This is a genomic window from Micropruina sp., assembly GCF_047602385.1.
Lineage (GTDB): Bacteria > Actinomycetota > Actinomycetes > Propionibacteriales > Propionibacteriaceae > Micropruina.
The window spans coordinates 458,398-515,264 of sequence record NZ_JASGHL010000004.1 but is presented as its reverse complement, the minus strand read 5'-3'; the positions used below and the strand labels follow the sequence as shown (position 1 = coordinate 515,264).

Sequence of the window (56,867 nt, the reverse complement as noted above, 5' to 3'; positions counted from 1 at the left end):
TTCATGCCGGGAGGGAACCAGATGCCGGGCATCGTGGTCGTCGGAGCGCAATGGGGCGACGAAGGCAAGGGCAAAGCCACCGATCAACTGGGGGACCGGGTCGACTACACGGTCCGCTACTCCGGGGGTAACAACGCCGGACACACCCTGGTGGTGGGTGGTGAGCGGTACGCGCTGCACCTGCTGCCGTCCGGCATTCTGAGCCCGAACAGCGTGCCGGTGATCGGCAACGGCGTGGTGATCGACCTCGACGTGCTGTTCGACGAGATCGACGGGCTCGCCGCCCGTGGCGTCGACGCCGCCCGCAAGCTGCTGGTCTCGGCCAACGCGCACCTCATCACCCCGTACCACCAGACCATCGACAAGGTCTCCGAGCGCTTCCTGGGCAAGCGCAAGATCGGCACCACCGGACGCGGGGTCGGCCCGGCCTACTCCGACAAGGTCAATCGCCTGGGTATCCGGGTGCAGGACCTGTTCGACGAAGAGATGCTGCGGGCCAAGGTCGAGGCGTCGCTGTGGCAGAAGAACCACCTGCTGGTGAAGGTCTACAACCAGCGGGCCATCGATCCCGACCAGATCGCCGAGCGGTTGCTGGGCCACGTGGAGCGGCTGCGTCCGATGGTCGCCGACACCTCACGCGTGCTCAACGATGCCCTGGACGCCGGCGACGTCGTGCTGTTCGAGGGCGCCCAGGCGCACCACCTGGACGTCGACCACGGCACCTACCCCTACGTCACGTCGTCCAATCCGATCGCGGCCGGGGCCTGCACCGGCTCAGGCGTCGGCCCGACCCGGATCGACCGGGTGGTCGGCATTGCCAAGGCCTACACCACCCGGGTGGGGGAGGGGCCGTTCCCGACCGAACTGCTGGACGCCGACGGCGACAAGATCCGCGCCGACGGCGCCGAGTTCGGCACCACCACCGGCCGTAAGCGCCGGTGCGGCTGGTATGACGCCCTGGTGGTCGAGGCGGCGGCCAGCGCCAATGCGTTCACCGACATCTTCCTGACCAAGCTCGACATCCTGTCCGGCTGGGAGAAGATCCCGGTCTGCGTCGCCTACGACGTGGACGGCGAGCGTCACGACACCCTGCCGATGACCCAGCACGACTTCGCCCGCGCCACCCCGGTCTACGAGCACCTGGACGGTTGGGCCGAGGACATCTCCGGCGCCCGTACCTTCGGCGAACTGCCGAAGACCTGCCAGGCCTACGTCCGTCGGCTCGAGGAACTCAGTGGCGCCCGCATCTCCGGCATCGGCGTCGGTCCCGGACGCGAGCAAGTCGTGATGCTCCACGACCTGCTCTGAAAGGGACGGTTCTTCTGGTCACCGGGGACGGTTCTTCTGGTCACCCACGGATTACCTCGGACAAGGGGTTTCGCCAATCGAGGTGACCCAAGGAGCCGTCCTTGGTGACCACGAGAACCGTCCCCGGTGACCGAAGGAACCGTCACCGGTGACCACAAGAACCGTCCCCGGTGACGCGGCCATCACATCTCTCGCGAGTCCCGAAATTGCGTCGCTCAGGGATGGAGCAACGCAATGCAGGACGCCGCGGGGAATCGACGGGCTCAGCAGTTCTCCGGATGCTCCCGGTCAAGCCACCCGTTCCACGGTAACGCTGGTCCGGTAGTGCCCGTTGTTCGCGCGATGATCCATCGTGTAGGCGCGCTGCATACCCACGCGTGGCAGATCGACGTAGAGCCCGCCGGCGCTGAAGTCCAGTCGGGCGTTGCCCAGCCAGATGTCCAGCGCCAGGTAGGGCCCGCGCGGATCGTTGCGATGCTTGCCGCAGTTTTCGAAAAGCTCATAGCAGGAGACGCTGGAGTAGAGCGTTCCCGCCACCGTGAACGGCGGTTCCAGACCGGCCCCGCCGGTGTTGATCGTCCGGCACAGCCAGCGATCGCCGCTGCGGGCGTCCAGGAAGCTCCGTCCGCTCTTGAAGTCGAGGATCTCGCCTGCCGGGGCGCACCGCTTGTCGGCCGACAGCGTCTTCGTCTCACCCTCGTCGAAACCCTTCAGCAGCTGGGTGCGGAAGGCGGACAGCTGGCGCTTGGTGTCACTGCTGGTCACCACGAAGCCGCCGTACACGTCCTCGTCGGTGAACCAGTCGTGCTCGTTCTGTTCCTCGACGGCCTTCAGCTGGGTGATGCTGACGACATAGCGGGGGACGCCGGCGGCGCCGGCTTCCGGAACCGGAGCGAGCCCGACCAGGCCGGCGACGGCGACAACGATCAACCCCAGCAGCAACCGGCGGCGCGTTCGGCGTCTGACCCTCCGGCGAGGCCCCCCTCCGCCGGTCACGGCCGACCCTCGAGCACGACGTTGAACATCGTTGTGGCGGTGGCTCGGGCCCGCAGCCCCGCCGCGGCGAACACCGACAGCAGGCGTGCGGTGCCGGCCTGGGCGCCGAGACCAGCGCGTCCGTCCTGGGACAGGCTGTTGGGCAGGCAGAGAGCCGTGCTGGCGGCGTACCAGCTGAGTCCGAGCGGATGCAGGTTGTCCTCCAGCCGGTCGCCCGCGAACGGCTCGATCGCCACGATCCGGCCACCTGGGGCCAGGTGGGCGGCAGCGTGTTGCAGCGCACCCACCGGATCGCCCAGGTCGTGCAGGGCATCGAACATGATGACCAGGCCGTAGCGTCCGCCGTACTCCTCAGCATCCGCCGGTGCGAACCGGACCCGATCGCTCAGGCCCCGGCGCTCCGCGGCCGCCCGCGCTCGACGGATCGACTCCTGGTGGTAATCGACGCCGACGAAGCGCGAACGAGGAAAGGCCTCCGCCAGCTGGAGCGTCGGCGTGCCCAGTCCGCAGCCGACGTCGAGCACGTCCAGCCCCGCCTCGAGCGCCTCGGTCAGGCCGTCGACCGACGGCAGCCACTCGGTGAGTAGCGAGGTGGCGTACAGCGGCCGGAAGAACCGCTCGACGCCGCTGAAGACCCGCGAATCCTGGTCGTGCCAGCCGATGCCCTCACCGGTGACGAAGGCGTGCGCGAGCCGGTCGGCGGTGGACGCCGTGGCGACGATCGTCTCGAAGGCTCCGGCCATCGCGGCCGGGCTGTCGTCGATCGCCAGCACGGCGGCATGCTCCGCCGGTAGCTGGAACGTCGCCTGCGACGGGTCGTAGTGGAGGTAGCCCGCGGCGGCCTGGGCGGCCAGCCACTCCTGCAGATACCGCTGGTCGGTCCCGGTCCGGACGCCGAGGGCGGCGGCCGTGGTCGGCTGTCCGTCGGCGAGCGCTCGCCACAGTCCGAGCCGGTCGCCCAGGTAGGCCAGCGTCGCGTTCATCGCGTACGCCTGATGCTCCGACAACCGCTGGGCGAAGGCCAGCACGGCGGTTTCGTCGAGTTGCTGGGTGATGGTCATGATTTCCTTCCTGCCGGCCACCCGGTGTGGTCCGGCAGCGTCAGCCTTCCTGGACGCCCTGGCGCGGCACTGTCCCGTTGCTGACCGTGCCGCCAAGCCACGACAGCGTCACGACAGCGGCGCGACCGGGCCGGCCGGAATGCTCGGCCCATGACCATCACAAAGATCCGTACCGAACCGGTCAGCGACCGTCCCGCTCGGACCACCACCGACCGGACCAGCGCCGCCATCGACCCCGCCCGGCTCGGCACCACGGTGGCAATCTGGGCGCACCCCGACGACGAGACGTACCTCTGCGGAGGATTGCTGGCGAGCCTGAGGGACGCCGGCCAGCGGGTCGTGGTGATCACCGCCACCCACGGCGAGGCCGGCATCGACCCCGCGCTCGCGGACGTCGCCGCGGCGGCCGGGATGCGGGCCGCCGAGTGCCACGCCGCACTCCGGGTGCTCGGTGTCTCCGAGCAGCACTGGCTCGGCTACGCCGACGGACGTTGCGCCTCGGCCGACCCTCACCGGGCGGTCGAGCGACTGGGCGAGCTTCTCGACGACATCCGCCCGGCGACCGTGATCGGGTTCGGCCCGGACGGCTTCACCGGTCACCCTGACCACATCGCCGTCGGACGCTGGGTCGAGCGCGCCTGCGCGCGGACCGCCGTGCGTCCGCGGCTGTGGCAGCCGGTGGTGACGCCCGAACGCCGAGACCGGCACCGAGACGTCGAGGACGCCTTCGGCGTGTTCGCGCTGGGCGAGCCGCGGCAATGCTCCGAGCCTGACCTCGCCGGGCTTCTGCAGCTGGACGGCCCAGCCCTGCGGCGCAAGGTTGCCGCGCTGCGCTGTCACGCCAGCCAGACCACCGCACTGATCGCGGCGATGGGCGACGAGCAGTACGCCGACTGGGTCTCGGTGGAGTCCTTCGCGGAGGCGTCGGTGTAGCAGAATCAGCATCGTCCACCAACCGGGAGAACCATCGTGACCGATAGCCGAACCGGCCCGGCGTTACGACTGGGCCTGCTCGGGCCGCTTTCCGTCGAGATCGACGGCCATCCGGTCGAGGTGCCCGGAACTCTGCGGCGGTCGCTGCTCGCCGTGCTGGCGCTGGCGTCGCCCCGCGTGGTGAGCGTTGCGACCCTAATCGATTCGCTGTGGGCAGAGGAACCGCGGGATTCCGGCCAGCAGGCGCTGCTCACCCAGGTCTCTCGGCTGCGGCGCACCCTCGGCGTCCGCGCCGATCGGCTTGAGCGCCAGGCACCCGGCTACCGGCTCGTCCTGGACGCGCCCGAATTCGATCTCGCCGAGGCGCGCGGGCTGGCCGCGCAGGTCAGCACCGAGTTGGCCCGCCGTCCGGCGCGCGCAGCGGAGTTGGCGGAGCGGGCGCTGGCGCTGTGGCGCGGCCCGGCCCTGGAGGAGTTCGCGGGCGTCGAGCGGCTGGCAGGTCACGCGCTGGCCGTGGCCGAGCTGCGCCGCACTCTGGAGCACCAGTGGCTGACCGCCCGGATCGAGCTGGGTGATCGCTCGGTGGCTCCGGACGCGGCCGCGCTGGCAGCTGCCGAGCCGCTGAACGAGCCGGCGGCCACGCTGCTGGTGCGTGCGTTGGCGGCTGGAGGCAGCACCGCCGAGGCGATGCTGGCCGCGGCCGAGTTCCGCCGCCGGCTGGTGGACGAGACGGGGCTCGACCCGAGCCGCCGGTTCGCCGAACTGGAGCAGCAGGTGGCATCGGGAACGCATCTCGCGTCGTCCGAGCCCCGGCCGTTCCGGCCGACGATCGTCCGCCCGCCCGGACGGCTGGAGGGCCGAGAGCGGGATCGGGCCGACCTCGAACGCCTACTCGGCTCCGAGTCCATGGTGACGGTCACCGGACCGGGTGGCGTCGGCAAGACCCGCCTGGTGCTCGATGTGGTCGGCGAACTCAGCGTACTCGGCCGGTGCGAGGCGGCGGTCGTCCGGTTGGCCGCAGTGACCGACCCTCGACGCCTGCCCGAGGCGATCGCCACCGCCCTCGGCCTACGGACCGAAGGCCCACCGAACATCGGCAGCGTGGCCGAGGGACTGGCGGCGCAGGAGCTGTTGCTGGTCCTGGACAACGCCGAACACGTGGTCGCCGGCTGCCGGGAACTGATCACCGAGGTGCAGCGCCGGGCGCCACAGGTCAGGCTGCTGGCCACCTCTCGGGTGAGTCTGCACGCTGTCGGCGAGTACGTGCTGCGGCTTCAGCCGCTCGCCGTCCCTCAGCCGGGTGTGCCGCTGGAGCGGCTGCGACGCCAACCCAGTGCACGCGTATTCATCGACTTCGCCACCCGCCGGAACGCCCGGTTCTCGTTGACCGACGGCGACGTGGACGACCTGATCGAGGTGATCCGACGGCTGGACGGGCTGCCCTTGGGGCTGGAACTCGCGGCCGGTCAGCTCGCCACCATGCCCTTGTCGGCGGTTCGCCAGCGTCTCGACCGGGCGCTCGATCTGCTGGCCGAGGATCGCCCCGACGACGACGCCCGGCAGCGCACCCTGCGGGCCGCCGTGGACTGGTCGTTCCGGCTGCTGGCGGAACCCGAGCGGGAATTGCTCAGGGTCATCGCCGCCTTTCCCGGCGGGATCGATCTGCGAGCGATCGAGGAACTGGCCGCCCGGCTTGATGGCGATCCGTTGCTCATCCTCGGCCGACTGGTGGATGCCTCCCTGGTCGTGCACGACGAGCACGGCCGGTACACGATGCTCGAAACCGTCCGTCGGTTCGTCATTGACCGGACGAGCGGGCGGGGGCGCGGTGAAGACTTCGAGCGGGTGTTCCTGGAATGGACCGACCGGACGCTGATCGAACTCGGGCGCGACCTGAGGGGGCCCGGAGAGCCTGCCGCGGATGCCCGGCTGCGCGCCGAACTCGACAACCTGCGGGTCGCGCGCGATCTCGCCCGTGCGCGCGGGGATCTCGACCTGCTGATCCGGATCACCCTGACGGTCGATGAGCCGTCCACTTGGAGGAGTCTGTCGGAACTGTGGGCCTGGGCCGTCGAACTGGCGGGTGACCCTGGCCTGGTCGGACACCCGGCCGAGAGCAGAGTCATCGGCGCCGCCGCACATGCCCTATGGCTGCAGGGCGACCTTGACGCCAGCCGACGGATGGCGCTGCGCGGACTCGACCTGGCTGACGGGGATCCCGCCGCCAGCGCTCGTTGCTTCAGTGCGTTGGCGACCGTCGACCTGTTCCGCGGCGACTTCGCCGGCTCGCTCGCCGGTCTGCTGCGGAGCGGCGACCGGGCGCTACCGGTGGAGAACCTGATCGTCGCCGCGCTGGCGGCTGTCTATGCCGGGGACGTCGATCGCGCCGATGCTCTACTTGAGCAGGCGAACGCACTGCTGGCGGAGCACCCGGTGGTGTCGTTCTGTGCATTCGCCGATTACGTGCGCGGCGAGGCCGCGTCGGCCCAGGGCGCCTCGGACGCGGCCGTCGCCAGCTACTCGGCCGCCATTGACGGGGCTCGACGTGCCGGTGTGACCTTCGTGGAAGGTATCGCCGGGGTGGGACTGGCCGCCGAACTCGCCCGCCGCGGCGAGGTGGCCGAGGCAGCGGCCGCGTTCCGCCGGCTGCTGCGCTACTGGACCACCACCGGCAACACGACGCAGCTGTGGACCACCATGCGTAACATCGCCTGGCTCCTCGCCGATCGTGACCGGCTCGGAGACGCCGCGGTCCTGCTGCGGGCTGCCGATGCGGCTCCCTCCGCCGCCGCGGTGGACTCCGGCACCGCGATCCGCGGCCGGCGCATCGTGCAGGCTGGCATCTCCGGCGTCCCGCTGGAAGCCGCGGCCGCCGTCCGGCTGGCCGATCGCGTCCTGGCCGAACTCAACTGAACCTGGCTCAGGGACCGGCAGGACGACCGGTCAGGCCGCGGTCTGACCGCGCTGGACGGCGGCGACACCGGCCAGCATGATCACCCCGCCGACGAGTTGCAGCAGTCCCGGCAGTTCACCGAGCAGCAACCAGGCCCAGGCGACTGCGAACAGCACCTCGGTCAGTCCGACGAAGCTGGCCACGGTCGAACCCAGATATTGGACGCCGACGAAGCCGAGCGCGTAGGCAGCGGCCGCCGCGATCAGGGCGAGCAGCAGCAGCGGCCCCCACCAGGGCATGGTGAGGCCGACGAAGCCGACATCGGCGACACTCACCCGCAGCGGCATCAGTCCGCTCAGCCCGGCCAGCAGGATCGCCACCGTGCCGATGCTCAGGCCCACCGAGACGAAGGTCAGCGGCGGCAGCTCCATCGGCCGCGCCGACACCACGAAGTAGACCGCCAAACCGAAGGCGGCCAGTAGGCCCCAGGCGATGCCGCGGGCGTCCACGCTCGTCATGCCGGCGGGGTCCAGGACGACGACGAGCCCGGCGATCGAGATCGCCACCCCGGCCAGGGTGAGCCGCGAAGGCAGCCGACGGCTGCTCAGGGCGGCCCAGCCGACCACGAGCAGGATGCCGAGGTACTCCAGCAGCAGACCCAGCGCCACCGGCACGTACTGGACGGCGTTGAAGAACGCCACCTGCGCGGTGGCACCGCCGAATACGCCGTAGGCGAGCAGTGGGCGCCAGTGCTGGCGGAGCAGGTGCCAGCGGCCGCGCAACGCGATCATGCCGGGGACCAGCAGGACAGCGGCCGCCAGTCCCAGCCGGATCGCAACCACCGCTCCGGCGCTCCAGCCCGAAGCGAGCAGCGGCTTGGCGAAGGCTCCTGAGGTGCCGAACGCACAGGCCGAGACCAGCGCCGCCGTCCAGCCCACCAGGGCCGTTCGCGGTCGCCGGACGCGGGCGTCGGTGAGCTCGACCAAAGCCCCACCCATCGGATACTCCTGTCATGATCGTTACGTTGTTATGCTCGTGACATCGTAGACCACGTCAGGAGTCACTGTGGAGTTCACTCATGACGCACGACTGTCGCTGCAGTCGATGGCCGCGCTCGTCAACAGCCGGCGTCCTGACACTCTGGGCGGCGCCGAGGACCTCGATGAGTACTGCCGGCGCTGGCAGTGGAGCGGCAGCCGAACCCACGACCTTGCGGAGCTGGAGGCGGTCCGGAGCCTGCGCGGCCGGCTCGAGGGCTTCTGGGACGCCGACGAGCAAGACGTGGTGGCGCTGATCAACCTGCTGCTGCGCGAGGGCCGGGCGCTGCCGCAACTGGTCCGGCACGACGGCTTCGACTGGCACATTCACGCCACCGACAACGCCACGCCGCTGGCGGTGCGGATCACGGTGGAGTTCGCGATGTCGATGATCGACGTGGTGCGGGTGGGCGGCCTGGGCCGGCTCCGGCGATGTGCGGCGTCCGACTGCGACCAGGTGCTGGTCGACTTCAGCCGGAACGGTTCCCGCCGGTTCTGCGATGCCGGATGCGGCAATCGGGCGAACGTGGCTGCCTATCGGGCGCGCCGGCGGGCGACCGGCTGACCCGGCCTTCCGATGTCCCTACCCAGATCACCACCCGCGACGGTTCCTCGATCCGAGGGCCGACGCACAGTTCCGCGTGACCTGAACCGTGCGTGCGGGTGCTTCCCGAGCAACCCCCGTTGCGGCAGGCTGGGCACATGACCGATTTCGATGCGCTGGCGAAGGTCTGGGACGCCGACCCTCGCCGCGCCGACCGTGCCCGGCGGGCCGCTGACGCCATCGCCGACGCCGTGCCACTGCGGAATTCGATGCGGGTGCTCGAGTACGGCGCAGGTGCCGGACTGCTCGGCCTTGCGCTCGCCGGACGCGTCCGCGAACTTGTGATGCTCGATTCCTCCGCCGGCATGATCGAAGCTGCTCGCGCCCGGATCGCCGCCTCCGGTGCCCCGAACGTCAGCGCCGACCTGGGTGACCTGACTGACGGGCCGTGGGAGGGCGAGCCGTTCGACCTTGTGGTGAGCCTGATGGTGCTGCATCACGTGCCCGATGTCTGCCTGTTGTTGCGGCGGCTGAGCAACGCCACCCGTCCCGGCGGCTGGATCGCGGTACTCGACCTCGAACCCGAGGGCGGCGAATACCACGACCCGGACTTCGAGGGCCACCACGGCTTCAGTCGGGGCACCCTGCGGCGCGCCTTCTCAGCAGCCGGCTACGCCCACGTCACGGTTCGCAACGCGCTCACCACCGAGCGCGAAGTGAACGGCGAACTGCGCAGCTTCGGCGTCTTCCTCGCCACCGCACAATGTGAGAGCCCGGCACCCGTCGACGTCCGGTGACCGTCCTTCGTGGCGCGCTACCTCCCCAGGGTTCGCTCGTTGGGCGACGGTTCTCTTGGTCACCTCGCTCGTCGGGGGACGGTTCTTTTGGTCACCTCGCTCGTCGGGGGACCGTTCTTTTGGTCACCTCGCTCGTCGGGGGACGGCTTCTCTTGGTCACTTCGCTCGTTGGGGGACGGTTCTCTTGGTCACTCGTCCGGACGCCTTGCGGATCGTGGCCGACCCGAGGAGCTCCGGGAGTCCCCGCCGGACGGCGAAGGTCGCTGGCACTAATCTGAGCGGATGCACACCCAGCAGCTCTCGGTCCTGATCCTCGGAGGCGGCGGGCGCGAACACGCCATCGCGATCGCGCTATCCGGCGATCCCGCGGTCACCCATCTGCACTGCGCGCCCGGCAACCCGGGCACCGCGACGATCGCCAGCAACCACCCGGTGGACATCAACGACCCTCGCGCGGTCGTCACCCTGGCCCGCCGGCTCCGGGTCGACCTCGTCGTCGTCGGGCCCGAGGCGCCGCTGGTCGCCGGGGTGGCGGACGCCGTCCGCGGCGCCGGCATCGCCTGTTTCGGTCCCTCTGCGGCGGCGGCGCGGCTGGAGGCGTCCAAGGCGTTCGCCAAGGAGGTGATGGTGGCCGCCGGTGTCCCGACAGCGCGGTCGCGGTACTGCGAGACGCTCGCCGAGGTGGAGCAGGCCCTGGATCACTTCGGCGCCCCACATGTGGTCAAGGACGACGGGCTGGCGGCGGGCAAGGGCGTGATCGTCACCGACGACCGGGACGCGGCGCTTGCGCACGCGTCCGGCTGTTTGCCGGTGGTGGTCGAGGAGTACCTGGACGGTCCCGAGGTCAGCCTGTTCGCGATCACCGACGGGATCACCGCGCTGCCGCTGCAGCCGGCCCAGGACTTCAAGCGGGTCGGGGACGACGACGCCGGCCCGAACACCGGCGGGATGGGCGCCTACACCCCGCTGCCCTGGGCGCCACCCGGTCTGGTCGACGAGATCATGGAGAGCGTGGTCGAGCCGACCATCGCCGAGCTCGGCCGCCAAGGGACGCCGTTCGTCGGCCTGCTGTACGCCGGGCTGGCGCTGACCTCGAACGGCTTGCGGGTGGTGGAGTTCAACGTCCGGTTCGGCGATCCGGAGACCCAGGCCGTGCTCGCCGCTCTCGACTCGCCACTCGGCCAGGTGCTCCATGCCGCCGCCACCGGACGTCTCGACGAGGTCGGCGAACTGGCCTGGAAGCCCGGCACGGCTGTCGTGGTGGTGCTGGCCGCCAACGGCTACCCCGGCACGCCTGAGTTGGGCGGCACCATCGCCGGCCCGCGACTGACCCGGTCCGACGACAACGTGCACCTCGTGCACGCCGGCACCGACCGCAATGCCGACGGCGAGTTGGTGGCGTCCGGTGGCCGCGTGCTCGGCGTCGTCGCGCACGCGTCCACGCTGGCCGCCGCCCGATCAGATGCCTACGCCGCCATCGACGAGCTGGACGCCCCGAGCCTGTTCTGCCGTCGCGACATCGCCGCCCGCGCCGAGCGCGGTGAGATCGCCGTCTCGGACGCCTACCGGGTCAACTCGACCCTCACCCAGTACGTTGCCGACGTCGCCGAAGGGGACGCCGGCGAGTGGTGAGGCCGCCAACGGGCCTTTCGTCTGAAGCTCGGACAGGAGGACTAGCGCGCGATTGGTCATTCCGCACACTCCTTGACCAGCCCTGACCAGAGCCGCCGGTCCCGGACACATGTCAACGGACGCACTCAGCCACCAATCTCTGCAGTCCGAGGCGAAGCCTCGTTGGCATCTCGCAGGGCGAGCATGTTCCTCAATATCATTGACCGAATCAATGATATTGAGGTCAATGGTATCTACCCCGCTACCAGGAGCTGGGAAAAAGCTATGTCATTTATCCTAAGGCTGGCGTCTATTCTAATCATAGGGGCTCATGTCCCAGCAATCGCTCCCGGTCGCGGCCGCAGCGTCGACACCCGTTTCCACTGCGCTGCCGACCCGGCTCGTCAACAACCTGACTATTCTGCAAAAGGTTGAGGCCGTCTCAAGTCTCATGATCCCTGTCGAGGAGGTTCCTCAGTATGTTGGGCGCGCCAAGAAGGAAGCCGAAAAGTACGGAAGTCTTCTTCCGCAGGGTTTCACCTTGGCGATCGCAAGGACTGTGGCTTATCGAATGGATGGCGACATCCTGGTTGCTATCCCGGTGGCTGGTTTGGGACTGCCGGGGGGTGCCTACACTTTCCAATTCTCGGTGAGTGGAGAGTTGCTGACGAGCCAACAGTCGATCATCGTCCCTACCTCTAGTCAGTCCGGAAGGCTGTCAATTTACAGAAACGGCAAGTTTGAGCGGAAGTACGTCGCGGGGTCGACCTCGCAAGGCTCTGCGAAAGTCACTGGTGCTGGTATAAAGAAGGTCACTGGTGCTGGTATCAAGTCAGCGTCTAGCTTCACCAAGTGTTGGAACAACATGCCGGGTTGGATGACGGACCTAGTCGGTCTGATGTGTGGCGTTGGATGTCTCCTGTCCGCTGGAGTTATGTGTGCAATTTGCATGCTTGGTCTCGGAGGTATATACGCCAGTTTCGCTCTGAAATGTCTTTCTCAACGGTAGCACTGATCGCTACGGGGACCCGCGCTTTCTCGATCCTTGAAGGGGCAGTTCTCAAGTTATGGCTACGAGTCTAGCTGAAAGCAGGCGCAGGGCCGCCTGGGGCGCGATTGCGGCGTCAATATGCACTTTAGCAGTCGCAGCGGATGCTGCATTTCATGTCGCAACCGGCGCCTCTTTGACCATCATCTCCGCACTCGCGTTGGTTTTGCTTTGCGGCCTGAACTGGCTGGCGGTGAGTGGTGCATTGGGCGGGGGGAGCGGAGGAGCCTCGAGCGCCGAGAGGTATGAGATTGGACGGCATCGAAGTTTGGCTTTCCGGCTAGGCCTGACGAGCACGATGATATTTGGCGTGGCGGCACTTCTTGCGTCAACCGCTGGAGTAACCAATCTGGAATCCATGTGCATTGTGGTGATTGCGGTTGGTCCCATGGCGCTCGGGCTTGTTTTCGGGATCGCTGAACTCCGGACGGTCTCGGACTCGCTAGAGCCGCTCACAAAATGGCGTAACCAGAAGTCGTGATAGCTGGACAATGCGCCTTCAGCAAGCGCCGCGCGATAGAAGTTCGTTGGCTGAGAGGTCGCCCAGATGCCAGCCCGTTGATGGTCGGTACAGGTCAGGCATGAAAACATGGCTGTATGACCGTCCCCAATGTGCTGGCCACTCGGTACGCGTCCGAACGGATGCGGACCATCTGGAGCCCCGAGAACAAGATCATCGCCGAGCGCCGGCTCTGGCTGGCCGTCCTCAGGGCGCAGAAGGATCTCGGCGTCGACTTCGGCGGGGACGAGGCGTCCGACGTGATCGCCGACTATGAGCGAGTGATCGACCAGGTCGACTTGGCGTCCATCGACGCCCGCGAGCGGATCACCCGGCACGACGTGAAGGCGCGGATCGAGGAGTTCAACGCGCTGGCCGGTCACGAGCATGTCCACAAAGGCATGACCAGCCGCGACCTGACCGAGAACATCGAGCAGTTCCAGGTGCTCAGCGGGCTGAAGCTGGTCCGCGAGCGGATCGTGACCGTGTTGGTGTCGCTGTCCCGGCTCGCCGTCCAGTATCGCGATCAGGCGCTGACCGGACGGTCGCACAACGTCGCCGCGCAGCTCACCACGCTCGGCAAGCGGTTCGCCACCGCCGCCGACGAGTTGCTGGTGGCGTTCGCCCGGGTCGACGAACTGATCAACCGCTACCCGGCCCGCGGGATCAAGGGTCCGATGGGCACCGCGCAGGACATGCTCGACCTGCTCGGCGGCAGCGCCAAGAAGCAGCTGGCGTTGGAGTCGCAGATCGGCCAGTACCTGGGTTTCGCCAGGATCTTCACCTCGACCGGCCAGGTCTATCCGCGATCGCTCGACTACGAGGTGCTGACCGCGCTGGTGCAGGTGGCGGCGGCGCCGTCCAACGTGGCGACGACGATCCGGCTGATGGCCGGGCACGAGCTGGTCACCGAGGGGTTCAAGGATGGCCAGGTCGGCTCGTCCGCGATGCCGCACAAGATGAACACCCGGTCCTGCGAGCGGGTCAACGGGCTGAGTGTGATCCTCCGCGGCTACGCGACCATGGTCGGCGAGCTGGCCGGCGATCAGTGGAACGAGGGGGACGTCTCGTGCTCGGTGGTCCGCCGGGTGGCCCTGCCGGACGCCTTTTACGCCCTCGACGGCCTGTTCGAGACGTTCCTCACCGTGCTCGCCGAGTTCGGTGCCTTCCCGGCGGTGATCGAAGCCGAGCTGGCCCGGTACCTTCCGTTCCTGACCACCACCAAGGTGCTGATGGCCGCCGTCCAGGCCGGCGTCGGACGCGAGGCCGCCCACGAGGCGATCAAGGAGCACGCGGTAGCCGTGGCGCTCGACCTGCGCCGCGGCGTCCGGACCAATGACCTGCTCGACCGGCTGTCCGCAGATCCCCGGCTCGGCCTCAGCCGCAAGCAGCTGAAGGCAACCCAGGCCGACCCGCTGGAACTCACCGGCGCCGCCCGCGACCAGGTGGACGATGTCGCCGACAAGGTGAAACGCATCGCCAAGCTCTACCCGGATGCGGCCGCCTACCTGCCCGGGTCAGTCCTCTAGCACGAGTGGGGACGGTTCTTTCGATTCGAAGATCGAATCGAAAGAACCGTCCCCGGACGTTCGAAGATCGAATCGAAAGAACCGTCCCCGGACGTTCGAAGATCGAACCGGAAGAACCGTCCCTGGACGTTCGAAAATCGAACCGGAAGAACCGTCCCTGGACGTTCGAAGATCGAATCGAAAGAACCGTCCCCGGGTGTTGCAGCAGCCCGCCGTCAGCTCTTGATGACGATCTTGGCCTTCTTGTCGGGCAGCTCGACGTAGGTCTGGCCGGGCGCCATCACCAGCGGGCTGCCGTCCTCCAGCACGAAGCTGAACGGGTCGGAGATGTCCGCCTTCGTCCAGGTGCCGGTCACATAGCGGCCACCGTAGAAGTAGTGGAACGGGCCGGAGGCGTCGATGATGTCGTGGATCGGCTCATCGTGGCCGGCGCCGGAGTAGATCTTGTCGTAGTGCTGCTTCGCCCGGATCACCAGCACGTTGACCGGAGCGACTCGTTTGCCGCCGACCAGGGTGTGCGGGCCCCACGGCATGCTGCGCAACCAGGTGCCGGACGACGCATTCCAGGTATAGCCCATGTTGTAGCTGTTGCCGCTCTTCCACGGCACGCTGATCGACTTCGCCGACTTGCCGTTCACGGTACTGGCCACGGCGGCGTCCCCGAATGGGAAATAGATCTGCGGTGGCCCCTCGCGGAATTTCTTCGTCTGTTTCGCCAGTATCTTGGGATGGCACAGGACGGCCCGGTCGTAATAGGTGACACCGCCCAGCACGCGCACCCGGGCCGGGTCGATGGAGTACGAACCGGTGCCCTTGGTGTTCATGTACGACAGCATCCCGTCAAGATAGTTGCCGTACTTCCGTACATAGTTCAGTACCCAGCCGGTGGCGCCGGTATTTCCGATCAATGCGTGCATCGGAGACAGCAGTGGAATGTCGACCGGCCGGATCGAACGCACCGGGCCGACGGCGTCGGGGACTGTCGAGTGGAACACCGGAACCAGCCGGGTGCCGCTGTAACCGGAGTTGTCCCGGTAGCCGTCGAGCTCGACGAAGACGATGTCCGCGGCGGCCAGTCCACGCTGGGGATGCTCACCGCGGTTGTCGGGCACCTTCACCGCGACCGCGGGATGCCGGGCGTCCGCCGCGTTCTTCAGCAGCTTTCCCGACAACGGCCACCGCGGGCGTTCGTCGATGGACGGCGAGGGTGTCGGAGTCACGGAAGGTGCCGGGGCCGGGGGGGTGGACCGGGTCGGTTGGCCGGTGCATCCGGCCACGGCTGCCCCGGCGGTTCCGAGCAGCCCTACGAGCGCCGTACGACGGCTCAGTTCGTGCATGAGAGAAAGCTACCGCGCCGGACAATCTGTGCCGTGACGACACTGGCATCATGGGCTGGCGTCATTTCCCGGCGCGATGAGCAGCGGCAAAGGAGTAGCGGTGGCGGATCCGACGTGGCTCGATCGCCACATCCCCGGACGCCACGGCGAGGTCCGCGTCCGCGAGTATCTGCCGCCGGGCGACATTGTCGGTCCGCGGCTGGTCTGGGTGCATGGCGGCGGTTGGGTGGTCGGCACTCTGGACGAGCCCGAAGCGCACCAGGTGTCGCTGCGGGTGGCCGCCGCCGGACTCCCGGTGACCAGCGTCGAATACGGTCTGGCGCCGAGGTTCCCGGTGATCGGCCCGCTGCGTCTGCGCCGCTCACCGTTCCGCTATCCGGTACCCCAGGATCAGGTGATGGACGCCTGGCTGGACGCCGGTGCCACCCACGGCGGACCGATGTGGCTGAGCGGCGCGTCGGCCGGCGCCTGCCTGGCCGCGGGCGTGGCGCTGCGGTTGCGGGACGGCGAGGGACCGGCGCCGGCCGCCCTGGCCTTCCTCTATGGACTATTTCACGGCGTCCTGCCGCCGGCGTCAGCGGCATTGCGCCGTCGGCTTTTTGGGCTTCCGGATCTGCGAGTGATGCAGGAAATGGTGCGGCGGGCCGCCGTCAATCACGCTGGGTCCGACGAACTTCTCGACAACGAGAACGTGTTTCCTGGGCTCGCCGACCTCACCGGACTGCCCCCGGTGCACATGCTGAATGCCGATCGCGACATTCTTCGTGCTTCGGCCGAGAATTTCGCCCATCGGCTGACGCTGGCCGGAGTTCCGCATGAGAACTGGTACCTGCCGGACACCACGCACGGTTACCTGGCCCGGCCCGAGTCCGAGGCCTTCCGGGTCGGCACCCGGGCGATCGCCGGCTGGCTGGCGCGATGATCGGCCCCTTCCGTCGCGACCCCCGATCGCGAGCCCCGATCGCGACCTCCGATCGCGACCTCCAGTGGTCCGGATGCAATGGGCCCCGATCTCCGAGGCGTCCGCCGATCGCGACCTCCAGTGGCGCTGCCCGACCGGTTTCCGCGAGCGGTCGGTGGGCCAGGTCAGCTGAGGACCCGACGCTCGACCCGGGGTTCAACCCAGCGGCGGAAGCGCCGCGCCGTACACCCAGGCGTTGATCAGCCCCGCCACATCGGCGTCGGTGTAGCGCCGGGCGTGCGCGACGAAGGCCGGGGTGGTCACCGTCGACCAGCGGTTCGCCGTCGTCCAGTCGCGGAGCATCGGGAAGAACGCCTCGCCCAGGACGCCGCGCAGGGCGTGCAGGGTGAGTGCCCCCCGCTTGTAGACCCGGTCGTCGAACATCAACTCGCGTCCGGGCGCGCCGAGCACAAGATCCTGCGGCAGCAGCGCCAGTCTGCGGTGGTGTTCCGCCGCCCACTCGGCCGCGCTGCGCCGTCCGGACGCCTCGGACCACAGCCACTCGCTGTAGCAGGCGAACCCCTCGTGCAGCCAGATGTCGGCCCAGGTGGCCGCGGTCAGGCTGTTGCCGAACCATTGGTGGGCAAGTTCGTGGGCCACCAGGCGTTCGTTCTCCCAGTCCGGGGCGACATGGTTCACCCCGAAGGTGGACAGGGTCTGCGCCTCCAGCGGAATCTCCAACACGTCGGCGGCGATCACGGCGGTGTAACGCTCGAACGGGTAGGGCCCGAACAACTCGTCGAACACCTCCACCATGTCGGCCTGGCGGGCGAACGCCGTCCCTGCACCCACCGCGATGCCGCGCGGATGCACCAGTTCGACCCGCGCGCCGGCCTGGGTGCCGACATAGCGCCCGATGTGCAGCACCGCCAGGTACGGCGCCATCGGCTCGTCCTGCCGGAACTGCCAGGTCGTCCGTCCGGCGCGCTTCGCCCGGCCCTCCAGGACGCCGTTGGCGACCACCCGGTACCCGTCCGCCACCGTCACCGCGAACCGGTAACCGGCCTTGTCGTCAGGCCGGTCGTTGCACGGGAACCAGGACGGCGCGCCGCACGGCTGAGCGGCAACCAGGACGCCGTCGGTGAGCTCCTCCCAGCCGACCGGACCGAACACGCTCGGCATCGGACGCGGCTTGCCGGCGTACTCGACCTCGAGCCGCAGCCGGGTACCAGCCTTCGCCTTGGTCGCCAGCGCGATCCGGAGCTTGCGCTCCCGGTGGGTGTACCGGGCCTGGCGGCCGTCCACCCGCACCCGGGAGACGCTGAGCCCATATAGGTCGAGCGCGACCTGATCGAGGGTGTCGGCGGCCTCGATCTCGAGCACCGCGCGCCCGCTGAGATGGTTGGTGGCGATCTTGTAGTCGAGCGCCAGATCGTAGGTGCGGACGGCGAACCGGCGGTTCCCGTGTCCGGGAACGTACGGGTCGGCTGCGGGCATCATTCCTCCGTGGACGGCTCGGCTGCCGGCCACGGGGCGATCGGGTTACCGATCCATCGGGTCTTGTCAGGGACCGATTCGCCGCGCATGACCAGCGATACCGGCCCGATCGTAGCGTGCCTGCCGACGGTCGCCGCCGGCAGGATCACACTGTTCGGGCCGAGGGTGGCGCCGGCCCGCAGGGTGACCGTGTCCATGCTCAGCACCCGGTCGTGGAACAAGTGGGTCTGCACCACGCAGCCGGCGTTCACGGTGACCCCGGCGCGCAGGTCGATCAGGTCGGCCTCGGGCAGCCAGTAGGTCTCGCACCACACGCCCTGGCCGACCTTGGCGCCCATCGACCGGAACCAGGCGTTCAGCGCCGGCGTCCCCATCGTCGGATGCGCGAACCAGGGCGCGGCCAGCATCTCGACGAACATGTCGGCGAGCTCATTGCGCCACACCAGCGAACTCCACAGCGGATGGTCGGACGGCGTCAGCTTGCCCAGCAGCAGCCATTTCGCCACGGTGGCGGACGCCGCCGCCAGCAGCCCGCCGACGCCCAGCACCACCCCCGACAGGATCGCTGCCAGCCACCAGCCGGCGTGCGCGAGACCGATCAACGCGGCCACACACAGCACCGTCAAGGTCACCAGGGTCAGCGGCGCGACCAGCCGGCAGACGTCGACCAGCGCCCGCGCCACCTTCAGCCGAACCGCAGGGGCGTAGGTGCGGGACTGGTCGGCGCTCGCCGCGGTGCGGCGCAGCTTGGTCGGCGGCGAGCCGATCCAGGACGTCCCACGCTTGGCCCGGGCCCGGGCGGGTGCGGCCGACAGCACCGCGACCAGGCCGCCCTTGGGCACCTTGCGACCCGGCGCCGCCATGCCGGAATTGCCGACGAAAGCGTGTTTGCCGACCCGGACCTCCTCGACCCGCAGCCAGCCGCCGCCCAACTCGTAGCCGCCGATGAGGGTGTCGTCGGCCAGGAAGGCGCCCTCGTCGACGGTGACCAGCTTGGGGATCATCAGCACCGTGGACGCCTCCACCTCCTTGCCGATGGTGGCACCCAGCGCCCGTAGCCAGGCCGGGGTGACGAAGCTGGAGTAGATCGGGAACAGCCAGCTGCGGGCCTCGTCGAGAATGCGGATCGTGGACCAGGCCTGCCACGAGTTGCGGGACTGGACGGGGTGGTGGCCGGGTAGCAGGCCGCGGCCGAGCAGCCGGACCAGTGCGCAGATCAGCACGGCCAGAGTCAGGTAGCCGACCAGCGTCGCGGGCAGCAGCCAGGGCAGCACCGCGAGCAACGCGCCACCCGCCGAGCCGGACGCCGCCAGCGCCGGCCACAGCACCGCGAACCCGGCCAGCGACGCCAGCAACGGCAGGACAGCGATCAACACGCCCATTGCCGCGTAGGCGAGCAGCCAGACCGGGTTGTTGGCCGGACGCTCCGGCCAGGGCCCGCGCGCCTGGTCGCGGACCTTCACCGCCGGCGAACCCGACCAGTACTCGCCCTCGCCCACCACGCCGAACACCGACGAACCCGGGGCCACCTCGGCGCCGGCACCGACGTCCGCGCCGGCGCACAGGGTGGACCGGGCGCCGATCCGGGCACCCTTGCGTACCCGGATGGCGCCGATGATCAACCGGTCGCCGTCCAGCCAGTGACCGCTCAAGTCGACCTCGGGTTCGATCGAGCAGGCCTCGCCGAGCCGCAGCAGCCCGGTGATCGGCGGCGCGCTGTGCAGGTCGACGTGCGGGGCGATCCGGGCACCCAGCAGCCGGGCGTACCAGCGCAGCAGCACCGCGCCGGCGATCGACTCGACGCCCATCTCGTCGGCGAACCGTTGCGCCAGCCACAGCCGCAGATGCACCTTGCCGCCGCGCGGGTACTCGCCCGGGCCGATGCCGGCCAGGATGACCCGGACGCCGAGCGCGGTCACCAGCATCCGTCCGGGAGTGACGATCAGCAGTGCCGCACCGAGCAGGATCCACCACCACGACAGCGTCGGTAGCCAGCTCAGACCGGCGGCATGGGCCAGGTTCGCCGCCGCGGCGGCCCAGATCGTCCAACGCAGACCCGGAATGGTCCGCAACGGCAGTAGCGCCCAGAGCTGACCGCGCTGGGTCTTGATGGGCACCGGACGGACGTTCGAGTTCAGCTGGGACGCCGGCGCCGCCATCTCGTCCAGGTGGTCGGCGAGCGGCGCCAGCCGAGGGTGGTCGTAGATGTCGGCGACGGTCACTTCGGGGTGGGTGCGGCGCAGCAGCGACACCATCTGGGCCGCGGTCAACGAGCCGCCGCCGAGGTCGAAGAAGTCGGCGTCCAGCGAGGTGACCCGGGCGCCCAGCACGGATTCCCAGTGGTCGCGGACCATCGCCCTGGTGCCGGCCAGGTGCAGCTCGGGGCCGGCGCTCCCGGCGTCCGGCAACGGCCAGGGCAGGGCGTCCCGGTCGATCTTGCCCGAGGTACGGGTGGGCAGCTCGCCGACGACGGCGAGGCGGGGCACCAGCGGCGCCGGGAGCCGTTCGCGCAGTAAGGCGAGCGCGGCGGACGCGTCGAAGCCGTCCTCGACCGCCAGATAGCCGACCAGCAGCTGGCTGCCGGACGTGGTGCGCCGGACCGCGGCAGCCGCCCCGCTGACCAGCGGCAGGTCGAGCAGCGCATTGTCGATCTCGCCGAGCTCGATCCGGCGTCCACCGACCTTGACCTGGTCGTCGGCGCGACCGACGAACAGCAGCCCGGCTTCGTCGTTCACCACCAGATCGCCGGAGCGGTAGGCGCGCTGCCAGCCCAGCGACGGCAGCGGCGCGTACTTCTCGGCGTCCTTGACCGGGTCGAGGTAGCGGGCCAGGCCGACGCCGCCGATGATCAGCTCGCCGGTCTCGCCCGGACCCACCGGATTGCCGGCCGGGTCGATTACCGCCAGGTCCCAGCCGTCCAGCGGCAGCCCGATCCGGATCGGCGGCTCACCGGTGAGTCTGGCACCACAGGCGACCACGGTGGCCTCGGTCGGGCCGTAGGTGTTCCACACCTCCCGGCCGGGAGCGACCAGCCGGGCGCCCAGGTCGGGCGGGCAGGCCTCGCCGCCCAGGATCAGCAGCCGCACCCGGCGCAGCGCCTCGGCCGGCCACAACGACACCAGCGTCGGCACCGTCGAGACCACGGTCAGCCGGTTGGCCTGCAGCCACGGCCCCAGATCCATCCCGGACCGGACCAGCGAGCGGGGGGCCGGCACCAGGCAGCCGCCGTAACGCCAGGCCAGCCACATCTCCTCACACGACGCGTCGAACGCCACCGACAGCCCGGCCATCACCCGGTCGCCGACGCCTAGCGGCTCATAGCTGAGGAAGAGCCGGGCCTCGGCGTCCACGAAGGCGGCGGCGTTGCGATGGCTGACCGCGACGCCCTTCGGCTTGCCGGTCGAGCCGGAGGTGAAGATCACCCAGGCGTCGTCGTCCGGGCCGGGATCGACCCGCTCGACGGCCGCCCGAGCCGGGCCCCGGGAGTCGATCTCGAGGTTGTTGCCGACCACCGCCCGGACCTCCGCCTCGGTGAACACGGTGGCCGCCCGCTCGTCGGGGTCGTCGGCGTCCACCGGCACATAGGCGGCGCCGGCCAGCAGGATGCCCATGATCGCCACGTACAGTTCGGTGGTGCCGGACGCGATCCGCACCCCGACCTTGTCGCCCGGGCCGATGCCCAGGTCGGCCAACTCGTCGGCGAGGGCGTCCGCGGCGTCCGCGAACTCGGCGTAGGTGAGCAGGGTCGCGCCGTTGTCGAGGGCATCGGCGTCCGCACACTCGGCGACGGTCTCGCGGAAGATGTCCACCAGGGTGCGCGGCGGTGGCGCCAGGTTGCCGCGTAGCAGGCTCACAAACCCTCCTCGGGCTTCTCGGGAGTGCATTATCGCGCCATCGGACGAACGCCGGGTGAACGCTGGGGGGCTATCGGCGAGCCGGGTCCGTGGGGTACCTTGGTCGCTGGTCGTATTCCGCTCGATGGAAGGGAGGCGTGTCATGTCCGTCACTGTTCTGGACGTCTTCGCGTCCGATTCCATCGAGGCCCGCACCATCTGACCTTTCCGGCATTCGCCGTTCACGGGCCTCTCTCTCAGGAGAAACCCGTTGTCATCTTCACAATCATCGATTCAACCGCAGGCTGGCTTCGACTGGGGCGAGCTGCGCTACACCGCCTTGTCCGAGGATCTCGGCGAGGATCAACGCTGGTCGACCTGGCGTTCGGTCGACCGGTCGTCCCGCGGACCCAAACCCCGGCCGTCCTGGCTGGTCACGTCGCAGGCTGCCATCGACACCGAGTTCGGCATCCTCAAGACGGGCAAGGAGGCGGACGTCTTCCTGCTCGAACGCGCCGTCCCCGACGGCGAATCCTGCCTGCTCGCGGCCAAGCGCTACCGCGCCGCCGAGAACCGGCTGTTCCATCGGGCGTCCAGCTACACCGAGGGACGCCGCGGCCGGGACAGCCGCGAGAACCGCGCCGTCCGGCTGAAATCCGGTTTCGGTCGCGAGATCGAGGCCGCCCGCTGGGCGCAGGCCGAGTTCGCCACCCTGAAACGGCTGTGGGACGCCGGCATCCGGGTGCCCTACCCGGTGCAACTGGACGGCCGCGAGATCCTGATGGAGTTCATCGCCGAAGGCGACGCGGCCGCGCCCCGGCTGGCGCAGTGCGCGCCGACATCGGACCAGCTGCGCTGGCTGTGGGCTCAGGTCGTCGAGACGCTGATCCGGTTCGGACGGCTGCAGCTTCGCCCACGGCGACCTCAGCCCGTTCAACGTGCTGGTGCACGGCCTGGACGGGCCCGAGCCCGAGCTGGTGGTGATCGACGTCCCGCAGGTGCTCGACCTGGTCGGCAACCCCAACGGCATCGACTTCCTTTACCGGGACTGCCGCAACATGGCGGACTGGTTCGTCCGCAAAGGCCTCAAGGTGGACGCCGACCTGTTGCTCGCCGAGGTGCTCGCCGCCGCCTGGTGAGCGCCGCCTCCCTCGGTGCTCCGCCAAGGCCCGGTCGTCACTCCGGGGACGGTTCTTTTCGTTCGATTCTCGTATGTTCGGGGACGGTTCTTTTCGTTCGATTCTCGTATGTTCGGGGACGGTTCTTTTTGTTCGAGAATCGCGTGCCAATAACCGTCCCCGGCGTTCGAGATTGCTACGCCGAGAACCGTCCCCGGCGTTCGAAAATCGAACGAAAAGAACCGTCCCCCGGGGTGCGGGAGGGCTCACCAGGACGAGGTGGTGATCCCGGGGAGATATCCGCCGTGGGCCAGCTCACGGAACCGGACGCGGCTGACGCCGGCCTTGCGCAGGTAGCCGCGCGGGCGTCCGTCCACCTTGTCCCGGTTGCGCACGCGGGTCGGGCTGGCATTGCGGGGGAGCTTGGACAACGCCGCGTAAGCGGCCAGGCGCTCATCGGCGGTCGCGGCCGTCCGGGCCTGCTCGCGCAGCGCGGCGCGCTTGCCGGCGTAGCGAGCCACGGTTGCCCGGCGGCGTTCGTTCGCGGCGATTTTCGCCTTGCTGGCCATCAGCGAGCCTCCTTGAACTCGACGTGACGCCGGACGATCGGGTCGTACTTGCGCAGCGTCATCCGCTCGGGATCGTTGCGCCGGTTCTTCCTGGTCACGTAGGTGTAGCCAGTACCCGCGGTGGACCTCAGTTTCACGATCGGCCGGATCTCCTTGCCCTTCTTGGACGCCATCAGAGCCGCACCCCGCGCCGTAGCAGTTCGGCGACGACCACGTCGATGCCCCGGCGGTCGATCGTCTTCACCCCGCGGGCGCTCACCGTCAACACCACCGACCGGCCGAGGCTCGGCACCCAGTACCGCTTGCGCTGCACGTTGACGTCGAAGCGCCGGCGGGTGCGGCGGTGCGAGTGCGAGACGTTGTTGCCGAAACCGGGGGTGGCCCCGGTCACCTGGCAGGTTCGTGACATCCGGATCTCCTGTGGCATAATGAGAACGACAATCATTAAGCTATCAGGAGCGTGATGAAGAAGCACATTCATCCCGGCTACCAGCAGGTCGTCTTTCGCGACCGCGGCGCCGGCTACGTGTTCCGTACCGGATCGACGCTGACCTCGAGCGAGTGGATCGACTTCGAGGGCGGGCGCTACCCGGTGATCGACGTCGACATCTCGGTCGCCAGCCATCCGTTCTGGAGTGGACGCGATCGGGTCATCGACACCGAGGGCCGGGTCGAACGGTTCCGGCGTCGGTACCCGGTGACAGGGGCCCGACGGTGAAGGTACGCAACTCGTTGCGGGCGCTGAAGAAGCTCCCGGGTGCCCAGATCGTCCACCGCCGCGGCCGGACCTTCGTCATCAACAAGCGCAATCCCCGAATGAAGGCGAGGCAGGGATGACGGCTGTACGAGTTCCGGCGATCCTGGTCAGCGGGATTGCCGAAGAGCCGATGGCGGCTGCCACGATCGCCTTGCAGTGGGATCTGCCGGCGGCGGTGGTCGTGCGCCATGAGGTCGATCCCGAGCGTGAGGTGCTCACCCGCACCGTCTCGGACATCACCGGCCTTCTCGAAGAGGTCGAGATAGACGTCGATCACGCCTGTGTGAGCTGTGCGATCCGCAACGACGTGGTGCCGACGCTGCAACGGCTCGCGGCGACCGGACGCTGGGGAGCGATCATCGCGCACCTGCCGATCACCGCCGACCCGATCCAGGTGTGCCGCGCGGTGGCCCTGGCCGGCGACGGCGTTCCGCAGCTGCGGATCTCGGCGGCCGTCGTGGCCTTGGACGCCCAGACGCTGGCCGAGGACCTGCTCGGCCAGGACCGGCTGCTCGATCGCGACCTGCCGGTGCGCGCCGACGATGACGCGGGAGTCGCCGAGACCGCCTCGGCGATGGTCGAGTACGCCGACGTCGTCCTCGCGATCGGGGGACTGGACGCCGCCGGCCGCGACCTGCTCGGCACCCTGGCCCGGCCAGGCGTTCGGATCGCCGACGGTGCCGGCGAGCTCGACTCCGCCGCGCTGCTGGACGGCCTGCACCGGTTCGCCGACAGCGAGGAGTGGGTAGCCGTGGTGCGCCGCGACGCGCTGCCCCAACCCCGGGACCGAGCCGCCTGGGTGCTCGACTTCCGCTCTGACCGGCCGTTCCATCCGCTGCGCCTGCAGCAGACCATCGAAGTGCTCGGCAGCGGGCACCGCCGGTCGCGCGGTTGCTTCTGGCTGCCCAGCCGTCCGGCCCAGGTCTGTCAATGGGACGGCGCCGGCGGCATGCTCAGCATCGGCCCGTGCAACCACTGGGACGAGCATGGGCCGCTGACCAGGATCGTCGTGGTCGGGGTGGACGGCGGGCGGGAACTGCTGGCGGAGGCCTTCCGGTCGTGCCTGCTCACCGATCTCGAGCTCGCCGAGCGGGGACCGTACTGGGAGGTGCTCGAGGACGGCTTCGAGCCGTGGCTCGGTCCGGTCCGGCAGTTGGCGATCGAGGAGGCGTCCTGATGGCTGTTCCCAAGCGGCGGCTGTCGCGCAGCAACACCCGGCATCGGCGTTCAAGGTGGAAGGCGGAGGCGCCCGACCTGGTCCCGATCACCATCCGCGGCGTGGTGCACCGGGTGCCTCGCCGGCTGGTGCGCGCCTACCAGCGCGGCCTGATCGATCCACCGGAGGACTGAGCGATCGCCTCGCCACCGTCCGGGGTCTCGACAGGCTCGACCGGCAACCACGCGGGGATCCCTAGACTGACGCCCGTGACTGACTTCGACCTGGACCTACCGCTGATCCATGCCGGGAAGGTCCGCCGGCTCTACGCAATGCCCGACGGCACGATGCTGATGGTGGCCACCGACAACATCTCCGCCTTCGACCAGGTGCTCTCGACACCGATTCCGGACAAGGGCGCGATCCTCAACCAGTTGTCGCTGTGGTGGTTCGAACAGCTTGCGGACGTCGTCGGCAATCATGTGCTGAGCACGGACGTCCCGGACGCGGTGCGCGGGCGCGCAGTGATCGCCGAGCGGCTGGAAATGGTGCCGGTCGAATGTGTGGCGCGCGGCTATCTCACCGGCTCCGGGTGGGCCGAGTATGTGGCGTCGGGCACGGTCTGCGGCATCGAGTTGCCGCCCGGCCTGGTGGACGGTTCCCGGTTGCCGCAGCCGATCTTCACCCCGGCGATCAAGGCGCCGCTCGGCGAGCACGACGAGAACGTCGACTTCGCCACCATCGTCGACCTGCACGGCCAGGAGCTGGCCGACCAGCTGCGGGAGCTGACCCTGGCGATCTACGCCCGCGCCGAGGGCATCGCTCGAGGCCGCGGCATCATCCTGGCCGACACCAAATTCGAGTTCGGACGCCGCGCCGACGGCTCGGTGGTGCTGGCCGATGAGGTGCTGACCCCGGACTCGTCCCGGTTCTGGGACGCCGGACTCTGGCAACCAGGGCTGGCCCTGCCGTCCTTCGACAAGCAATTCGTCCGGGACTGGCTGACCGGTGCATCCGGCTGGGACAAGGCCTCGGATACCCCGGCGCCGCCGCTGCCCGAGGATGTGATCGCCGCCACCCGGGCCAAATACGTCGACGCCTACGAGAAGCTCACCGGGCAGACCTTCGTCCCTGGGGCCGCCGCTCAGTCGGGGAAGCCCTGATGATGCGGGTTTTCGCTGGTTGAGGGTGATGCTCCTATGGATGTCAAGCGGTGTTGAGGTATTCGCGGTAGGCGTTGGCGAGGGTGGTGTTTGGGCGGGTGCCGCGCTCGAGTTCGCTGATGCGGCTGGGGTTGGTGCCGAGGTGCGTGGCGGCTTGGGCGAGGGTGAGTCCGCGCTGGTGTCGTAGTGGGCGTAGGTCGTCGGTGCGGGGTGCGGGGGCGGGGTGGACGAGCAGGTGCCAGGTGAACCGACCCAGGTTCTTTGCCGCTTCTATGCGGGTTGCGGCTCTTTGGTGAGGGCCGCGTAGTAGGTCGCCTCGTATTCGTCGGGGTTGACCATTCCGAGGCTACCGTGAAGCCTGCGGTTGTTGTACCAGTCGACCCAGCCGGCGGTCGCGTACTCGACGTCCGCGATGGTCTTGTACGGGCCGTCGTGGAAGATCGTCGTACGCACGCACTCGGCCTTGTAGAGGCCGTTGATCGTCTCCATCAGGGCGTTATCGTAGGCGTCGCCGACCGATCCGATCGACGGTGCGATCTGCTCCAGCGCGAGGTGCTCGGTCAGCACAATCGATGTGTATTGAGAGCCCGCATCGCTGTGATGCCGGAGCTGCTTCGGGCCTACAGGGTGGCCTTGCCGGTCGCGTTCCCACAGCGCCATTCGCAGCGGGATCATGACCAGATCGACGTGCTTGGTGGTCTGCGCGTGCCAGGCCACGATGCGTTGGGAGAACACGTCGAGGATGAACGCGACATACACCCAGCCCGCCCACGTTCTGACGTATGTGAAGTCGGTGACCCAGGTGTGATCCGGCCGCGGGGCGGTGAAGTCCCGGTTCAGCAAGTCCCCGGCGCGGATCCCGTCCTTCGCCTGGATCGTCGTGCGGATCGCCTTCGCACGCGTCACCCCGGACAGGCCCAGGGCCCGCATCGCACGATCCACGGCGCCGCGTGAGGCGTCAGCGATCGCGGTGCGTCGGATGAACGCGGTCATCTTCTTGCGCCCATACAGGCCCTCCGGCGTCATCTTCCGACGCTCCACCCCCTCGGCATCGATGACCGTGGTCCAGGTCGCGTCACGGACGGCGTCGACGACCTGCGCGTCGGTGACGGTCCGGATCGATATGCGGCCTTGCCGCCACGCCCGATAGGTGCGCGCGGCGACCTTCACGCCCTGCTCTCGCAGAACGCGGATGATCGACTCGACCGCGTGCCCCTCGGCCCTCGTCCGATCGATGAAACCCATGATCAACGGTTGCGGGGGTCGAGTTCCCCCACGAAGAAAGTCGTCGCCGCTTTCAAGATCGCCACGTCCTCGCGCAGCTTCCGATTCTCCGACTTGAGGCGGCGGATCTCGGCATGTTCCTCGCTGGTCTGCCCGTCCCGGTCACCGGCGTCGATATCGGCCTGCACCACCCACCGCCGCAGCGACTCCGCCCCGACGCCTTCCTGGCGGGCGACGGCCGCGATGGCCTTCGCGTTCGAGGGGTACTCGGCCCGGTGCTCGCGCACGAGCCGGACAGCGCGCTCACGCAACGCAGCATCAATCTTCTTCGGCATGATGAACATCCAATCAACTCAAAAGGATGCGGCACCAAACCTGGGTCGGTTCAACCGTAGCTGTGGCGTCGCGTTCGATAGATGTTGTTGTCATGATGGTGGTGTGCCTTCCTCGCAGTGGGCACGCCGGTCGAAGGCCGAGCAGACAAGACGTTGATGAGGCTGTCCAGGCTCATATGAAGTCATGCATGGCCTTCGACCGGCGCTCTCGTCGGTCACCCCACCGGCAGGCAGTCGTGGACGGATCAGATCAAAGACAGGCCCCTACCCAGGGCACGCCAGTCGAAACCAGGGTCACACGCCCCCTTGCCGGGAGGCACTTACATCCTCTACGTCGAAACCCGTTGCCAGGGGGTTCTCGGCGAAGCTTCACCAGCGATGATCGGCACTTCTCAGACGGTCGCCGGAATCCCGCTCAGCACCTCGGCGAGGACGGCGTCCGCGGTCGGCAGCGCGGCGATCGACTCGGCCACCGCCTGCGCGGCCGGCCGGAAGGAGTCGGTGTCGAGGAGCCTCCCGAGCGTGGAGCGGATGGCCTCCGGGGTAGCCGACTCCGGGTCGAGAACGAGGCCGGCACCGGCCGCTGCAACCGCGGTGGCGTTGCCGAACTGATCGGCGCCCATCGGCAGCAGCAGCAGCGGCAGCCCGAACGCCAGCGCGCCGAGCACGGTGCCCGCGCCGGCGTGGCAGATCACCGCTGAGCAGTTCGGCAGCACCAGCGCCTGGGGCACGAACCGCTCGACCGCCACATTGGCCGGCAGCGTGCCCAGTTCGGCCGGATCCACCGTGTTACCCGTTGTGGCGAGGATGTTGACCGGAAGATCGGCAACTGCCTCGAGTAGCCGGCGCCAAACCTCGACCGAGGTGTACACGGTGCCCAAGGTCAGATAGACGGTGCGCGGGTGGGGCAGTCGACGGAACGACTCCGGCAGGCTCGCCCCGGCCGGCGCGTCCCCGGCCTCGGGGCGCAGCGCACGGACGTCGCGCCATGGCCGGTCCGACGGATGCAGGACCGGTGGAAAGGGATCGATGTACGGCGCCGCCAGATACTGCTCGGAGACGTCCGGCCGGCCCAGGCTGCGGGCCATCTCGGCATGGCCGAGCACGGCGAGGTCGACGAAGCCCGGAAAGTCCGCGCCGAGACCGTGCACCAGCCGCCGTCCGGTGGTCGGCCGGACGTAGCTCGCACCCAGTTCGTACAGCTCCTGGACGACGACGTCCACGGGGGTTTCCTCGGTCAGCCGGACGAGCTGCTCAGCCCGGACCGTGGACGGGTTCAGGAACAGGCGCTGCACGTTCGACCAGAGCACCTGCTGCTCGGACGCCTCACTCCCAGGCGTGCGGGGGAGCCCGAACTCTTCGATCTCGGCCATCGTCGGTCCGACCGGCCAGGCGGTGAAACCGCGCCGCTCGGTCTCGGAACTCAGGTCGGCTCCGCTGGCGATGATCACCTCGTGGCCCGCCCGCCGGGCCGCGGACGCCAGCGGCAGCATCGGCAGCAGGTGGCCGGTGAGCGGTGAGGAACTGAACAGAATGCGCACGGGGGTGAAGAGCCCGCTCGGATCGCGGTGATACCATCCGAGGCGGATTGGTCGGTCGAGTGGGTCCAGGCATGGCGACGCCGCTGCTACCGGCCAGGCATTGGCATGGCGAACCACCCGAGATATCTTGATGTCGAGACATCTCCCGAGGGGGGGCGCCATGCAGTGGGATCCGGCCCAGTACGTCCGTTACGCCGACGAACGGGCGCGTCCGTTCCATGAGTTGCTGGCCCGGGTCGGGGCCGACCGGCCTCGGCTCGTGGTGGACCTCGGCTGCGGGCCGGGCACGCTGACCGCCACGCTCGCCCAACGCTGGCCGGAGGCGGAGGTCGTCGGCATCGATTCGTCGGCCGAGATGATCGGGGAGGCCAACGCCTTGGCCGGCGAGCGGTTGCGCTTCGCCCTCGGCCGGGTCGAGGACTGGCACCCTCGCGTCCGGCCCGATCTGATCGTCAGCAACGCGACGCTGCAATGGGTACCTGGGCACCGCGAACTGCTCGGCGAGTGGGCGCGAGCGCTGCCTGCGGACGGCTGGCTGGCGTTCCAGGTGCCGGCCAACTTCGGGGCGCCGTCCCACGTCCTGATGCGCGAGCTGGCCGAGTCGACCCGCTGGCGGCAGCGACTGGACGGTGTGCTCCGGCATGGCGACGCCGTCGCCTCGCCCGAGCAGTACGCCCGGCTGCTGCTGGACGCCGGGCTGCTCGCCGACGTCTGGCAGACCAGCTACCTGCACGTCCTGCCCGGCGACGACCCGGTACTGGACTGGGTCCGCGGCACCGGGCTGCGGCCGGTACTCCAAGCCCTTCACCCGAACGAGGCGAGCGACTTCGAAGCTGAATACGCAGCCTTGCTGCGGCAGGCATATCCACGCGGCGCCGGCGGCACCCTGTTCGCGTTCACCCGCACCTTCGCGGTCGGCCACCGGGCCTGACTCGCCGACTCGCGCTCGGCGACGGATCAGCGCCGGCGGTGAGAGTGTCGGGACGCCGCCGCGAGCGCCGATAGGATGCCGGGCATGGCGCGCGTGATCGTGGATGTGATGCCCAAGCCCGAGATCCTGGATCCCCAGGGCAAGGCCGTCACCGGAGCCCTGAAGCGGCTCGGGTTCGACGGCTTGACCGTCCGGCAGGGCAAGCGGTTCGAGGTGGACGTCGAGGGTGACCTCACCGACGAGCGCCTCGAGCAGGTGCGAGAGGCGGCCGAGAAACTGCTTGCCAACACCGTGATCGAGGCATTCGACGTCCGGGTCGAGCAGTGAGCCGGATCGGCGTCGTCACCTTCCCGGGTTCGCTCGACGACCACGACGCGCAGCGCGCCGTGCGGCTGGCCGGTCACGAACCGGTCGCGCTGTGGCACGCGCACGAGTCACTGCAGGACGTCGAGGCGGTCATCCTGCCCGGCGGCTTCTCTTACGGCGATTACCTGCGCTGCGGCGCCATCGCCCGGTTCAGCCCGGTGATGACCGAGGTGATCCGCGCCGCGAACGCCGGCTTGCCGGTGCTGGGCATCTGCAACGGCTTCCAGGTGCTGTGCGAGTCGCATCTGTTGCCAGGTGCGCTGATCCGCAACGACGTCCGCACCTTCGTCTGCCGCGATCAGAAGCTGCGGGTGGAGTCGGCGGACACGGTGTGGACCTGCGCGTTCGATGCCGGCCAGGAGATCACCATCGTGCTGAAGAACGGCGAGGGCGGTTTCGTCGCCGACACCGACACCATCGCCCGGCTCGAGGGTGAGAACCAGGTCGTCTTCCGCTACCTGGACGACAACCCGAACGGTTCGCTGAACGACATCGCCGGTATCACCAACGCCCGCGGCAATGTCGTCGGCCTGATGCCGCACCCCGAGCACAACATGGAAGAGCTCACCTCGCCCAGCCTGGACGGTCGCGGCTTCTTCGCCTCGCTCGACCGGTTCCTGGCCGCCGTCGTCGGCTGACGGCGACGGCGCCGAATCAGAACGTCCGGCGCAGCCAGTTGAGGATCGCGCGCAGCGCGTGCGGGTCGCCGCCCAGCACCAGCCAGCCGACGATGACCACGCCGGCCAGCACGGTGAGTCCGATCAGGAAACCGATCAGACGCGCGAGGATCCCACCTCCGGACGCCGGACGCCCGCCCTGGGCGCGCGCGGCGGCGAGGCGGGAGTGCTCGCCGGCGGCCAACGCCATCCGGCGCGAGTTCTCATGCGCCAGCTGCGCCGAACGGATCGCGTTCTGGGAGGCCTGCTGAGCTGCCTGTTGAGCGGCCCAGTTCGCCTGGCTCGCCTGTTGAGCAGCCTGGCTGGCCATGAATCCTGGATTGGTCATCGTGGACCTCCTTCTCGCCGGCAGCGCTCGCTGCCACCTGACGGAGTCCGTCGACGGGCCGGTGATGCAGGGCGTGCGCTCAGTTTCGACTGGCGGTGACGACCAGGGACGCCAGGGGTCCGCCGTCGAGCACAGCCAGCCGTTGCGTCCCGTGCAGCCGGTCGCCCAGCGGTGGGGTCAGCGCGAATCCGGGCCAGGTCATCGCCAGGTAGGCGACGAACCGCTCCCGGATCCGGCCGGATTCGAAGGTGCCGCCGACCGCGCACACCCTGGGCGCCTCGTGCCGGCCCAACCCCACCCGGTGTGCGGCGGCGACCACCGCTTCGGCCAGATGGGCGGCCGCTTTGTCCAGGATGCTGCGGGCCACCGGGTCGGTCTGGGCGGCCTCGTCCACCTTGGCGGCGTAGGACGCGACCCGCGCAACCCGGTCAGGGTCGGCCTGCAACTCCAGGTGCGCGATCTCGATGTCGTCGAAGTCGTCCTGCAGCAGCTCGGTCAGTGCCGTCGACTGGCGGCGTCCGTCGTAGCCGCGCATCGCCGCCTCGAGCGCGTTGCGACCGATCCAGTAGGCAGATCCGGCATCGCCCATCAGCCAGCCCCAGCCGTCCACCCGGGCGACCTCGGCGCCCCCGACCGCCAGCGCGACCACGCCCGTTCCGCAGGCGATCAGCACGCCGTCGGAGTCGGCCAGGGCACCCAGGTACTTGGTGACCGAGTCGTCGGCGAGCCGGACCCGGGTGATCGGGGTGTCGAGCAGGTCGGCCAGGGTGGCTGCGGCGTCCGGCCGGCGCAGTGCGGCGGACGCGCAGGCCAGGGTGCCGGGCCGCCGTCCGGATTCGGTCAGCGCGGCGCGCGCCAACTCGGCGATCTGGGGTTCGATCGGACGGCCCGGGTCGACGCCGGGTGCGGCACCGGCGGCGAAGCCGGACCCCGAGATGCTCCAGGAACTGCCCGATCGGCCGCAGTCGATGGCCAGCACGTCTGCCGATTCGGACACCATGCTCACCGCCCTTCCGAGAGTCGAAATTCTAGGCCCGCAGCGACGGCGCCACGCCGAGTACGTACCCATTCCCGGGCTCGGGACGCGGATCGGGCGGCAGCTTCGAGACGGTAACTTGTGGACGTGGTCGACACCGTTGCGCATGCCGCCGAAACCCCCGATCTCGAACAGCCCTGGGCCGCCCTGGGCCTGAGGGAGAACGAGTATCTGAAGATCCGGGAGATCCTCGGCCGCCGGCCGTCGTCGTGTGAGTTGGCGATGTACTCGGTGATGTGGTCGGAGCACTGCTCGTACAAGTCGTCCAAGGTGCACCTGAAGAAGTTCGGCGAACTGGGCCGGGACACCCCGCGCGGCAAGCTGCTGGCCGGCATCGGCGAGCAGGCCGGCGTGGTCGACATCGGCGGCGACTGGGCGGTGACCTTCAAGATCGAGTCGCACAACCACCCCTCCTACGTCGAGCCGTACCAGGGCGCGGCGACCGGGGTCGGCGGCATCGTCCGCGACATCCTGGCGATGGGCGCGCGTCCGATCGGCGTGATGGACCCGCTCCGGTTCGGCCCGCTGGACGCCCCCGACACGGCCAGGGTGCTGCCCGGGATCGTCGCCGGCGTGGGCGGCTACGGCAACTGCCTGGGCCTGCCGAACATCGGCGGCGAGGTGGTCTTCGACCCGACTTACTACGGGAACCCCCTGGTCAATGCGCTGTGCGTCGGTGTGCTCAAGCACGACGATCTGCACCTGGCGTTCGCCCGCGGTACCGGCAACAAGGTCATCCTCTACGGTGCGGCGACCGGCGGCGATGGCATCGGTGGGGCGTCCATCCTGGCGTCGGAGACCTTCGACGCGGACGGCCCGGCCAAGCGGCCCAGCGTCCAGGTCGGCGACCCGTTCATGGAGAAGCTGCTGATCGAATGCACCCTGGAACTGTTCGCCGAGAACCTGATCTCGGGCATCCAGGATCTGGGGGCCGCCGGACTGTCCTGTGCGACGTCCGAGTTGGCCAGCGCCGGGGACGGTGGCATGCACGTGAACCTGAACACCGTGCCGCTGCGCGACCACACGCTGGCGCCCGAAGAGATCCTGATGAGCGAGTCGCAGGAGCGGATGATGGCGGTCGTCGAACCGCACAACGTGGACCGCTTCCTGGAGATCTGCGCCAAATGGGACGTCCTGGCCACCGTGGTCGGTGAAGTCACCGACGGCGACCGGCTGATCATCGAATGGGACGGCGAGGTCGTCGTGGACGTCGACCCGGCCACCGTCGCCCACGAGGGCCCCGTCTATGAGCGTCCCTACGCGCGTCCGGACTGGATCGACGGTCTCAACGCCGACACGGCCGAGGCGTTGCCCCGGGCGTCCTCGGGGGAGGAACTGGCGGAGACCGTGCTGCGGCTGGCCGGCTCGCCCAACCTGTGTGACAAGTCCTGGGTCACCGACCAGTACGACCGCTATGTGCGCGGCAACTCGGTGCTCGCCCAGCCCGAGGACGGCGGGATGCTGCGGATCGACGAAGAGACCGGGCTCGGCATCGCGTTGGCCACCGACTGCAACGGCCGGTTCGCCTACCTCAACCCCTACCTGGGCGCGCAATTGGCGTTGTGCGAGGCATATCGGAACGTCGCGGTGACCGGCGCCGAACCGGTCGCCATCACCGACTGCCTGAACTTCGGTTCGCCCGAGGATCCGAGCGTGATGTGGCAGTTCTCCGAGGCGATCCTCGGCCTGGTCGACGGCTGCAAGGCGCTCGGCACCCCGGTCACCGGCGGCAACGTGTCCTTCTACAACCAGACCGGCGAGACCAACATCATTCCGACGCCGGTCATCGGTGTCCTGGGGGTGATCGACGACGTCGCCGACCGGATCGGCGTGGGCTTCGCGTACCCCGGCGACGCGGTGTTCCTGCTCGGTGAGACCGGCGAGCACCTGTCCGGGACCACCTGGGCCGACGTGATCCACGACGGGCACCTCGGCGGCATGCCACCGCTGCCCGATTTCGCGCACGAGCAGCGGCTGGCCAAGGTGCTGGTGGCGGCGTCCAAGGCCCGGCTGCTGAGCTCGGCACACGATCTCGCCGACGGCGGCCTCGCGCAGGCATTGGTCGAGTCCTGCCTGCGCCGCGGGCTCGGCGCCGCGGTCACGCTGCCGGCGGGCGATCCGACCGTGCAGTTGTTCGCAGAGACGCCCGGACGCGTCATCGTCTCGCTGCCGGGGTCTGCCGCCGCCGCGTTCGCCGAGTTGTGTGTCGAGAACGACGTTCCGCTGCAGCGGCTCGGCGAGGTGACCGAACTCGCCGAACTCGAGGCGGTCGGCACCTTCACGCTGCCGCTGGACGAGATCCGCTCCCGCTGGCAGGCGCCGCTGCGCAAGGCGATGGCGCACTAGCCGCCTCCGCTGGGAGCTAGCCAACCCCGCCGGTCGAGCTTGTCGAGACCTCGCTCGCCCATGGCTGGTCGAGTTCTTGCCCGCCCACCGGTGTGGTCGAGTTTGCCGAGACCCTCGCTGGCACTGGATTTCGACCCGCTCAGCCAGTGGGCGTGGTGGGTCGCTACCGGGTGCCGTCCGGGTTGCCCCTACTGTCCGAGCGGACGCAGTGCGCAAGAATGGACCGGTCCAGGCACCCAGCCAGCAACCCGTTGAGGACAGTGAGCAGGCAATGACGCAAAATCCGTGGGAGCGCCCCGTCGAGCGCGAGGAACCGAGCCCGTCGATGGCCCCGCCGCCGTGGGATGCCCCGAGCCAGCCGTCCGGGTGGCCGGTCACCCAACCGGAGCCGACCGCCGGCCCGATCAGTGCGCCGTCGAGCGAGGCGGATGAGGTGGTCGAGGCTGAATTGGTCGACAGCAGCCCAGACCAGAACGACGAGAACACGGCCGTGACCGGGTCGCCGGCGGAGCTGCCCGACACATCCGCGCAAGTACCGGACGCCGTGGCCCAGGAAGCCGAACCGGAGGCGGCCGAGGCCGAGCCGCCGGCAGCGCCCTGGACCGACCCGGCGGCTAGTTCCGGGTGGAATCCCGCGCCGCTGTCCGCTGCTGCCGACGAACCGCAGACTCAGCAGGAGTCCGTCGACGAGGCACCGGCCGAAGAGGCTGCTACTGAGCCGGAGGCCGCCACCGACCCGGCACCGGCCGTGGAGCCTGAGCACTCGGGTGGCACCGACCCGGCACCGGCCGTGGAGCCTGAGCAGTCGGGCGGCACCGACCCAGCACCGGCCGTGGAGCTTGAGCAGTCGAGTGCCGCCGACCCGGAACCGGCCGCCGAGCCGGAGTCGTCGGACGCCGACGGCCCGGATCTCGATCTCGGTCAGCAGGAGTCGGCCGCTCCGGTTGCCACGGACTTCGAGACGGCGGCGACCGATCGTCAGGTGCCGTCGGCACCGGTTCCCGGCGGCTCGCCGCTCGATCTGCCGGGAAGCCTGCCGGCCTCGGCCCCCGGTGCATTCGATCTCGGCACGCCCCCGCCCGGAGCGGACTCGGGTCCGTTCGGGTTCGGCTCAACCGCTCAGCAACCCGCTCAGCCCGGCCCCTACGGTCAGCCGGCTGGTTACGGCCAGGGGCAACCGGGCGGCTACGGCCAAGCGGATCCCTACGGCTCTCCCGGTCAGCAGCCGGCTGCCGGTCCCGGTGCGGGCTACGCCCAGCAGCCCCCGCCGTACGGCGGCTCGCCGTACGGCCAGCCCGCGCCAGGGTGGGGCGATGCCTCCTCCGCACCTTCGGCGCCGGCCCCGTACGGGCAACCCCCCGGGTCGTCGGCTCCGACAACGCCATACGGCCACGGACAGCCGGCGACCTACGGGCAGTCCGCCCCGCAGTATGGGCAGCCCGGCGGGGCTCCATCGGCCCAGTCGGGTTCGTATGGTCAGCCGACCGCTCCGTCGGCCCAGTCCGGCCCCTACGGAGCACCATCGAGCTCGTCCGGCTCCTATGGTCAGCCGGGTGGTGCGCCGTCGGCGTCGTCGGGTTCCTATGGTCAGCCGGGTGGTGCGCCGTCGGCGTCGTCGGGTTCCTATGGTCAGCCGGGTGGTGCGCCGTCGGCGTCGTCGGGTTCCTATGGTCAGCCGGCAGCGGGATACGGCCAGCCGGGGTACGGGCAGCCCGATCAGCCCCAGCCCGCGTTCGGGCAGCAGCCGTCCGGGTACGGCCAGTCCCAGCCGCCCTATGCCGATCCGCAGGGTCAGCAGGCCTATGGGCAGCAGCTCGGCTACGGCCAGCAGAATCCCTACGGGCAGCAGAATCCCTATGGGCAGCAGAACCCGTACGGCCAGCAGAACCCCTACGGCCAGCAGCCGTCCTACGGCTACGGGCAGCAGCCCGGCTACGGCATGCAGCCCTACGGCGGTCTGGCGCCGAGTCAGGAAACCACCTGGGCGAGCGCGGCGCACTGGTCCGGTGCGGCCGCCGGCCTGGTCACCGGGGGACTCCTCGGTTGGGTCGGCCCGCTCATCGTCTTGAGCAACGCGGGAAAGCAGAGTCCGCGGGTGCGAGCTGCCGCGCTGGAGGCGCTGAACTTCCAGATCACCGTGGCGATCGGGTTCGTGATCAGCTACATCCTGCTGGTGGCCTTCATCGGCGGCATCCTGATGTCGTTGATCGGGCTGGCCAGCTTGATCTTCTCGATCATGGGAGCCGTCGCCGAGAACCAGGGCCGGCCGTACACCTACCCGTGGTCCATCAAGATGATCAAGTAGGGTCCATCGCTGCCTCGAAGGCCCGCCGGTGCCGGCGGGCCTTCGCGATTCCGGGTATCGCGGCCCACGCTGTCGGGACCTACCGATCCGCAGGGTAGAGTGAGCGCCGTGCTTCGTCCGGACGGTCGCCTCACTCACGATCTAGACCCCCAGGACAAGGGACCCCAGGATGCCTGCGGCGTCTTCGGTGTCTGGGCCCCCGGCGAGGAAGTCGCCAAACTCAGCTATTTCGGGCTGTTCGCGCTGCAGCATCGCGGCCAGGAGTCGGCCGGCGTCTCGGTCAGCAACGGCGAACGGATCATGGTCTTCAAGGACATGGGCCTGGTCTCGCAGGTGTTCGACGAGCCGACGCTGAACTCGCTGCACGGGCACCTGTCGATCGGGCAGTGCCGCTACTCGACCACCGGCGCCAGTGTCTGGAGCAACGCCCAACCGACCTTCCGGGCCACCGAATCCGGCGGCCTCGCGCTCGCCCACAACGGCAACCTGACCAACACCGACGAGCTGGAGGCCTGGCTCAAGGAGCGGGACGCCAGCCAAGAGGTGCCGCACAAGGACCGGATGGACTCCACCAGCGACACCGCGCTGGTCACCGCGATCATGGCCACCTATTCGCACCTGGGTGTGCACGGCGCCGCGCTCGAGGTCCTGCCCCGGTTGCGCGGCGCCTTCTGCTTCGTCTTCATGGACGAGCATTCGCTCTACGCGGCCCGTGATCCGCAGGGCATCCGGCCGCTGGTGCTCGGACGCCTGGCGAACGGCTGGGTGGTCGCCAGCGAGACCGCCGGCCTGGACATCGTCGGCGCCACCTTCATCCGGGAGGTCGAGCCGGGCGAGCTGATCACCATCGACGAAGGCGGGCTGCGCTCCACCCGGTTCGCGGACGCCGACCCGAAGGGCTGCCTGTTCGAGTACGTCTACCTGGCCCGGCCGGACACCTTGATCAGCAATCGGCGGGTGCATTCGGTACGGGTCGAGATCGGCCGCACGCTGGCCTTGGAGGCTCCGGCCGACGCCGACCTGGTCATCCCGACTCCTGAATCCGGCATCCCGGCCGCGATCGGCTACGCGGACGCGTCCGGCATTCCGTACGGACTCGGCCTGACCCGCAACGCCTACGTGGGCCGCACCTTCATCCAGCCGTCGCAGACCATCCGGCAGCTGGGTATCCGGCTGAAGCTGAACCCGATCCGCGACGTGATCGAGGGCAAGAAGCTGGTCGTGGTCGACGACTCGATCGTCCGGGGCAACACCCAGCGGGCGCTGGTGAAGATGCTGCGCGAGGCCGGTGCCGCCGAGGTGCACGTCCGGATCTCGTCGCCGCCGGTGCAGTGGCCGTGCTTCTACGGCATCGACTTCGCCACCCGCGCCGAACTGATCGCGCCCGGGCTGAGCACCGATGAGATCTGCCGCTCGATCGGCGCCGACTCGCTGGGCTACATCAGCCTGGAGGGTTTGGTGGCGTCCACCGGACTGGCGAAGAAGACGTTGTGCCGGGCCTGTTTCGACGGGGTGTACCCGGTCGAGGTGCCGGCCGGGCGGGCCGAGAAGATGCGGCTGGAGCAGGTCGGAGCAGAGCGGGGGAGGACCGCGTGAGCGGATCGGAACGGACGGCGTACGCAGCCGCCGGGGTCGACATCGAGGCCGGCGACCGCGCCGTCGAGCTGATGAAGGCCCATGTGGCCGCGACCCGGCGTCCCGAGGTGCTCGGCGGCCTGGGCGGTTTCGCCGGCTTCTTCGACGCGTCCGCGCTGAAGGGGTACGACCATCCGGTGCTGGCCACGTCCACCGACGGCGTGGGCACCAAGGTCGCCATCGCGCAGGCGCTGGACATCCACGACACCATCGGCTGGGACCTGATCGGCATGCTGGTCGACGACCTGGTCGTCACCGGCGCCGAGCCGCTGTTCGTCACCGACTACATCGCCTGCGGCAAGGTCGTCCCCGAGCGGATCGCGGCCATCGTCAAGGGCATCGCCGAAGCCTGTGCGGCCGCCGGCGCGGCGCTATTGGGCGGCGAAACCGCCGAGCACCCCGGCTTGCTGCACCCCGACGAGTACGACATCGCCGGCGCCACCACCGGCGTGGTGGAGCGGGACAAGATCCTCGGCCCCGGCCGCGTCCGGGCCGGCGACGTGGTGCTCGCGCTGGCGTCGTCCGGGCTACACTCCAATGGCTATTCGCTGGTCCGCAAGGTGCTGCTGACCGACGCCGGCTGGTCGCTGGACCGGCACGTCGACGACTTCGGCCGCACGCTGGGCGAGGAGCTGCTCGCCCCGACCCGGGTGTACGCCAAAGACATCCTGGCGCTGATCAAGGCCTGTGAGGTGCACGCGATCAGCCACATCACCGGTGGTGGACTGGCCAACAACCTGGTCCGCGTCCTGCCGGACGGCATCGCGGCCCGGCTCGACCGCAGCAGTTGGGCGCCGGCGCCGGTCTTCCGCGCCGTCCAGCAGGTCGGCGGCATTTCGCAGCCGGACATCGAGGCGACCCTGAACATGGGGGTGGGCATGGCGGTGGTGCTGCCGGCCTCCGCGGTGGACGCCGCGCAGGCTCTGCTGAGTGCCCGCGGGGTGCCGTCCTGGGTGCTCGGCGAGACCCGTGCGGACGCCGGAGCGGCCGCCTCCGTGACCCTCACCGGGGCGCATTCCGCTCAGTGAGGTTCGCTTTCCTGGGTGCGGGTGATTGGGTACCCTGTGCTCACGACACATTTCTGACGGATAAGCGGCATTGCCGCTGTGACTGCGAGGGGGCTGACCCATATGGGGCGCGGCCGTGCCAAAGCGAAGCAAACACGAGTTGCTCGCGATCTCAAGTACCGTTCGTTCAACACCGACTTCGGGTCTCTGGAGCGTGAGCTGCGTGGTGGCAGCTACGAAGAGCCGGACGGGGCCGTCGAAGAGACGGACGACGACGAAGACGATCCCTACACGGAGCTGGCGACTCGCTACGCCGACTCCGACGACGGCGGCGACACCCGCCGTTTCGGCTGAACCTCCGCCCCGATCGATCCCCGCCAATCCTCGGCGGTGGCATCGTGCTGCCCTCGCACCCCTCGCACCCGCCGGCCAAACCCCTCCCTAACTACCTGTGCCCTCCCGTAGGTGGGAGGGCACAGGTAGTTAGGGAGGGCCTTACCGGTCGGACGCGGTCGGCCACCGGCGTGGAACGCACCACACCCGGCCGCCCTGGGCGACCGGGTGTGGTGGTGGTGCGGATCAGACCCGGTAGCCGTGCTGGCGGCGGATCAGCTTGGCGAACATCACGATGGTCTGGGCGATGGTGACCACGTAGAGCACCGGCCAGCCGAGCCACAGGATCGAGCTCTGGATCAGCGCGGGCAGTTGGAACCAGGTCCAGCCGAGCACCACGAAGGACACCCCGAGCACGATCAGCGGAACCAGGTGGCTGTTGCCGGAGCCGCGCTCGGCCTTGGCCTGCTCGGCCCAGTTGTCGGTCTGCACCTTGGACAGGAACTTCACCCAGGCCCGGACGAAGTGGCCGGCCCGCAGCCACATGTACACCTCGGCGCCGATCCCGCTCGCGGCGAACAGGATGTCCTTCCAGCTGCGGCCCTTGATGCTCATGGCGATCCGGACGTTGAGCAGGATCGCGACGAACGGCGGGATCAGCCACCAGGGCGAGAACACAAAGGCGTTGATCGACAGCGACGCGGCCAGCAGCAGCACGAACGCGATCCGGGTGAAGATGTTGGTTGCCATGCCGAAGTTCTCCGCCCAGCGCAACCGCAGGTTCGGGTGGAACGGCTGGCCCTTGGTGTCGCCGCGCTGTCCGGGCCACATCAGGTCGATGGCGCCGTAGTTCCACTTGACCTGCTGGCCGTCCAGCGCCCGCAGGGTGGTCATGCCGCCCACGGACGCCCGGGCCTGGGCCGAGATCTTGGTCAGGTAGCCGGCGGACTTGATCTGCAGGCTGAGCAGGCTGTCTTCGACCTCGGAGTCGTTCACCCACGGGGTGTCCTGGTGGTTCGCCACCATCACCTCGCGCAGCGCCTTCATCGAGAAAATCGAGCACTGTCCGCCGAGCACCGCCATGTTCCGGCCGCGGAGCATGTTCTGCATGTTGAAGGCGGCGAACTGGGCGCGCTGGCCGGCGATCAGGAACGGTGCCGCCAGGCCGCGGAAGCCGTCGTAGTCGATGGTATAGATGGCCGAGATGCCGCCGATCCGCGAGTCGGACATGATCTCCGCCTCGAGCTTGGCGATGCAGTCCTTGGCCAGGGTGGTGTCGCCGTCCACACCGAGCAGGTAGTCGGCGTCCGGGATCAGCCCGAAACCGTAGTTCAGCGCACCGACCTTCTTGTCCGGGTTCTCGCCGATGTCGTGGACGAAGACCTCGGTGGTCTGCCGGGCCTGTTCGCCCTTCTGCCGCTTCTTGGCCGTCCGCGGGCCGGCGAACTTCGCGGCCAGCTCGAAGGTCTCGTCGGAGGTGTTGTTGACGATCACGTGGATCTGGTCGGGCAGCCGGGTCTGCTTGAGCAGCGACCGCAGCACCGCCTCGATGGTCTCGGCCTCGTTGTAGGCGGGGATGATGCAGCCGATCACCGGACGGTAGGTCGGCAGCGACTCGATGTCGGCCATGTGCTGGCGCACGTAGCGGGACAGGCCGGCATCGGGCTGCGCGGACCCGGCGGTGCGGGTGTTCGTGACGGTGGCGGTATCGAGGAGAGCGGCCTGGTGGGGGACTGCCTCGAGCTGGGTGGTGCTCATCTGTTTCTCACTCCTTGGTGGCTGGTGAGAAAAGATTGATACGTCAACCATGAGGCGCCCTCTGGGGTGCGTGGGCCTGCGCTCAAGACCTCCTCAAGAGTCCGATTCAGCGGTTCTTGAGGTTTCATCGACCCTTGCCGCCTGGTGGGTCACGGGGTTTTCGGGGTGGACGGGGCCGCGACCAGCGGCACCTGGATGGTGTCCGAGGTGGCCTGCCGCAGGTAGGTGTCGGCCTTGGGTGCGGACTGGATGAGCAGCTCGTAGGTCAGCGTGATCCGCATTGCGGTGCTGCCTGCCGGGGCTGCCGGCAGGGTCAGCACCTGTTGGTAGGAGTTGGGCTTGCTGATCAGGTAGCCCGGCGCGACGGACGCGGTGTCGTCGACGGCGTCCAGGGTCTTGGGGGTGCCGTCGGCGCCGATCGCGGTGGTGGCGACCCGGACGGCGCTGAGGAACGTCTGCTGCCCCTTGGCGCCGCCCTGCAGGGTCGCGGAGGCCACCACGTTGAGCGGCTTGGGCACCTCGGGCGTCCACTGCCGCAGGTCGAGCGTCGACCAGTAGGTCAGTTCGACCTTCGCCGCCCCGGCCGTCAGGCTGCGCTTGAGCGAGCCGGTGGCAAGGTCGTTCACGGCCGGGCTGGAGGTGGTTGTCGTCGTTGTCGTTGGGGACGCGGACACCGACGGGCTCGCCGTCTGCCACGGCGGCGTGCCGCAGCCGGCGACGCCGAGGGCGGCGAGGATCGAGACGGTGGCGAGGGGCAGGGTGGACTGTCGAGCTCGGGGTGAAGCCATGCCAGAAGTCAATCAGGCCCAGCGCGCCGAATGCGCGATTCGGACGCGACTTCTTCATTTCACAGCACCGGTGTTCCGGCGTCCTCAGGAGTAGCGGCGAGCCATCTCCACGGCCTGGGACCGGTACCCGCCGCCGAAGAGTTCGGCATGCACCAGCAGCGGGTGCAGCTGATGCAGTCCGATCAGTTCGCGCCAGCCGTCCGGCAGCTGGGTGGACGCCTCGGCGTAGGCGGCATGGATGCGGGCCAGCTGCGGGGTGCCGAACAGTGCCAGCATGGCCAGGTCGGTGAGCCGGTGGCCGCCATGGGCGGCCGGGTCGATCAGCACCACACCGTCGGGGGACCACAGCACATTGCCCGACCACAGATCGCCGTGCAGCCGTGCCGGCGGCGACCCGTCGTCGAAGTCACCCGCGGCCAGCCGCTCCATCACCCGGTCGAGGGCCGGGTCAGCGAGGTGCGCGCGGCGGGCGTGGAACAGCAGCCGGTCCGCGGCGTACCACGCCCCCCAGGACGAGGGTGGTGCGTCGCGCAACGGCAGCGGAGCGTCGCCGATCCAGCCGACGCCGGGTGCGCCGTCCGGCCCGATGCCGAAGAAGGACGCGCCGGCGTCGTGGGTAGTGACCAGGCCGCGTCCGAACTCCTCGGCGGCAGCCGTACCGGGCGAGCCGGCGGCGACCCGGTCGATGGTCAGCGAGGTCCGGGTGACTGCGTGGACGCCGGCCACCGCGACGCCGCCGGGCACGGCCAGCCAGCGCAGGCCGGCCGCCTCGGCCGCGAAGAACTGTTCCGGGGCGTCCCCACGACGCTTGGTGAAGGTCTGCGGCATTGCAGGAAGCCTACGAACTCCGAGGCCGCGGTGCCCGCCGGGTTCCGGTTGCCAACCGTCGGCCTCGCTGGGGCAGCTCGGATGAGGCGGCTCTCATCCTGGTCTCCGTGACTGCTCACGACCGCTTGATTGAGTGATGACCAAGCGATCCACAGAGAGGAACAGATCATGATGAGGATTCAGCGGACCACCACGGCGTGGGTGGCGACCGGCGCCTTGGGCCTGAGCGTCGCGGCCGGCACGGCCTTTGCGTTTGCCGATCAGGCCGCGGCCAAGGCTCCGTCCGAGCAGGGCATCGCGGCAGCGGCCGTGGCCGGCGAGCGAGTCGGCACATACCAGCAGCGCGCTGCCGCCCCGCAGGCGCTGACCGCGCCGTCCACGGCGACCGCCAACACCCCGGCCTCACCGGCGACGGCGAACACCGCCAACACCCCGGCGTCGCCGAAGACACCGGCGTCGGCCACGTCGCCGGTGTCGGCCAAGTCGCCGGTCTCCGCGGTGTCGCCCACGTCCCCGGCGTCCCCTCGGACCCCGAACTCGCCGGCGAGCGCTCCGTCCGCGCACAGCCCCAACTGACCATTGGGTGAGCCCGGACGCGCGGCGTCCGGGCTCACCGGTACCGGTGCCGCCGAGGCAACGGTCGCGATTCATCGATTCTGCGCCCACCGCGCAACGCATCGGCGGATCTCGGCCAGTCCCGGCGGCATCGGGCATGCTTGGGGCAGTTCGAGGAGGCACTCGTGACGATCGATCGGGCACTGACCCTGATGACCTCGCCGGAGGCGGGTTCGGTGCTGCAGTTGGCACTGACCGGGGAGCCCGGCGTGGAGCTGCCCGGTTTCCGGTTCGAGCTCGACCGCGTCCATCACCGGGCGGGGGCGGACGTCAGCGCCATCTATCAGGTCTGCTACGACCTGCCATCCGCCGGGACACCCACCCAGGAGTGGCTGGGCCTGACCACCGTGGAGCTCACCGAAGGGGTGGCCACCCTGGTGCACAACGACCTGGTGGTGCGGGCCTGGCGGCACCCGGCCGATCCCCGGCTGCCCGGGCTGCCCGCTGCCTGCGATACCGACGTCGTGGCCGGCTGGGTGGGCGCCCCGGTCGAGTTGGAGATGCTGGCCTACCGCCCGCTGCGCCGGGCGGTGCTGGCCGCGCGCGGGGAACGTCCGGCGTTCGTGAAGGTGCTGCGGGTCGACAAGGCGTCCGGCTTGGCTCGACGGCAACGGCTGCTGCACGCCGCCGGCATCGCGCCGGCCATCCTCGCCGAGCCCCAGCCGGGCGTCGTGGTCAGTGCCGTCGCCGACGGGATCTCGCTGGCCCACGCGCTGGTCGCCTGGCCCGAGGAGCCGGAGCACCTGCCGTCAGCGGCGTCCCTGGTCGCCCTGTTGGACGCGCTGCCGGCCGAGGCGGTCCGGTTCCCCCGGCGGGACTCGTGGAGCGACCGGATCGACTTCCACGGCGCGGGTGCCGCCGCCGTCCTACCCGACCAGGCCGACGAGATCCACGCGTTGTCCGGCGAGATCACCCGATTGCTGGCGCTGGCGCCGTCCGGGCCGGTGGTGCCGACGCACGGCGACTACTACGAGGCGAACATCTTCACCGTGGACGGCCGGGCCGCGTCGGTGATCGACCTCGACTCACTCGGCCCGGGTCGCCGCGACGATGATCTGGCCTGCCTGCTCGGCCATGTCGCGGTACTGCCGAACCTCTCGCCCGAGCACTATCCGCGGGCGGCGGAGGTGGTCGAATCGTGGCGCACCGAGTTCGAACGCCTCGTGCATCCGGCCTCGCTGCGGGCCCGGACGGCGGCAGTGATCCTCAGCCTGGTCTCCGGCGCGGACGTGCCGACCGCGCTGGCCCGGCTGGACCTGGCCCGCGCCTGGTTGGTCAGGGCGCGCCAGGCTCTGCTCTAGCGGAGTCGTCGGTCTGGGTCGAGACCCCCTGCTCTGGGAGTCGTCGAGCTTGTCGGGACCCAGCCGGGTCGAGACCACCCCCTTCTCTAGCGGAGTCGGTGGTCGAGCTTGCCGAGACCCAGGATGGCGGCGGATCCACGTGTGGGCGTGCGTCGGCCAGCAGCTCCCTTGATGAGAGGTCTCTCATCGACTGCTCCCGCGTGACTCATCGGCTCGGGGTGGACTGGGCACCATGGACACCTCGAACCCGGTCCCGGGCCGCGGCGGGCGCTGGCTGGTCACCGGCGTGCTCGGACTGGCGGTACTCGGCGCCACAGGCTGCGCCACCGACACCGGACACCGCAGCCAGCCGGCCGGTCCCGCCGTCGTGCTCGACGCCCCGTCCGGCGCCGGCGGGCTGAGCCGTCCGCCGACCGAGAAGGTGACGGCAGGCAGCAAGGCGGACAGCGATGCCGCGACCACCTCGGTGGGCCCGGACGACCGCACATCGAAGCAGGTGCCCGCCGCCAAACCGAGGGCGATCGAGTCGCCCAACACACCCAAGTCACCGAACACCGGCAAGACGCCGGTCAGCCCGCCGTCCGCCCGGACGCCGTAGCGGAACGCTGCTCAACCCGACCACCGCGGGCTGAGCGTGTCGAACCTCGTGCGGGGTGAGGTTGAGGTCGCGACAAGCTCGACCAACGAAAGCGCGTCCTAGCGCACGGATCACGACCTCCTTTTCCGGGGTGCTCAGACCAGCCGATAGCCCATCCCGCGCACGGTTTCGAAACGCGCCGTGCCGAGCTTGCGGCGCAGGTAGCGGACGTAGACGTCCACCACGTTCGATCCGGGGTCGAAGTCGTAGCCCCACACGCTGGAGAGCAGCTGTTCCCGGCTGAGCACTTGGCCCGGGTTGGTCAGGAACGCCTCGGCCAGGGTGAACTCGCGAGCCGACAGGTCGACCTCGCGGCCGTCCACGGTCGCCCGGCGGGTGCGCAGGTCGAGGCTCAGGTCGCGGTGGCTGAGCACGGTCGCGGACGCCGCGGTGCCCGGGTCGGTGCGCAGCCGCAGCCGCACCCGGGCCAGCAGTTCCTCGAAGCTGAACGGCTTGGCCATGTAGTCGTCGGCGCCGCCCTCCAGGCCGGCAACGGTGTCGGTCACCGACGAGCGCGCCGTCAGCATGATCACCGGGGTGGTCAAACCCTGACCGCGGAGCCGGTCGAGCACCTCGAAACCGTCGATGTCCGGCAGGCCGACATCGAGGATGACCAGGTCGAAGTCGCCCGACACCGCGAACTGGGCGCCGACGATCCCGGTGTCCTCGACATGCGTGCTGTAGCCGGCGGCCCGCAGCCCCTTGGCGACGAAGGACGCGATCCGCGGCTCGTCCTCGATGATCAGGATCTGGCTCATCCGGTGGCCTCCAGGACTGGGGTGGACTGCGCTGGGGTGGATCGCAGGGGGAGCACCAGGGCGATGGTACTGCCGGTGCCCAGGGTGGAATCGATGTCGACGCGACCACCATGGGCGGTGACGATCTTGTCGACGATCGCCAGTCCCAGACCGGTGCCGTCCGCGCGCAGCGGGGCGTCGGCGCCGCGTCCGAACCGGGAGAGCACCAGGTCCCGCTCCTCGGCGGAGATGCCGGCGCCCTGGTCGCGGACCCACAGCCACAGCTCGCGGTCCCGGACGGCGCTGCCGAGCGCGATCGGGGTGTCGGCTGGGGAGTACTTCACCGCGTTGGACGCCAGCTGCAGCCAGGCCTGGGTCACTCGCTGGGCATCGAGGGTCGCCGCGGTGTCTGCCAGGTCGTCCAGCAACCAGCGTCGTGGGGCCAGTCCGTGAGCCTTCTCCAGGGTCTCGTCGGTGAGCCGTCCGATGTCGGTGGGACGGGGCTGCAGGAAGTCGCTGCGCTCGGCCTTGGCCAGGGTGAGCAGGTCGTCGACCAGGCGTCCCATCCGGTCGAGCTCGTCCAGCGACAGGGCTCGGGTGGCACCGACGTCGCGGGCGTCGGTGGCGTCCATCAGCTCGAGGTGCCCGCGGACGATGGTCACCGGGGTGCGCAGTTCGTGGCCGACGTCGTCCAGCAGCTGGCGCTGACTGGCCATGGCGGCGTTGAGCCGGTCGAGCATTGCGTTGACGGTGCGGGTGAGCGCCGACAGGTCATCGTCGCCGTGCACCGGGATGCGGCGGCTCAAGTCGTGCTCGGTGATGTCCTCGGCGGTGGTCCGGAGCAGCCGGATCGGTTGCAGCAGGCGTCCGACCAGCAGCCAGATGAGGAACCCGACCACCAGCAGCGAGCCCAGCGCGACCAGGGCGTAGGTGCCGTAGGTGCCGCGCAACACCGCCTGCTCGGCGCGCATGTCGAAGGTCTGGACGAGTGCGCCGCGGGCGTTGGGGAACTGGACGGGCGTGACCGCATAGGAGTGATCGGCGACCGCCGTCTTCAGCCGGCCGCGGGTGACGTGGTCGAGCGCGGCGAGCGGAACCACCGTGTTGACGAACTCCGGATCCTGCTCGGGGCGGAAGCTGACGCCTTCCGGGGCCGTCCAGACCACCCGGGAGCCGACGATCCCCAGCTCGCTCTCATTGGCGGCCAGCACCTGTCGCTGCATCGCGACGCGGATCAGGTCCTCGGGGTTGGTGAACGGGCGTCCCGTGGTGGGATCGATGCCCGGCGTGCAGTTGGCGGTGTGACCGCAGGCCAACACCCGGAACTCGTCGACCGCCCGCGCCAGATAGCCCTCGACCCGGCGCTCAGCCATCGCCGACTCGAGCGTGTACGCGGTCAGCCCGGCGATCGTCAGCGCCAGGGCCGCCAAGGCGAGGACGGCTGCGATGACGCGGGCCCGCACGGTCCGTAGCCAGGGGAGCCGCCCAGTCTGGCGGGCAGGCTGCGTCCGGGAGGCCATGCCTCATTGTGGCAAAGCCGATCGGAGGTGCCGGTGAACTTCGGGTGAGAGTGCTCTCATCGACGTTGCCCTGGTTCGGGTTGGTCTCCGTGGTTCAAACCAGGGAAACGACATCGAAGCACGGAACGTGAGAGCTCTGAGGAGAGAGTTCGTTGCGCGCTCGGAAGTGCGTTCGGCAACGGCAAACGCCCCGGGTTTCCCCGGGGCGTCGGCTGGTGGCCAGGACCGGGATCGAACCGGTGACCTTTCACTTTTCAGGCGAACGCTGCTACCAGCTGAGCTACCTGGCCTCTGAGCGACGATGCGCTCAGCGACCCCGACGGGACTCGAACCCGCGACCTCCGCCGTGACAGGGCGGCGCGCTAACCAACTGCGCCACGGGGCCCTTACAGGCCTCACCGGTCGTTCCCGACCGGCCTCGAAACTATAACAGTCCCTTGCCACGGCGTCGAAATCGGTCGGGCGGGGGCTGGTGGCCGAGTGGACGGCGTGCCACCCGGCGGACGGTACGTGGGGTAGCCGCAGGCGTCCGACAAGCGGAAACCCCCTCCGAGGAGGGGGCTTCACGCGGCATCCCCAACGGGATTCGAACCCGCGCTGCCGCCTTGAAAGGGCGGTGTCCTAGGCCGCTAAACGATGGGGACCTGACCGAAGAACCATACCCGTCCTGACCACGCCCGCCCAAACCTGAACGGCGCCCGGGTCGAAGGGGAGGCTCACCGCTCGGGGCAAAGCGTGAGCGCTCGCGGAACCCGCTCGCCCAGGCACATTCGCTCGGCCAGCGTCAGCACGCCCTGCCGCTCGACGGCAGTCAGCGGTTGCTCGTCCTCGGACAGCACGTCGGCCAGGTGCTCCCAGAACGATCCGCAGCCGGAGGGAACCGGAGTCGGCTCAGCCGAAGTCGACGTCGCGGTCACGCAGCCAGGCCCGCAACCGCTCTACCTTGCGGACCACGCCATGGGACGCGGTCGGCGTCCGGACCCATTCGGCGCCGGCGAGTAGGCCGTACTCGGCGAGTGGACGGCGACCCTTCAGGAAGACCAGCGACAGCCGGGGCCACTCCATCAAGCTCATCGGCTCTCCCGGCAGGCGATCGGTGAGCAGCCCGATCAACTCAGCGATCGCGTCCGGCGACCGCTCGACCGCCAGTCGGTCGTTGGCCGCCCGGTGTTTCGGGTCGAAGCCGGCTCCCGCGATGACGATCACCTGATCGGCCACCAGCAACCGCTCAGCCTCGACCACATCGGCCCCCTGTGCAGGGTCCTGCCTCCAGACTCCGATCACCCGCGCCGCGCCGAACCTCATGCCGAGAAGCTCCCTGGCGTTCTTCATCACCGGCGCACGGACGGGCACCCGGAACCCCGCGGAGTCGTCCGTCCGGACCAGGCCGACGAAGCGCTCGGGCACCCGGTCGGACGCGTCCAGCCGCCAGATGCGCTCGGTGCACTCCGGGCAGTCGCCCGGCGCGGCCTTGAACAGATGGCGGTACAAGTCGACCTGATCGGCGGGAATGCCGCACAGCGTGGGCCAGTCGGAGCCGGGCTGGGCGTGCTCGACGCTGCTGGAGCCGTCGCGCAGCCGGGCGGCCGGCACTGCCGCTGGCTCGCCGACTTCCTCGGGCTGGACCACGTTGTGCAGCGTAGTTCGTGCTGACTACAGCGCCTCGGCGGCCCGGCGGGCTCGCCGGGTGGCGAGGTAGCAGCGGAACAGGAACCCGGGCGTCGGCGGAATCCAGCCAAGTTGCATGCCCATCCCTTGGTCGTCGCGGACGGCCCAATGCTCGATGACCAGACCGTCGACGATGCGCTGGAAGTGGGCCTGCGCGACGGTGAAGGTCTTGTCGGTGGACGCGAACGCGCGCTCGACGGTGCCCTCCGGCGTCCAGACCACGAAGTCGCCGGTGTGGCGTCCGGACATCGTGCCGTAGGTGACGACGACATCGTCTTGGACGACCGTGGTCTCGGTGGTCCAGCGCAGGTCGCTGAACCCCGTCCGCAGCCACTCGCCGGTGGCGTGGAAGGCGGCCGGGCCCCTGCCGCGGGTCGCCGGCGGCTCGGTGAGCGACATCCGGTTGAACGCGTCCGGGTGGACGACCGTCGCCAGGTCGGCGAGGGAGCCGCCCAGGGTGGCGTGGATGGCGCGCTCGGCGAGGCGGCCGAGATCGGTCTGGGTAAGTGTGGCAGTCATGGTTCTTTCCTTTCGATACAGTGAACTGGAACCAATAAGTACAGTAGACTGCATCGAACAATCAGACAAGCCCTCAGCGACCGGAGATCAGGTGGCCTACGACAACAGCTCCCGGACGGCCTCGGCCCGGGAGACCCGACGGCGGGTTCTCGACGCGGCCCGGACCTCCTTCCTGAAGCACGGCTTCGCCGGCACCACGATCCGTGCCGTCGCGGAGGCCGCCGAGGTGTCGCAAGAGACGATCTATAAGACCTTCGGCGGCAAGGCGGGCATCCTGAAGGCGGTCTACGACACCTCGCTGGTCGGCGATGACGAGGCGGTGCCGCTGGCCCAGCGTCCGGAGGCGCTCGCCGTCCTCGACGCCACCGGCCCGGTCGAGGCGGCGGCCGCCTACGCACGACTGGCCGGCACGATCTCCGCCCGCATCGATCCGCTGCTGCGCATGGTGCTCGGCTCCCGGGACGCGGACGCCGCGCTGTCGTCGTTCGCCCGCACCATCGACGAGGAACGCTGGGCGGGCAGTTCGTTCTGGGTGGGACGCTGGCATGCCGAGGGCTGGCTGCGCGAAGACCTCGACGTGGACCGCGCCGCTGACATCCTGTGGGTGATCAACGCCAACGAGCCGCGGTGGCTGCTGCAGGACCGAGGCTGGACGGGTGACGAGATCACCGCCTGGCTGGCCGACATGTTCTGCCGCGCCCTGCTGCCCTGGACACCGCCCGCCGGCCAGACCTCGCCGCTGGGTTCGGCACGGCGGTGATGGGTGGGCGTGGCAGGCTGGCGTGATGGGTTCGCCAGCCGACGTCCGGCTCTCGTTCAACGAGGCCGCCGAGACCTATCACCGGGTCCGGCCGTCCTATCCGGCAGCACTGTTCGACCGGCTCTTCCGGCTGCTGCCCGCCGAACCCGAGATTGTCGAGGCCGGTCCCGGAACCGGTCAGGCCACGAAGGATCTGCTGGGCCGAGGAGCTCGGGTGCATGCCGTCGAGATCGGGCCGGCGATGGCGGCCGTGCTGCGCGCGAACCTGCCCACCGACCGGCTGCGCGTCACCGTCGGCGACTTCGAACTCGCCGACATCGCGCCCGGTTCCGCGGACGCGGTGTTCTCCGCCACCGCCTACCACTGGATCTCACCGGCGGCCCAACTTGATCGTCCGGCCGCCCTGCTGCGACCCGGCGGCGTCCTGGCGGTCGTCGACCTTATCCAGGTGGACTCACCTGAGGATGCCGGGTTCTTCGCCGCTGCCCAGCCGGTCTACGAACGGTACGGGCAGGGCCATACCGGCCCGCCGGCACCGTCCCGGGCCAACGTGCAGCCCGAGATCCGACGGTTGTTGGACGCCGACGCGCGCTTCGGGTCGATCGCCGTGCACCACTACGACTGGAATCAGCACTACAGCGCGGCCGAGTACCGGCGATTGATGGAGTCGTACTCGGTGACGCAGATGATGGCCGCATCCGACCGCCGGGGACTGCTCGCCGACATGGAACGGTTCATCGGTGACGAGTTCGGCGGACGCGTCACCCGTCCGTTGGTCGTCACCCTGACCATCGCGACGCTGACATAGGACCCGATCCCCGGAGTCGGGTTCGTCGAGAATGGAGCTGTTGCGGCGCCGACCAGGGGTTTCGACCCTCTCTCAACCCGCGATGATCAGGTCAGTTCCCGGAGTTGGCGTTGCGGTGCGGAGGCGACGGAGAATGGCCGGGTGGGGGAGCTGAGCTACGCCGAGATCAAGGCCGCGGCAACACGCATAGCGGGACGCGTCCGTCCCGTCACCGTAACCCGCGCGGACGACCTCGCGGTGGACGGTGGCGCGGCTGAGTTGTACCTGGCGCTCGAGTTCACTCAGCACACCGGAACCTTCAAGGCCAGGGGTGCCCAGAACTTCCTCCTCGCGCACCGGGAAGCCGGCACGCTGCCGGCGGCCGGTGTCACCATCGCCTCCGGCGGCAACGCCGGCCTCGCCTGCGCCTGGGCCGCGCGGGAACAGGCGGTGCCGGCCACGGTCTTCCTTCCGGCCACGGCGCCTCAGGTCAAGGTGCAACGGCTTCGGAGCTACGGCGCCGACGTCCGGCTGGTCGGTGCCGAGTACGCGGACGCGCTGACCGCCTGCCTGGAATTCGCGGACGTGACCGGTGCTTTGGCGTCCCATGCCTACGACCACCCCGACATCGCCGCTGGCGCCGGCACTGTGATGATCGAACTCCTGGAGCGGATCCACGGCCTGGACACGGTCGTGGTTGCGGTCGGTGGCGGTGGGCTGTTCGCCGGTGTGGCGACGGTCGCCCAGCAGCACCGAATCCGAACGATCGCCGTGGAACCGGAGAACTGCCGCGCGCTCAACGCCGCCCTGCAGGCGGGCCGTCCGGTCGACGTCCCGCTGAACTCGGTGGCCGCGGATTCCCTGGGTGCGCGCAGGGCGTCCGACCTGGCCCTGCGCGCCGCTCAGCACGAAGGCGTCCGGTCCGTTCTGGTCACCGACGCCGAGATCGTGCGGGCACGCCAGGCGTTGTGGGACGACTACCGGTTCGCGGTCGAGCATGCGGCCGGGACGGGGCTGGCCGGCGTCCGCAGCCCCACCGGGTATCGCCCCAGCGCCGGAGAGAAGGTCTGCGTGGTGCTCTGCGGCGCCAACACCGACCCCGCCGATCTCTAGATCAGCGCTCTGTGACCGAGGCGTCGCTGGTCGACGTCAGTCGGTATAGAAGCCGGCGAGGATCGGGCCGACGACCGCCGGGTCGGCGATGTGGCCGGCGACCTCGATCGTGGTTCGCCGCGCGTCCGGAAGTAGTTCGGCGACCGCGTCGGCCGCTGCAGTGTAGAAGTCGATGGGCAAGCCGGCCGAATGCGGGTCGCCTGTGACGCCGGTGGTAAGCAGTACCGGCTGGGTGACGGCGGCGAGCCGCTCGGCCGGCGGGCGTCCGTTGCCGAGGCAAGCAGCGTCGTAACGCAAGGTCGGAGCCAGTGCGCGCAGTGCCGTCCAGACCGGAGCCGTCTCGGCGGCGGCGATGCCCTCCTCGGACGAGCCGGCCAGCCTCATGAACAGCCGCAGCGCCTCGTCCGGGTCACCGGCCTCGAGCGCGGCGGCCAACTCGACGCGGTACTTGCGCCAGGCGGTGAGCAAGAACTCGTCGATGAGGTACGGGACTTCGTGGACGGCGATCCGGTCGATCGGCAGGCCCGCCGCCGCGGCTTCCAGGGCGAGCGCGCCGCCGGACGACGCGCCGAACACGTGTGCTCGGCCGCCGGCCGCATTGATGACGGCCGCAAGGTCCTCGATCTCGCGTTGCACCGAGTACGGCTGGGTGTCGCCACTGTCGCCGCGTCCGCGTCGCCGGTAGTTGACCACCGCAAACCCGTGGATGAGGTGGTCGGCCAGTGGAATGTTCTCGGTGCCGTCGTCCAGGCCGCCGCCGACCAGGACCACCGCCGGACCGTCACTACTGAGCTGGTCGTACCCGATCGGCGTCCCATCGGCTGAGGTCACGTGCGGCACTGGGCTCCCTCGGGTTGGTCGAACTCGTCGAGACCCCTCGGGCATCGGTAGCGCATGATCAGCGATTCCGGTGATCGTGGGGGCCCACAAGTCTGACCCGAGGAAACAGAAGAGTTCCCTACTTGTCGTAGACCGAGACGTGGACGTGGTCGTAGTGATTGGCGGTGTCGCCGCCCCGGTCCTCCATTTTTCGCCAGTTGGTGAAGGCGACGCTGCGTTCGACGTTCCAGCTTCGTTGCCGCCAGATCAGGTAGTGCACGCGCAATTCCTTGTGCCGCTCCTGCAAATAGCGGGCGATGGTGTCGCCCAGCGCCTTGCCGGTCGAGGTCTTGTATCTGGGAATCATGATGTCCAGGGCGCGTCCGCTCGGGTGGTCGGACGAGTATGAGCTGGAACTCCGCCAGCCGTACATCGTCTTGATCGCGGGAAACTCGGCGCGGATCAGCCGGACGATCCGCTTGATCGTGGGCTTGGTGCGGTCCAGGCTGGCGCTGCCGAGGCTGCCGCCGGGGTCGGTCACCGGCGGTTCGACCGTCCCCGTGGACGGCTTGGTCTTGGCCAGATAGGACGTGTACGCCCACGCCGGCCCGCCGTTGAAGATCACCTGGGTGCGCTTGTTCGCGGTCTTGCCGGTGACCAGGAGAACCGTCCCCAAGGTCACCTGGCCGAGCACGGTGGCATCGGCGGCAGAGGTGGCGCGAACGTTGACCTCGTCCACTGCCACATAGCGTCGCCCGGTGGCTTTCGGAAAACTGGGTCCCGACCCGAGCCTGGTCAGATACCCGGTCAACACCCACGCGGCGGCGTCGGCGCGGACGATCTGCGAATAGCTACCCGAGTGAGTGCCGGTCAGCGACACCACCGTGCCCTTCTTGAGGTCGCCGAAGGATGCGGCATCGACCGCCGGCGCTTTGCGCATTGCCAGCACCGCGGTGGTGCGTGCCGTGGACGTGACCGGCGGCAGCGGTTCGGCGGGGGAGGACGCCGGAGCGAGATAGCTGCCGGACACCCAGTTCGTCACGCCGTCCACCGTGACCTGGACGAACCGGCCCGAGGTGGTGCCGGTCGCCGTCACGGGGGTGCCTTTGCGTAGCACCTTGACCACCGCGCTGTTCACATCGGGCTCGGCGCGCAGGTTGACGTCGGCGGTGGTCACCATCGCGATCGTGGTGCTGGCCGGGGACGCGTCCGCGACATTGGGCACGATCAACCCGCTCAGGCTGAGACTCAACGCGAGTCCGGCGGTCACGGCGACTGCCGTCCGGGTCAGGCGATTCGGTGGCGAGACCATGGCGTCCTTTCGCTCCCCCTGGTTGCCGACGGGTGCCGCGGGAGCGAACGTCGCTCCAATGACCCTCGGATTGCGCTGGACTTTAACCCCGCTCAGTAAGTTCAGGACAGGGTCGGAAGGGGCATCCCGACGCATGACAAGCCGACGCGCCGGTGGGTGCGTGGTTGATCCGGGCGAACTCAGCGCTCAGTGTGGTCTCTACAGTGGCCACATGGCGGTCTCGATGAGTGCGGAGAGGTTCGATGAACTGGTGGACGCCGCTCTCGACCAGATCCCCGAGCGGCTGGCGGCCCTGGTGCAGAACTGCGTGGTCGTGATCGAGGCCCGAGCGCCGGAGCCGGACAGTGACCTTCTCGGCTTCTACGACGGAATCCCCTTGTCAGAGCGCGATTCTTGGTACTCGGGCGTGCTCCCTGACCGGATCGTGATCTATCGGGACGCGATCCTCGACCTGTGTGCAGACGATGCCGAGGTGGTGGAGGAGGTCCGCATCACCGTGTGGCACGAGGTGGCTCACTACTTCGGTATCGATGACGCGCACCTCGACGAGCTCGGCTACGCCTGACGAACGGCGGGATGCCGGACCCGGCTGATCCGGAATCCTGAAACACCTTGAGTGCAGGTTGAGATTTCTCCGCTTTCCGTCATCAGGCTTCCGCGTCGGTGGTGTCGCTCGGTGCCTGGATCATCCACGAACGGTTCCGCTCGGAGAGCCAGGTCGCCACGGTGCCGAGCGAGGTGTCGGGGATCCAGCCGGCCTGGAGGTCGCTGTGGGAGAACGCTCTGGCCAAAGTGTGCTCGGTGACTTGGGCGGCTTGGTCGGCGGTCGCCGTGACGGGCACACACCGCACTTTGCCGCGGATCGTGTTCGCCGCCAGGGTGTCGATGACGTCAGCGCCGAAAGCAGGTGCGACAAGCACCAACGGTCGTCCTGATCGCTGGGCGTTGGTGAGCAGGGGCAACAACTCCCGCACGGTGAGCAGCGGCTCTCCACAAAGCGCGATCAGCGGGTCGGAAGCCACCGCCCAGCCGCTTGCGGCGTCCGTGATGAAGC

The 56,867-nt window shown here is 69.3% G+C and carries 52 protein-coding genes, 3 tRNA genes and 3 pseudogenes (1 of these 58 running past the window's edge); 29 read left to right on the top strand and 29 right to left on the bottom strand.

All coding sequences use genetic code 11. The features are described 5' to 3' along the window. Positions 1–21 precede the first annotated feature (21 nt). On the top strand, positions 22–1,308 hold the full coding sequence (locus QM711_RS15500) for an adenylosuccinate synthase (RefSeq protein ID WP_415100900.1): 1,287 nt from the start codon (positions 22–24) through the stop codon (positions 1,306–1,308). A 288-nt stretch (positions 1,309–1,596) separates the two neighbouring features. On the opposite strand, the gene QM711_RS15495 is transcribed toward QM711_RS15500, so the two are convergent. Together QM711_RS15495 and QM711_RS15490 are read right to left on the bottom strand one after the other, a co-directional pair. Beyond that, complete coding sequence (locus tag QM711_RS15495; protein WP_415100898.1) at positions 1,597–2,238, bottom strand: hypothetical protein; 642 nt, start codon at positions 2,236–2,238, stop codon at positions 1,597–1,599. Positions 2,239–2,300: 62 nt separating this feature from the next. Beyond that, entirely contained in the window at positions 2,301–3,365 is a 1,065-nt protein-coding gene (locus tag QM711_RS15490) for a class I SAM-dependent methyltransferase (RefSeq protein ID WP_415100896.1), read from the bottom strand. A gap of 150 nt (positions 3,366–3,515) precedes the next feature. Here QM711_RS15490 and QM711_RS15485 point away from each other — a divergent pair, with 150 nt between their 5' ends. Both QM711_RS15485 and QM711_RS15480 read left to right on the top strand, forming a co-directional pair. Then, positions 3,516–4,298, top strand: coding sequence for a PIG-L deacetylase family protein (locus QM711_RS15485; protein WP_415100894.1), 783 nt, complete (start codon positions 3,516–3,518; stop codon positions 4,296–4,298). Between the two features lie 36 nt (positions 4,299–4,334). Further along, on the top strand, positions 4,335–7,211 hold the full coding sequence (locus QM711_RS15480; protein ID WP_415100892.1) for a BTAD domain-containing putative transcriptional regulator: 2,877 nt from the start codon (positions 4,335–4,337) through the stop codon (positions 7,209–7,211). Between the two features lie 30 nt (positions 7,212–7,241). On the opposite strand, the gene QM711_RS15475 is transcribed toward QM711_RS15480, so the two are convergent. Then, positions 7,242–8,189 (bottom strand): EamA family transporter, encoded by a 948-nt coding sequence (locus QM711_RS15475; protein WP_415100890.1) that lies wholly within the window; start codon positions 8,187–8,189, stop codon positions 7,242–7,244. Positions 8,190–8,256: 67 nt separating this feature from the next. Between QM711_RS15475 and QM711_RS15470 the strand changes: the two genes are divergently transcribed. The 4 genes from QM711_RS15470 (at position 8,257) to purB (ending at position 14,256) form a co-directional block, all read left to right on the top strand. After that, entirely contained in the window at positions 8,257–8,793 is a 537-nt protein-coding gene (locus QM711_RS15470) for a CGNR zinc finger domain-containing protein (protein WP_415100888.1), read from the top strand. Between the two features lie 137 nt (positions 8,794–8,930). Continuing rightward, entirely contained in the window at positions 8,931–9,569 is a 639-nt protein-coding gene (locus QM711_RS15465; RefSeq protein WP_415100886.1) for a class I SAM-dependent methyltransferase, read from the top strand. 282 nt (positions 9,570–9,851) lie between these two features. Then, complete coding sequence (purD, locus tag QM711_RS15460; protein WP_415100884.1) at positions 9,852–11,201, top strand: phosphoribosylamine--glycine ligase; 1,350 nt, start codon at positions 9,852–9,854, stop codon at positions 11,199–11,201. A gap of 1,624 nt (positions 11,202–12,825) precedes the next feature. Next, complete coding sequence (gene purB / locus QM711_RS15455) at positions 12,826–14,256, top strand: adenylosuccinate lyase (RefSeq protein WP_415100882.1); 1,431 nt, start codon at positions 12,826–12,828, stop codon at positions 14,254–14,256. Positions 14,257–14,471: 215 nt separating this feature from the next. On the opposite strand, the gene QM711_RS15450 is transcribed toward purB, so the two are convergent. Continuing rightward, positions 14,472–15,476 carry a DUF3048 domain-containing protein gene (locus QM711_RS15450; protein WP_415100880.1) on the bottom strand — a complete coding sequence of 335 codons (1,005 nt, stop codon included), beginning with the start codon at positions 15,474–15,476 and terminating at the stop codon, positions 14,472–14,474. A 217-nt stretch (positions 15,477–15,693) separates the two neighbouring features. Between QM711_RS15450 and QM711_RS15445 the strand changes: the two genes are divergently transcribed. Continuing rightward, on the top strand, positions 15,694–16,515 hold the full coding sequence (locus tag QM711_RS15445) for an alpha/beta hydrolase (RefSeq protein WP_415100878.1): 822 nt from the start codon (positions 15,694–15,696) through the stop codon (positions 16,513–16,515). Positions 16,516–16,710: 195 nt separating this feature from the next. On the opposite strand, the gene QM711_RS15440 is transcribed toward QM711_RS15445, so the two are convergent. Both QM711_RS15440 and QM711_RS15435 read right to left on the bottom strand, forming a co-directional pair. Then, a complete protein-coding gene (locus QM711_RS15440; RefSeq protein WP_415100876.1) occupies positions 16,711–17,991 on the bottom strand; it encodes a M1 family metallopeptidase in 1,281 nt (426 codons plus the stop codon). Beyond that, positions 17,991–21,845 (bottom strand): Pls/PosA family non-ribosomal peptide synthetase, encoded by a 3,855-nt coding sequence (locus tag QM711_RS15435; protein WP_415100874.1) that lies wholly within the window; start codon positions 21,843–21,845, stop codon positions 17,991–17,993. The genes QM711_RS15440 and QM711_RS15435 overlap by 1 nt, the downstream gene beginning before the upstream one ends. Before the next feature lie 250 nt (positions 21,846–22,095). Here QM711_RS15435 and QM711_RS15430 point away from each other — a divergent pair. Together QM711_RS15430 and QM711_RS15425 are read left to right on the top strand one after the other, a co-directional pair. Beyond that, positions 22,096–22,656, top strand: a pseudogene (locus tag QM711_RS15430) (RIO1 family regulatory kinase/ATPase); the annotation flags it as partial. 106 nt (positions 22,657–22,762) lie between these two features. Next, on the top strand, positions 22,763–22,963 hold the full coding sequence (locus QM711_RS15425; RefSeq protein ID WP_415100872.1) for an RIO1 family regulatory kinase/ATPase: 201 nt from the start codon (positions 22,763–22,765) through the stop codon (positions 22,961–22,963). A gap of 245 nt (positions 22,964–23,208) precedes the next feature. Here QM711_RS15425 and rpsN read toward each other — a convergent pair whose 3' ends face one another. The 3 genes from rpsN to rpmB are packed head-to-tail and all read right to left on the bottom strand — an operon-like array spanning position 23,209 to position 23,920. After that, positions 23,209–23,511: a 30S ribosomal protein S14 gene (gene rpsN / locus QM711_RS15420; RefSeq protein ID WP_415100870.1), complete on the bottom strand. Its 303-nt coding sequence runs from the start codon at positions 23,509–23,511 to the stop codon at positions 23,209–23,211. Next, positions 23,511–23,684, bottom strand: a complete 174-nt coding sequence (gene rpmG / locus QM711_RS15415) for a 50S ribosomal protein L33 (RefSeq protein ID WP_415100868.1) — start codon at positions 23,682–23,684, stop codon at positions 23,511–23,513. Before rpmG ends, rpsN begins: the two co-directional genes overlap by 1 nt. Beyond that, a complete protein-coding gene (gene rpmB / locus QM711_RS15410; protein WP_415100866.1) occupies positions 23,684–23,920 on the bottom strand; it encodes a 50S ribosomal protein L28 in 237 nt (78 codons plus the stop codon). The genes rpmG and rpmB overlap by 1 nt, the downstream gene beginning before the upstream one ends. 54 nt (positions 23,921–23,974) lie before the next feature. Here rpmB and QM711_RS15405 point away from each other — a divergent pair, with 54 nt between their 5' ends. The 5 genes and pseudogenes from QM711_RS15405 to QM711_RS15385 form a co-directional block, all read left to right on the top strand. Then, positions 23,975–24,229: a type B 50S ribosomal protein L31 gene (locus QM711_RS15405; protein WP_415100864.1), complete on the top strand. Its 255-nt coding sequence runs from the start codon at positions 23,975–23,977 to the stop codon at positions 24,227–24,229. Continuing rightward, positions 24,226–24,348, top strand: coding sequence for a type B 50S ribosomal protein L36 (ykgO, locus tag QM711_RS15400; RefSeq protein ID WP_415100862.1), 123 nt, complete (start codon positions 24,226–24,228; stop codon positions 24,346–24,348). Before QM711_RS15405 ends, ykgO begins: the two co-directional genes overlap by 4 nt. Further along, on the top strand, positions 24,345–25,445 hold the full coding sequence (locus QM711_RS15395) for a CobW family GTP-binding protein (RefSeq protein ID WP_415100860.1): 1,101 nt from the start codon (positions 24,345–24,347) through the stop codon (positions 25,443–25,445). The genes ykgO and QM711_RS15395 overlap by 4 nt, the downstream gene beginning before the upstream one ends. Beyond that, entirely contained in the window at positions 25,445–25,618 is a 174-nt protein-coding gene (gene rpmF, locus QM711_RS15390) for a 50S ribosomal protein L32 (protein WP_415100858.1), read from the top strand. The genes QM711_RS15395 and rpmF overlap by 1 nt, the downstream gene beginning before the upstream one ends. 75 nt (positions 25,619–25,693) lie before the next feature. Next, a pseudogene (locus tag QM711_RS15385) lies at positions 25,694–26,542 on the top strand (phosphoribosylaminoimidazolesuccinocarboxamide synthase); the annotation flags it as partial. 88 nt (positions 26,543–26,630) lie between these two features. On the opposite strand, the gene QM711_RS15380 reads toward QM711_RS15385, so the two are convergent. From QM711_RS15380 to QM711_RS15370, 3 genes are all read right to left on the bottom strand, one after another. Further along, positions 26,631–26,822 (bottom strand): helix-turn-helix domain-containing protein, encoded by a 192-nt coding sequence (locus tag QM711_RS15380; RefSeq protein ID WP_415100948.1) that lies wholly within the window; start codon positions 26,820–26,822, stop codon positions 26,631–26,633. Positions 26,823–26,857: 35 nt separating this feature from the next. Then, positions 26,858–28,146 (bottom strand): IS3 family transposase gene (locus QM711_RS15375; RefSeq protein ID WP_415100856.1). Its coding sequence is split into 2 segments (ribosomal slippage): positions 26,858–27,873 and positions 27,873–28,146, totalling 1,290 coding nucleotides; the frame shifts between segments, so codons are not numbered across the junction. Between the two features lie 392 nt (positions 28,147–28,538). After that, entirely contained in the window at positions 28,539–29,687 is a 1,149-nt protein-coding gene (locus QM711_RS15370) for a glycosyltransferase (protein ID WP_415100854.1), read from the bottom strand. Between the two features lie 160 nt (positions 29,688–29,847). On the opposite strand from QM711_RS15370, the gene QM711_RS15365 reads away from it, so the two are divergent. From QM711_RS15365 to purQ, 3 genes and pseudogenes are all read left to right on the top strand, one after another. Beyond that, positions 29,848–30,618 (top strand): trans-aconitate 2-methyltransferase, encoded by a 771-nt coding sequence (locus QM711_RS15365; protein WP_415100852.1) that lies wholly within the window; start codon positions 29,848–29,850, stop codon positions 30,616–30,618. A gap of 57 nt (positions 30,619–30,675) precedes the next feature. After that, positions 30,676–30,945 (top strand): annotated as a pseudogene (purS, locus tag QM711_RS15360) (phosphoribosylformylglycinamidine synthase subunit PurS); the annotation flags it as partial. Beyond that, entirely contained in the window at positions 30,942–31,622 is a 681-nt protein-coding gene (purQ, locus tag QM711_RS15355; protein WP_415100850.1) for a phosphoribosylformylglycinamidine synthase subunit PurQ, read from the top strand. The pseudogene purS and the gene purQ, both read left to right, overlap by 4 nt. A 16-nt stretch (positions 31,623–31,638) precedes the next feature. Here the strand turns inward: purQ and QM711_RS15350 are convergent, their stop codons facing one another. Both QM711_RS15350 and QM711_RS15345 read right to left on the bottom strand, forming a co-directional pair. Continuing rightward, the gene (locus QM711_RS15350; RefSeq protein WP_415100848.1) at positions 31,639–31,989 is read right to left on the bottom strand and encodes a hypothetical protein; all 351 of its coding nucleotides are present in this window, start codon (positions 31,987–31,989) and stop codon (positions 31,639–31,641) included. Positions 31,990–32,068: 79 nt separating this feature from the next. Then, positions 32,069–32,986, bottom strand: a complete 918-nt coding sequence (locus QM711_RS15345) for an N-acetylglucosamine kinase (RefSeq protein ID WP_415100846.1) — start codon at positions 32,984–32,986, stop codon at positions 32,069–32,071. 126 nt (positions 32,987–33,112) lie between these two features. On the opposite strand from QM711_RS15345, the gene purL reads away from it, so the two are divergent. From purL to QM711_RS15320, 5 genes are all read left to right on the top strand, one after another. Beyond that, positions 33,113–35,371: a phosphoribosylformylglycinamidine synthase subunit PurL gene (purL, locus tag QM711_RS15340; protein WP_415100844.1), complete on the top strand. Its 2,259-nt coding sequence runs from the start codon at positions 33,113–33,115 to the stop codon at positions 35,369–35,371. A gap of 271 nt (positions 35,372–35,642) precedes the next feature. Then, the gene (locus QM711_RS15335) at positions 35,643–37,676 is read left to right on the top strand and encodes a DUF4870 domain-containing protein (RefSeq protein WP_415100842.1); all 2,034 of its coding nucleotides are present in this window, start codon (positions 35,643–35,645) and stop codon (positions 37,674–37,676) included. A 108-nt stretch (positions 37,677–37,784) separates the two neighbouring features. Then, the gene (gene purF, locus QM711_RS15330) at positions 37,785–39,272 is read left to right on the top strand and encodes an amidophosphoribosyltransferase (RefSeq protein WP_415100840.1); all 1,488 of its coding nucleotides are present in this window, start codon (positions 37,785–37,787) and stop codon (positions 39,270–39,272) included. Continuing rightward, complete coding sequence (gene purM, locus QM711_RS15325; RefSeq protein WP_415100838.1) at positions 39,269–40,339, top strand: phosphoribosylformylglycinamidine cyclo-ligase; 1,071 nt, start codon at positions 39,269–39,271, stop codon at positions 40,337–40,339. The genes purF and purM overlap by 4 nt, the downstream gene beginning before the upstream one ends. Positions 40,340–40,441: 102 nt before the next feature. After that, positions 40,442–40,672, top strand: coding sequence for a DUF3073 domain-containing protein (locus QM711_RS15320; protein ID WP_415100836.1), 231 nt, complete (start codon positions 40,442–40,444; stop codon positions 40,670–40,672). A gap of 225 nt (positions 40,673–40,897) precedes the next feature. Here the strand turns inward: QM711_RS15320 and QM711_RS15315 are convergent, their stop codons facing one another. The 4 genes from QM711_RS15315 to QM711_RS15300 all read right to left on the bottom strand — a co-directional run bounded on the left by QM711_RS15315 (position 40,898) and on the right by QM711_RS15300 (position 44,639). Next, the gene (locus QM711_RS15315; protein WP_415100834.1) at positions 40,898–42,409 is read right to left on the bottom strand and encodes a glycosyltransferase family 2 protein; all 1,512 of its coding nucleotides are present in this window, start codon (positions 42,407–42,409) and stop codon (positions 40,898–40,900) included. Between the two features lie 149 nt (positions 42,410–42,558). After that, positions 42,559–43,197: a hypothetical protein gene (locus QM711_RS15310; protein ID WP_415100832.1), complete on the bottom strand. Its 639-nt coding sequence runs from the start codon at positions 43,195–43,197 to the stop codon at positions 42,559–42,561. Between the two features lie 84 nt (positions 43,198–43,281). Then, positions 43,282–44,025 (bottom strand): fructosamine kinase family protein, encoded by a 744-nt coding sequence (locus tag QM711_RS15305; protein WP_415100830.1) that lies wholly within the window; start codon positions 44,023–44,025, stop codon positions 43,282–43,284. 260 nt (positions 44,026–44,285) lie between these two features. Further along, a complete protein-coding gene (locus tag QM711_RS15300) occupies positions 44,286–44,639 on the bottom strand; it encodes a hypothetical protein (protein ID WP_415100828.1) in 354 nt (117 codons plus the stop codon). A gap of 126 nt (positions 44,640–44,765) precedes the next feature. Here QM711_RS15300 and QM711_RS15295 point away from each other — a divergent pair, with 126 nt between their 5' ends. Together QM711_RS15295 and QM711_RS15290 are read left to right on the top strand one after the other, a co-directional pair. Continuing rightward, on the top strand, positions 44,766–45,941 hold the full coding sequence (locus QM711_RS15295) for a hypothetical protein (protein ID WP_415100826.1): 1,176 nt from the start codon (positions 44,766–44,768) through the stop codon (positions 45,939–45,941). 232 nt (positions 45,942–46,173) lie between these two features. Continuing rightward, entirely contained in the window at positions 46,174–46,539 is a 366-nt protein-coding gene (locus QM711_RS15290) for a hypothetical protein (RefSeq protein ID WP_415100824.1), read from the top strand. Positions 46,540–46,673: 134 nt separating this feature from the next. On the opposite strand, the gene QM711_RS15285 is transcribed toward QM711_RS15290, so the two are convergent. From QM711_RS15285 to QM711_RS15250, 8 genes are all read right to left on the bottom strand, one after another. Continuing rightward, positions 46,674–47,336 (bottom strand): response regulator transcription factor, encoded by a 663-nt coding sequence (locus tag QM711_RS15285; RefSeq protein ID WP_415100822.1) that lies wholly within the window; start codon positions 47,334–47,336, stop codon positions 46,674–46,676. Further along, positions 47,333–48,835, bottom strand: a complete 1,503-nt coding sequence (locus tag QM711_RS15280) for a sensor histidine kinase (protein ID WP_415100820.1) — start codon at positions 48,833–48,835, stop codon at positions 47,333–47,335. The genes QM711_RS15285 and QM711_RS15280 overlap by 4 nt, the downstream gene beginning before the upstream one ends. Positions 48,836–49,048: 213 nt before the next feature. After that, positions 49,049–49,125 (bottom strand) — tRNA-Phe (locus QM711_RS15275). Positions 49,126–49,146: 21 nt separating this feature from the next. Continuing rightward, positions 49,147–49,220, bottom strand: a tRNA-Asp gene (locus QM711_RS15270). 186 nt (positions 49,221–49,406) lie between these two features. Continuing rightward, positions 49,407–49,479: transfer RNA gene (locus QM711_RS15265), tRNA-Glu, on the bottom strand. A gap of 72 nt (positions 49,480–49,551) precedes the next feature. Continuing rightward, positions 49,552–49,752, bottom strand: a complete 201-nt coding sequence (locus QM711_RS15260; RefSeq protein ID WP_415100818.1) for a hypothetical protein — start codon at positions 49,750–49,752, stop codon at positions 49,552–49,554. After that, positions 49,727–50,464, bottom strand: a complete 738-nt coding sequence (locus tag QM711_RS15255; RefSeq protein ID WP_415100816.1) for a hypothetical protein — start codon at positions 50,462–50,464, stop codon at positions 49,727–49,729. Before QM711_RS15255 ends, QM711_RS15260 begins: the two co-directional genes overlap by 26 nt. Before the next feature lie 24 nt (positions 50,465–50,488). Further along, positions 50,489–51,022, bottom strand: a complete 534-nt coding sequence (locus QM711_RS15250; RefSeq protein ID WP_415100814.1) for an ester cyclase — start codon at positions 51,020–51,022, stop codon at positions 50,489–50,491. A gap of 91 nt (positions 51,023–51,113) precedes the next feature. On the opposite strand from QM711_RS15250, the gene QM711_RS15245 reads away from it, so the two are divergent. The 3 genes from QM711_RS15245 to QM711_RS15235 all read left to right on the top strand — a co-directional run bounded on the left by QM711_RS15245 (position 51,114) and on the right by QM711_RS15235 (position 53,682). Beyond that, positions 51,114–51,782: a TetR/AcrR family transcriptional regulator gene (locus QM711_RS15245; RefSeq protein WP_415100812.1), complete on the top strand. Its 669-nt coding sequence runs from the start codon at positions 51,114–51,116 to the stop codon at positions 51,780–51,782. A gap of 25 nt (positions 51,783–51,807) precedes the next feature. After that, complete coding sequence (locus tag QM711_RS15240) at positions 51,808–52,590, top strand: class I SAM-dependent methyltransferase (protein ID WP_415100810.1); 783 nt, start codon at positions 51,808–51,810, stop codon at positions 52,588–52,590. Positions 52,591–52,731: 141 nt separating this feature from the next. Beyond that, positions 52,732–53,682, top strand: coding sequence for a threonine/serine dehydratase (locus QM711_RS15235; protein ID WP_415100808.1), 951 nt, complete (start codon positions 52,732–52,734; stop codon positions 53,680–53,682). Positions 53,683–53,718: 36 nt separating this feature from the next. Here QM711_RS15235 and QM711_RS15230 read toward each other — a convergent pair whose 3' ends face one another. Together QM711_RS15230 and QM711_RS15225 are read right to left on the bottom strand one after the other, a co-directional pair. Beyond that, on the bottom strand, positions 53,719–54,513 hold the full coding sequence (locus QM711_RS15230; protein ID WP_415100806.1) for an alpha/beta fold hydrolase: 795 nt from the start codon (positions 54,511–54,513) through the stop codon (positions 53,719–53,721). Between the two features lie 127 nt (positions 54,514–54,640). Continuing rightward, complete coding sequence (locus QM711_RS15225) at positions 54,641–55,771, bottom strand: SH3 domain-containing protein (protein ID WP_415100804.1); 1,131 nt, start codon at positions 55,769–55,771, stop codon at positions 54,641–54,643. 253 nt (positions 55,772–56,024) lie between these two features. On the opposite strand from QM711_RS15225, the gene QM711_RS15220 reads away from it, so the two are divergent. Then, positions 56,025–56,378 carry a metallopeptidase family protein gene (locus tag QM711_RS15220; protein ID WP_415100802.1) on the top strand — a complete coding sequence of 118 codons (354 nt, stop codon included), beginning with the start codon at positions 56,025–56,027 and terminating at the stop codon, positions 56,376–56,378. An 82-nt stretch (positions 56,379–56,460) separates the two neighbouring features. On the opposite strand, the gene QM711_RS15215 is transcribed toward QM711_RS15220, so the two are convergent. Next, positions 56,461–56,867, bottom strand: the 3' portion of a protein-coding gene (locus QM711_RS15215; protein ID WP_415100800.1) for a hypothetical protein. It continues 295 nt past the right edge of the window; only the last 407 of its 702 coding nucleotides appear in the window; its start codon lies off the right edge, out of view; the stop codon is at positions 56,461–56,463.

What these genes read in the sequence shown, in the direction of transcription:
- QM711_RS15500 (WP_415100900.1), top strand. Translation starts at nt 22, where the DNA reads ATGCCGGGCATCGTGGTCGTCGGAGCGCAATGGGGCGACGAAGGCAAG.
- QM711_RS15490 (WP_415100896.1), bottom strand. Translation starts at nt 3,365, where the DNA reads ATGACCATCACCCAGCAACTCGACGAAACCGCCGTGCTGGCCTTCGCC.
- QM711_RS15485 (WP_415100894.1), top strand. Translation starts at nt 3,516, where the DNA reads ATGACCATCACAAAGATCCGTACCGAACCGGTCAGCGACCGTCCCGCT.
- QM711_RS15475 (WP_415100890.1), bottom strand. Translation starts at nt 8,189, where the DNA reads ATGGGTGGGGCTTTGGTCGAGCTCACCGACGCCCGCGTCCGGCGACCG.
- QM711_RS15465 (WP_415100886.1), top strand. Translation starts at nt 8,931, where the DNA reads ATGACCGATTTCGATGCGCTGGCGAAGGTCTGGGACGCCGACCCTCGC.
- purD (WP_415100884.1), top strand. Translation starts at nt 9,852, where the DNA reads ATGCACACCCAGCAGCTCTCGGTCCTGATCCTCGGAGGCGGCGGGCGC.
- purB (WP_415100882.1), top strand. Translation starts at nt 12,826, where the DNA reads ATGACCGTCCCCAATGTGCTGGCCACTCGGTACGCGTCCGAACGGATG.
- QM711_RS15440 (WP_415100876.1), bottom strand. Translation starts at nt 17,991, where the DNA reads ATGCCCGCAGCCGACCCGTACGTTCCCGGACACGGGAACCGCCGGTTC.
- rpsN (WP_415100870.1), bottom strand. Translation starts at nt 23,511, where the DNA reads ATGGCCAGCAAGGCGAAAATCGCCGCGAACGAACGCCGCCGGGCAACC.
- rpmG (WP_415100868.1), bottom strand. Translation starts at nt 23,684, where the DNA reads ATGGCGTCCAAGAAGGGCAAGGAGATCCGGCCGATCGTGAAACTGAGG.
- rpmB (WP_415100866.1), bottom strand. Translation starts at nt 23,920, where the DNA reads ATGTCACGAACCTGCCAGGTGACCGGGGCCACCCCCGGTTTCGGCAAC.
- QM711_RS15405 (WP_415100864.1), top strand. Translation starts at nt 23,975, where the DNA reads ATGAAGAAGCACATTCATCCCGGCTACCAGCAGGTCGTCTTTCGCGAC.
- QM711_RS15395 (WP_415100860.1), top strand. Translation starts at nt 24,345, where the DNA reads ATGACGGCTGTACGAGTTCCGGCGATCCTGGTCAGCGGGATTGCCGAA.
- rpmF (WP_415100858.1), top strand. Translation starts at nt 25,445, where the DNA reads ATGGCTGTTCCCAAGCGGCGGCTGTCGCGCAGCAACACCCGGCATCGG.
- QM711_RS15365 (WP_415100852.1), top strand. Translation starts at nt 29,848, where the DNA reads ATGCAGTGGGATCCGGCCCAGTACGTCCGTTACGCCGACGAACGGGCG.
- QM711_RS15350 (WP_415100848.1), bottom strand. Translation starts at nt 31,989, where the DNA reads ATGACCAATCCAGGATTCATGGCCAGCCAGGCTGCTCAACAGGCGAGC.
- QM711_RS15335 (WP_415100842.1), top strand. Translation starts at nt 35,643, where the DNA reads ATGACGCAAAATCCGTGGGAGCGCCCCGTCGAGCGCGAGGAACCGAGC.
- QM711_RS15320 (WP_415100836.1), top strand. Translation starts at nt 40,442, where the DNA reads ATGGGGCGCGGCCGTGCCAAAGCGAAGCAAACACGAGTTGCTCGCGAT.
- QM711_RS15315 (WP_415100834.1), bottom strand. Translation starts at nt 42,409, where the DNA reads ATGAGCACCACCCAGCTCGAGGCAGTCCCCCACCAGGCCGCTCTCCTC.
- QM711_RS15310 (WP_415100832.1), bottom strand. Translation starts at nt 43,197, where the DNA reads ATGGCTTCACCCCGAGCTCGACAGTCCACCCTGCCCCTCGCCACCGTC.
- QM711_RS15305 (WP_415100830.1), bottom strand. Translation starts at nt 44,025, where the DNA reads ATGCCGCAGACCTTCACCAAGCGTCGTGGGGACGCCCCGGAACAGTTC.
- QM711_RS15290 (WP_415100824.1), top strand. Translation starts at nt 46,174, where the DNA reads ATGGACACCTCGAACCCGGTCCCGGGCCGCGGCGGGCGCTGGCTGGTC.
- QM711_RS15285 (WP_415100822.1), bottom strand. Translation starts at nt 47,336, where the DNA reads ATGAGCCAGATCCTGATCATCGAGGACGAGCCGCGGATCGCGTCCTTC.
- QM711_RS15280 (WP_415100820.1), bottom strand. Translation starts at nt 48,835, where the DNA reads ATGGCCTCCCGGACGCAGCCTGCCCGCCAGACTGGGCGGCTCCCCTGG.
- QM711_RS15250 (WP_415100814.1), bottom strand. Translation starts at nt 51,022, where the DNA reads ATGACTGCCACACTTACCCAGACCGATCTCGGCCGCCTCGCCGAGCGC.
- QM711_RS15240 (WP_415100810.1), top strand. Translation starts at nt 51,808, where the DNA reads ATGGGTTCGCCAGCCGACGTCCGGCTCTCGTTCAACGAGGCCGCCGAG.
- QM711_RS15220 (WP_415100802.1), top strand. Translation starts at nt 56,025, where the DNA reads ATGGCGGTCTCGATGAGTGCGGAGAGGTTCGATGAACTGGTGGACGCC.